Origin of the sequence: Alteromonas antoniana, assembly GCF_019249295.1 — a bacterium.
Classification (GTDB): domain Bacteria; phylum Pseudomonadota; class Gammaproteobacteria; order Enterobacterales; family Alteromonadaceae; genus Alteromonas; species Alteromonas antoniana.
The window spans coordinates 1-48,899 of the sequence record NZ_JAESDH010000031.1; the positions used below are offsets into that span (position 1 = coordinate 1).

Consider the following 48,899-nt stretch of genomic DNA (forward strand, 5'->3'; position numbering starts at 1 on the left):
TAACGCAGTGCACAATAGAAAAGGCCAGCTTCGAGAGCTGGCCTAATAACTGTCAACCTATATTAGGACGACACAATGGTTAGTGGCGGATGCCACAGAACCGCGCAGAGTTTATCAGGCCTTCACGTCCAGCTCTTTTAGTTTCCGCGTCAGTGTGTTTCGTCCCCACCCCAAACGCTTTGCCGCTTCCTGCTTGTGACCATGAGTATACTGAAGCGCGCGTTCCAACATGATTTTCTCAAAGGTCAGCATGGCATCATTGAGAATATTGAAATGGCCGTCACGAAGCTGTTTGTCGGTCCATCGTGCAAGCAATTCGGGCCAGTCACCACTTTGTGCATTCCCTTTCTCTGCGGTGCCTTCAGAGTGAATTTCTGGTGGCAGATCACTGGGTAATACTTCCTGACCACTGGCCATCACGGTTAGCCAGCGACACACGTTTTCAAGCTGACGTACGTTACCCGGCCAGGGCAGCTGCATCATCAGCTTATCGGCTTCTTTGCTTAACGATTTGGTCTCTACGTTCAGCTCTTTGGCGGCGCGGCGAAGGAAGTGGCGAGCCAGAAGCGGAATGTCTTCCCGGCGCTCAGACAGCGATGGAATGTGAATGCGGATCACGTTCAGGCGGTGAAATAAATCTTCACGAAATTTACCTTCCATCACACGCTTTTCGAGGTTCTGATGCGTTGCCGCAATGATTCGGACATCCACCGATACCGACTGATGACCGCCTACACGATAAAACTGACCGTCGGCCAGCACCCGCAGCAAACGCGTTTGCACATCCAACGGCATATCACCAATTTCATCCAGAAACAGCGTGCCGCCGTTGGCCTGCTCAAAACGACCCTGGCGTGCATTTTGTGCGCCGGTAAAGGCCCCTTTTTCATGGCCAAAGAGTTCTGACTCGACCAGATCGGCCGGAATTGCTGCCATGTTCAAGGCGATGAAAGGGTTTGCTGCGCGGGGGCTGTGACGGTGCAGCGCGTGCGCTACCAGCTCTTTACCCGTACCAGACTGCCCGTTAATTAACACGCTGATAGATGAACGTGACAAACGTCCAATAGCGCGAAACACTTCCTGCATCGCCGGCGCTTCACCGATGATTTCTGTGACGGTCTCATCCTGCGGTACCTGGTTCTGATGCGATTGTTCACGGGCGTGCGCCAGTGCTCGCTGCGTCAGTGTCACGGCTTCATCAATATCAAAAGGCTTCGGCAGGTACTCAAAGGCGCCACTCTGATATGCATTTACGGCGCTGTCTAAATCTGAGTGGGCGGTCATGATGATGACCGGGATCATTGGGTTAATTGCATGCACTTCCTGAAGCAGTGTCATGCCGTCCATCTGAGGCATACGGATATCGGAGATAATGACCTCAGGCGACTGTCCGCTTTGTAGCTGAAGTAACAGGTCCTGCGGGTTTTCAAAACAGTGACAAGCAATATCTGCTGCTTGCAGCGCTTTTTGAATGACCCAGCGAATTGAGCTGTCATCATCAACGATCCATACGGATTCGCTATTCATTCGTTGGCTCCTTTCTGTCGATAGGGAGGTAGAGTACAAATTCGGTGTGTCCCGGGTGGCTGTCTACATCAATTTTGCCACCGTGGTGATTAATCAGTGTCTGAGCGATGGAAAGGCCCAGACCGCTACCATTTTGCTTGCTGCTCACCATGGGATAAAACAGCGTATCTTTGATAGCAGAGGGAATGCCCGGCCCGTTGTCGACGATTTTTATTTTAGCAACCAGGGGATGTCGTTTTCCCTGAATGGTCATTTGTCGTTCTATGCGGGTGATGATAGTAATTTGCGGATCCGGCGTGCGGTTTTCTGTGAGCGCCTGTACGCTGTTTCTTATAATATTCAGCACGGCTTGCTGAATCATATCCTGATCAATATGGATATCCGGAATGCTTGGGTCGTAGTCCCGGATGATGGTGATGGCATTACTGGCATCCACATTCATAAGGCTACGCACTTTCTCCAGCGCCTGATGGAGGTTACTCCACTGCAGACGCGGCAGCGAGTTTGGCCCCAGCAAGCGGTCTACCAGATTACGCAGGCGGTCAGACTGCTCAATGATCATTTGCGTAAATTCTTTGTGTTCTTCCGGAAGCTCTTTTTCAAGCAATTGTGCCGCGCCACGGATGCCACCTAAGGGATTTTTTATCTCATGCGCCAGACCTCGAACCAATTCACGAGCCGCATAATGCTGTGCGTGTTGCAGGTTTTCACGGGATATTTTTCGCTGCTGATCGATTTTCTTAACCTCAAACAGCAAGCGTGGCTGACCATCGATATTCAGATTGGTTACGGTGAGATCCGCCAGCACAAACCGGTTATCTTTAAAACACAGTTTAACTTCGTTTTCAGTGAAGTCTTCGCCGCGCCTGAACGCCGCCCGCAATCTTGAAGTATCAATGCTTTCGGGCATAAAACACTCAGACAAGGGATGTCCGAATAGTTGTTTGCTGCCTGTCTCAAATAAGGCTTCGCCAGCGTGATTAACATAGATAATATTCAGCTGCCTGTCGATCATGACAAGTGCGGTATTAAGGCTGTTTAGCAGCTGTTTTGTTTCAAACTCGGTGGCTTGCATGCCGAGCAAGTCTCCTGTTGCACGATATTGGTGCATTGTAGCGCGCTCTGCCAGATTAGCGTGAAATAAAATATTTCACGGTTTTCTGTATGAACCGCAATGGTGCGGGGGCTGCGCTATGATTGACCGCTAATTGTTATTAATTAACGCTGATGCCTGATGCAAATACAGCGTTTGTTTCTCTGTAGATGCAAGAGTCTTGCCCTTATTGTCAATCCATTCAATGTAGTAGTCGTGCGCGCCACGATTAATTCCGCTGAGGTGGAACATACCGGTGGCATTGGTTTCTGCTACGCTGCCATCAAACCAAAGCTGAAAGCGGCCGCCAGCGTTAGCTGGTGTTGCAGTGCTGGTGATAGTGAAGTTGCCAAGGTTATTGCGGATGGTGGCTTCGGGCTGGGGAGTGGTGATGCTGACACTATATTCAACCTTGTCTTTCCTGGCGCTGGAGTTTGTGGCTGAGGGTTTGACAATGGCCGGATCAGCAATCGATTCTGAGACATTCTCCGTAGACGGCGGCATAGTCACCGACTCACTGCCTTTCACCGGCGTGTCGGTATACAACACGGTGCCATCTTCTTTCACTACCTTATAGACATCTTGCGCCATTACCGGCAGGGTCAACGCAGTAAGCAGTAGTAAAGGAGAAATAAACTGTTTCATAAAGCCTCGTTTGCAGCTATCCATCAGTGAGTAAGACACATTCAGTGCCATATAATTCCCTCGCCGCTTTTGTCGCATGACATGGATGAGCAGGGCAGCGACACCATAGATGCAGTGAACAATGTGTCGGGTTCGTAAATTTCGCAATGCGATACAATGATACTAGACAAGTCTCAGTCATAAAAAAAGCCCGCATTTGCGGGCTTTCGTATTGTTGCAAGCGTAAGGTTATACGCTGTAGTACATGTCGAACTCAACCGGGTGAGTTGTCATGGCAAGCTTAGTCACTTCTTCCATCTTCAGATCGATGTAGGCATCAATCATGTCATCAGTCATAACGCCACCGGCTTTCAGGAAGTCACGGTCGTTATCAAGCGCTTCCAGTGCCATTTCCAGTGAGCTGGCAACTGTTGGGATTTCAGCTGCTTCTTCCGGAGGCAGGTCATACAGATCTTTATCCATAGAGTCGCCAGGGTGGATCTTGTTCTTAATCCCGTCAAGACCGGCCATCATCATGGCAGTGAACGCCAGATAAGGGTTAGCTGTTGGGTCAGGGAAACGAACTTCGATACGACGTGCTTTATCGCTGGTTACGTAAGGGATACGAATAGACGCTGAACGGTTACGCGCTGAGTACGCCAGCATAACCGGGGCTTCGAAGCCAGGGACCAGACGCTTGTACGAGTTAGTCGATGCATTAGAGAACGCATTGATTGCGCGTGCGTGCTTGATGATACCGCCAATGTAGTAAAGCGCTTCATCAGACAGACCTGCATACTTGTCACCAGCAAAGATGTTCTTGCCATCTTTAGAAATAGACTGGTGACAGTGCATGCCAGAACCGTTATCGCCAACCAGCGGCTTAGGCATGAAGGTTGCCGTATGGCCATAGGCGTGCGCAACGTTATGTACAACATACTTGTAAATCTGAATTTCGTCAGCTTTCTTCACCAGCGTGTTGAATTCGCATGCGATTTCATTCTGACCCGCGGTTGCCACTTCGTGGTGGTGAGCTTCAATAACCAGACCCATCTCTTCCATTACCATACACATAGCAGTACGGATGTCGTGCGCTGAATCTACCGGTGGAACCGGGAAGTAGCCGCCTTTTACGCCAGGACGGTGAGCAAGGTTACCGCCTTCAAATTCGGCACCTGAGTTCCATTTCGCTTCTGAGGAGTCGATTTTGTAGAAAGAACCGGCCATGTCAGTGTGGAATTTCACGTCATCGAACATGAAGAATTCTGGCTCCGGACCGAAGAATACGGTGTCACCGATACCGGTAGATTTCAGGTATTCTTCAGCGCGGCGGGCAACAGAACGTGGGTCACGCTCGTAACCTTCCATTGTTGAAGGCTCAAGAATGTCACAGGTTACGTTAACCTGAACTTCTTCTGCGAACGGGTCGACGACGACAGTGCTGGCATCAGGCATAAGGATCATGTCTGACTCGTTGATTCCTTTCCAGCCTGAGATTGAAGAGCCGTCAAACATCTTACCTTCTTCAAAGAACTCTTCATCGATCTGACTCACAGGGATAGATACGTGCTGTTCTTTACCTTTAGTATCGGTGAAGCGCATATCAACAAATTTCGCTTCACTTTCTTTAATTAGCTCTAATGCCTTTTCTACTGACATCGTGTCCTCCAGGTTTGGTATGTAAAAATGCGAAGCGATCAGTCTCGCCTCAACAAGATAGAAAAACGGAAGCGATATTCATGCCAGCTATCTCAAGGCGAATTTATCGGGGATAGCAGCCCGCAACGGCATGGAAAGTACGAATTATTGCACCATAATGGTGCTTGCTCGCTCCAAATGCGTGCAATGTTTTCATCGCTATGTAGACATTGCCTGATTGACTTTACGCTAACTTCAGTGGCTTTGCTAAACGAGTTAAAAAAAATTGTCGCCGTTGCGTGATATCGTAACGTGAGTCGGCGTAAAAATATCGTCGCAATTGATGTGGTGGCGCGATGCTTTCTGTGTTTCTGTCTTAAGCGGTGTGCTTTGCAAAGACCGCTTCGCTTCCAGACATGCCAGAGGATTTTTAGCTAACGCGTTGTATAGACATTATTTTAACGGCTGAGCTAACGTGATTTATCTACCGCATCAAAAATCTGAACAGCTTTTGCACAGATTAATTTTTGGCTACATCGTATTCGCGCCTGTTATTTACTCCCAATAGCCTATATAATCGCGCCCAATTTTTACCCCACCTATGCGGATCATCGCAGCGCCACGGAAGCCACTTCGGTCCCACAGGTCTTTTTGAATTGAGATTTATACATGACGTCTACTCCACACCTTAACGATATTAGTAAGTTAAGGAACATCGCCATCATAGCCCACGTTGACCACGGTAAGACTACGCTGGTAGATAAACTGTTACAGCAGTCCGGCACTCTGGAAAGCCGCGGCGAAGCACAAGAACGTGTGATGGACTCTAATGACATCGAAAAAGAGCGTGGCATTACGATCCTGGCAAAAAACACTGCTATTAACTGGAACGGTTACCGCATCAATATCGTTGACACTCCCGGGCACGCCGATTTCGGTGGTGAAGTAGAGCGTGTTATGTCGATGGCTGACTCGGTTCTGCTGCTGGTTGATGCGCAGGAAGGTCCTATGCCACAAACTCGCTTCGTAACCCAAAAAGCCTTTGCGCAGGGACTGAAGCCAATTGTGGTTATCAATAAAATTGACAAGCCGGGCGCGCGCCCCGACTGGGTAATGGACCAGGTTTTTGACCTGTTTGACAACCTTGGTGCCACCGACGAACAGCTGGACTTTGAAGTGGTTTATGCCTCAGCGCTTAACGGCTGGGCTGCACACGAATCAGATGTGACCGGCACTGACATGACACCACTTTTCGAAACTATTATTGATAAAGTGGCTGAGCCGAATGTGGATTTGGATGGTCCGTTCCAGATGCAAATCTCGCAGCTGGACTATAACTCCTATGTGGGCGTTATTGGTGTTGGCCGTATCAAGCGTGGAAAAGTCAAAGTAAACCAGCAGGTAACGGTAGCGACCGCTGACGGCAAAACCCGTAACGGGAAAGTGGGTCAGGTACTGGGCTATCTTGGTTTGGATCGACACGAAGTTGACGTGGCCAGTGCCGGCGACATTATTGCTATAACGGGTCTGGGCGAACTGAAAATCTCTGACACCGTGTGTGATGTAAATGCGGTAGAAGCGCTGCCTCTTCTGACGGTTGACGAGCCTACGGTAACTATGACATTCCAGGTAAACACCTCGCCATTCTCTGGTAAAGAAGGTAAATACGTAACTTCACGTAATATCCTTGACCGTTTGAATGACGAACTGGTGCACAACGTGGCGCTGCGTGTTGAAGAAACCGAGAACCCGGATAAATTCCGTGTGTCGGGTCGTGGTGAACTGCACCTGGGTATTCTGATTGAAAACATGCGTCGTGAAGGTTACGAGCTGGCCGTATCTCGTCCTGAAGTTATCCTGAAGGAAGATGAGAACGGCAACATTGAAGAGCCGTTTGAAACCCTGACTATTGACTGCGAAAGTGAAGATCAGGGTTCCATCATGGAACAGCTCGGCTACCGTAAAGCTGACCTTACCAACATGACGCCGGATGGCAAAGGCCGTGTTCGTATGGACTTTATCATTCCAAGCCGTGGCCTGATTGGCTTCCAGACAGAGTTTATGACACTGACTTCTGGCTCTGGTCTTCTGTATCACACGTTTGACCACTACGGCCCACATAAAGGTGGCAAGATTGGTCAGCGCAAGAACGGCGTACTGATCGCGAACGCACCAGGTAAAGCACTGACAAACGCGCTGTTTAACCTGCAAGAGCGTGGTCGCCTGTTCATTGGTCACGGTGTAGAAGTTTATGAAGGTATGGTTATCGGCATTCACAGCCGCGACAACGATCTGACCGTAAACGCACTGAAAGGTAAGCAACTTACAAACGTACGTGCCTCAGGTACGGACGAAGCGCAAACCCTGGTACCACCTGTCATAATGTCACTGGAACAGGCGCTGGAGTTTATTGATGACGATGAACTGGTAGAAGTTACACCTAAGAGCATTCGTATCCGTAAGAAACTTCTGACAGAGAACGAGCGTAAGCGCGCGTCTCGTGAGAAAAAAGACTAATCATATGCACGCTGGTTAACAGCATCATTGTGGGAAAAGGCAGTTGCAGTAATGCACTGCCTTTTTTGTTTTCTGATACAGCGAATTTGTAGCCAGTGCGGAGGGGGATATCCGCCATTGTTTGCTACGTTCTTCCTAGTCATACTGCACAAAAAAGACAGCACAAAAAATAAAGCGGACACAGTCCGCAATGAAAGCAGTCGACGTGTATAGCCGGACTGGTATTACACTAATGTCGAGCTTGCGAAACCCATTAATACCGATATGCTGAAAAGAGGCGAACAGGATAGGTGGTTTATGTCCTCATTATCGATAGCGGTTGTTGAAGATGACGCGATCACACTGGAAATGATTACCGCAGCGTTGGAAAACACTTTGGGGGCGACAGTATTTGCGTTTGATAACAGTAAAGCGGCCCGGGACTTTCTTTTACAACAGACTGATGCGTCAATTGATCTGGTTATCAGTGATCATCAAATGCCCGATTACGATGGCCTGACCTTATTAAAAACCTGCAACGCGTCATCGCTGAATGTGCCGTTTTTACTTGTCACCTCCGAAGCCAGCAGGGACCTTGTGATTTCAGCCCGAAAGCTGGGGGCATCTGGCTTTCTGGCAAAGCCGGTCAGCATGACAGAACTTACCGGTAAAGTGCTGGAGATAACTACCGGGGGCTGACGGTTTTTTGGGGGATATAAACCTATACGAACGACAATTTTCGCTTAAGTAATAAAGAGATGAGATAAAAAGACGCTAGTTTCCTCTACGCGCAGCCATTACACTGATGTTATGAAAAATCAGCATCAGGACATCCAGTTGAATCCGCTTTTTGATCAAACTCCAGACAGAACATCGCGCTATTCTTTTAAATGGGAAAAGTACAAAGGGCAGGACATTATTCCAGCCTGGGTCGCTGACACTGAATTCCGCTGTGCGCAGCCCATTCTTGACGCGATTTCCTCGCAAACAGAACACGGTAACTTAGGCTATGTATTGCCGGGGCAGTTCGAACCCGGCCTTAAGGCCATTCAGCGCTGGTTGAGAGACAAGCATAGCTGGGATATCGATACCGACTGGATTGTCTGGATGCCGGGTGTTGTGCCGGCCTTTAATGCTGCGTGCAAGGCGTACTGCGAGCCCGGCGACAAGGTGATGGTGCAGACGCCTAACTATCCACCGTTACTGGCTGCGCCTAAGCTTAATGGGCTGGTGCGCGTTGACATCGGCACGGTTATGGAGAATGGCCGCCCGACACTGGATTTTGATGCGCTTGAAGCCAGCGCCGCCGACCCTGACTGTAAGTTGTTTATCCTCTGCAATCCTATGAATCCGGTGGGTTCGGTGCTGACCCAGAGTGAGATGAACCGTGTTGCCGATATCTGCCAGCGACACAATGTGACGTTATGTTCTGATGAAATCCATTGCGATTTAATTCTAGAGCCAGGCTGCCAGCATATTCCGGCCGGACGGGAAGCGGCGCTTAAAGATAACAGTGTGACGCTGATGGCGGCCAGCAAGACGTTCAATATCGCCGGTCTGGGCGCAGCCTTCGCTATTATTCCTAATCGCAAATTACGCATGCAGTTTACGCAAGCGGCAGCCGGCATTGTGCCCTGGGTAAGCTTAATGGGATTGGTGGCTACCGAGGCTGCCTTTACGCAGTGTGATGACTGGCATCAGGCCCAGCTTGCATACTTGCGGGAAAACCGGGAGAGGGTAGTAGATGCGATAAATGCGATTGAGGGGTTATCCGTACATGTGAACGAAGCGACTTTCCTGGCTTGGGTAGATGCCAGCGGCCTCGGTGTTGAAAACGTTCAGAAGTGGGCTGAGTCCAAAGGTGTGGGGCCATCCCCGGGCGCAGACTTTAACCAAAAAACACATTTCCGTATTAACTTCGGTTGTTCGAAATCGATGCTGCAGGACATTCTTGACCGGCTGGCTTCATAGCTTAACCGCACCATGCAGGCGGGGCTGACGAAAAACGTCGGCCCCGTTTTCTCTCACGGCTGATATTCCTTCGCGCTCTGACATATCAAAGTTAATTAGCTGTGTTAATTACCTCATCGCGTGAAGACGGTTACGCAAACAGGCTGATTAACTTGTATCCCCCCAGTCCTACGACGACGGATACAACGATGATCCCCAGCAAATTACTCCAGGTGCCGTTCTTAAACTCTCCCAGCGCTTTGCTTTTATTCATAACGACCAGCAAAAAGATGGCAATAATGGGCAACAAAAGACCATTCGCGGCCTGAGCAAAAAGGATGGCGGAAAGCGGTTTAAAGTTAAGGCTGGCAACCGCGACACCACACGCGATAACCAGCCCCCAGACGAGCCTGAAGGCCGGGCTTTTCATATCATCCGACAGTGAGAGTGCGCCGCAGACCGCAAATGCAGCAGCCAGGGGAGCAGTGATCGCACTGGTAAGTCCGGCGGAGAATAACCCTAATGCAAAAAAGGCCTGTGCCCAGTCACCCAGAACGGGCTTTAGCTGCTCGCCGATATTTCCTGCATCCAGTGTTGCGGCCTGCTGGTAAAACGCGGTCATCGCGGTAGCAACCACAACCAGTGTAATCAGCCCACCCATAGAAATGGCGGTAGCCGATTGCTTGCGACAAGCATGAATTGCACTGGCTTTATCCTGTCCCCGGGTATTTTTAGCCACAAGGCTGGCGTGAAGAAACAGATTGTAAGGCACGATGGTGGTGCCGATTAGTGCCAAAATCGTGGTAATGGCCCCGACATCCAGCGTGGGGCTGGCAAACTGTGCCAACATAGCTCCCCAGTCAGGGGAAGCGACCAGCAGAGTGAGAAAAAACACACCAGCCATGATAAATACCAGCGCAACCAACACCGATTCAATCCACTGATGCTGTCCTGTCCATAATAGCAGTGCCGCAAGCACGCCCAACAGCAACGCCCAACCCGCCGTTCCCAGGTCGTAAAACGCGTTTAATCCAATGGCTGCGCCGGTTAGGTTTCCGGATTCATAAGCGGCATTTCCAATGCCAATAGCGCTGACAATCAGTGCAATACACAAGCCTCGCAGCCAGGGATGGCGGATCATGTCTTTCATCCCCGATGACAGTCCTTGTCCCGTTGCAATCCCCAATCGGGCGGCCATGTCCTGTAACACAATGGTGGCAATTATTGAAAACACCAGCGCCCACACCAGATGAAAACCAAAGTTCGCCCCAGCCAGACTGGCCGTGGTTATTGTGCCGGGGCCGATAAAGGCGGCTGCGATGATAAAACCGGATTTGTCTTTTGCCATATAATACTCACGTGATTTTGGTTATTGTTGTAGGAGCTTGTTACTATCGGTTTTCAGGAAAGTTCGAATACCTCTGACGTCACTGCGGATTGCAGACTGGAAACTCACCCGGTCACGCTTTCGTCGTTTGGCAGGTCAAGTCAGAAAAGGCTAGTGACGAAAGGTGCCTGGCTGTATGTCTTCCAAAGGCCGGCGCTTCTGGCGTCAGACTCTCTGGCATTAAGCGTAGCTTGCAAGCCGGTCATATGTGCAGGACTTGCCGCGAAACTTCAGACGCATTCGTACTTTCTTCAGGCAGGATACCGGCTTTAGCGGAACCACTGCAAGTGAACCGGCCTTCGTTTATTTGATTAAGGGATCGATTGCGTGAAAACTCTTCAGGAGCTCAGTGCTCTGCCAAAATTCAGCGCTATCCTGCCATCTTACTACGAGATGGATGGGATGATATTTGCTGTCGCAGCGTCGCCGGAGATACCTATGCCGGAAACCTGGATGCCTTGGTTGATTCAGCATTCGGGCAGCACCATGGTAAGCGAGGATGTGGATGAACTGGCTGAATGCCTGATGGAGACGCTGCGCAATCACCTTAGCGCGATGCGTACGCAAGATAATTATTTGCCGCTGACATGCCGTTGGCAGCAGGGAGCGACAATACCTGAGTCGCTCGAACTCTGGCTGGGAGGTCTGCTAAAAGGGCATCAGTTGCTGGAGTCGATATGGCGAAATGCATGGGAAAGAAAGGCGAAAAAAGAAAACTTATCGGCCGATGAAGAGGATCCTGCAACCCGGTTGGCGCGCTGTCTCAAACTCTTTTCCACGCTGGCCAGACATCAGTTGGCATTATCACAACGCTCAGGAGAAAATGCTGAGAAGTTGCGTGCTAATCTTCCTGTATTGTGGCGACAGTTGCCGGCGATGCTTCAGGAATACGTGACTCTGTCCGGCGATCTCGCGCAGGCGTTGCCTAATCAGTTTGAAATGTATAACAAAATTCCGGATGCCTGAGCGGCAATAAGCTGAATAGTCGATTAATACCAATCTGTAATAGTGAGCACGCATTATATCGGATTGGTATAAAAGCCTTCGCCTCTGCGTGCTTTGTGTCGTCAGTAGGGAGTTGCATCCTGGCATAGCCATAATCACGCCCAAATGCACAGATAAGCGTGAATTCACTCGTTTACTTAACTACGTTTAGCATAAGCTTCAGCGTTGATGTTGTCTCTGACTAAGCGTATTGCGTAACGTCGCTACATAGGTATCAAGTTCAATGCGGGCCTGTTCGTACGCTGTGCTGAGTTCGGCAGATTCGGGTTGCTGGCGTAGCGCGTTAAAGGCGCTGTCAGTTCGTTCCAACAGGTATTTGAGGTGTTTATTACTCACGTCCATGATGTTTCCTGATGTTTGGTCGTTCACTGCCTGTAGAACGGTGTTAGCGATTAGATAAAAGTGGTACTCATACAGCGCCAATTTCTATGAGTACTCACTTGTATCGTAAACATCGACATTTAGATCGGTTTTACCACCGCCAGAATAACAATTGCCAGTAAAATTAAAACCGGCGCTTCGTTCAGAATGCGATAAAACCTCGATGAATGGCGATTTTCATCACGTGAAAATTGTTTCCATAGTTTAAACAGATAGAAGTGATAACCGTATACTGCAAGTAAAAGTGTGATTTTTACGTGAAGCCAGGCTGATGCGCGAAACCAGTCCATGCCATATACTGCTATCAGCCAGATACCGAAAAACAGGGTCAGGAATGCAAATGGTGTGACGAAAAACCATAATCTGCGCTCCATAATAATGAACTGGTCTTTGACGTCCTGAGAAGTGGCGTTGGCATGATAGACAAACAGCCGGGGTAAATAAAAAATCCCTGCCATCCACGCAATCATAAAAAAGATATGCAGAGCTTTTAACCATAAAATAGACATGACGACTTCTCTTATCCGTGATTACCGGCAGTGCCGGCGCTGTTTCGAATTGGCAGGTAACCGTTGCATGTTAACAATCTCATCATGATTATCAGTCCCCGGTACCCTTGACTTGCGCTAAGACGACGTCTTTGCGCCACTGGTTTGCGTATTCCTTTGTTCCTGTTAGCTGGCCAAATATCTTTCTTAGTATCTCGCTTTTTGCAGGAAGCTTTGCAGTATATTCCAGGTGATTACGCCCTGAATTTCTGCGGGTTCGTTATCGTAAATAAATACCGCTCCGGAGCGTGAATTTTTTAACTTCTCGTACACTTCGTGCAAGGTCGTTTGCCCGCTGAGACCCTCCATATCATGGTAGGTCAGCGCTTGGGCATCGTGCTCCAGGCTGACATTGTATTGTACCAACTGGTAATGCACATCAATTTCAAACCGGGATTGTTGTACCACAATGTCCGTGGGGTTCTTCTCCAGGTAATCCGATATCGCTTTTTCCGGAGCATCAATGAATAGCTTGTATTCGGTGGTCATAGCGGCAAGCACACCGGTTTTCTCAAGGGCTTCCCGGATTGACGAAATAGCGTATGGCAGGTTCTGATAATCCAGCTGGCGAATAAATACCGATCGGTTACCAAAAAACTGTGTTGCTGTGACATACGCAGGCACTATTACCAACATGGCAGGCAGAATGATTTGCGGCGAATACGACAATTCCATCACTGCTGAGAGCGCGGCCAAAGGGGCGTGAAGCACAGCTGTCAGCATGCCGGCAACCCCCAGTAGTGCAAAGCTGCTGGTGTATTCCTGTACGTTAATCACAGACGACAGAGGGAGCAGTAGTACCGCGCCTGCCAGCATGCCTATAACCATCACCGGCCCCATAATTCCGCCGGGAACTCCCAGGCCAATCGCGCAGACCGCGAGAACAAATTTTGCCACCAGCACCGCGGTAAGAATAAGCATGCCGGGTTGTGAGTCAAACAGGTTCTCTACATCTATAAAACTTGCGCCGAGGGCTTCGGGTAATACCACACCGACAGCGCCGGTAATAAGCGCGGCAAGGATAAGACGCCAAATCATACTGACCGGACGAAATAGCGTCATAATACGCATTAGTTGATTGTTAAACAGGGTTGCCAGCATCCCCAGGATAATTCCCAGAACAATCAGATACAGATACATCCATTCGCTGAACACAGCAAAAGAGAGAAATGACAACTCATTAATCTCTCCAAAAACCATACGAGTAAGTACAGAGCCGCAGGCTGCTGCCAGCATGACAGGAACGAACATATGTATTTTGTATTCCCGGAGCACCACTTCCATCACAAAAATGACGGCAGCAAACGGCGTGTTGAAGGATGCAGAAATGCCTGCTGCAATGCCGCACCCGGCGAGAATACGGATGCTGTTGTAAGGCAGTCTCAGCCATTGCCCGAGAAAGCTACTGCCGGCTGCCCCAAGGTGAACAGACGGGCCTTCCCGACCTACGACAAAGCCGCCGGCTAATGCCAGCATGCCGCCAAAAAACTGATTTATAGTGGTCCGGAAGGGCACATGACCATAATAGTACTTCACCCGGTGAATAATGAACGGAATGCCCATTCGGTAGTGCTTAAAGCCGGTAAGAAATGCAATTATCAAAATCAGCAGCACGCTGATGAGTGGCATCAGAAAATACACCGGCCACTGGTTATCAAACCAGCTACCCAAGGTACCGAAAGCAGAGGTTTCTACCCACTCTACACAAAGCCGGAACAGGATAATCAGCATTGCCGCGCTCACACCAGCGATGATGCCCAGAATACACAGCTGAACAGAGGTTCTTGGATGAGCAAGTTCTTGTCTTAAAGCCGACAGGCGCATGGTGTGGTACAGTGATTCCGTTACATACCGGGCATGTTATCACAACTGCTTGGTAATCATCATCTTATGGTATATAAAACAGACACATGATAATGACCCCCGAGCAGTTAAAAGCGCGCTATGGCGCATTCAGGCTCTCCTTACTGGTGCTGGCAGCACTGATGGCAATGGCATTTTTTGGCTACCAGCTAGCTGGTTACCTGCAGGATAACAACAGCAAACAAAGCGAAGCCATGGCTGAGACTAAAGCGCTGCTGGAGGCAGAAAATGCCGCACTCAAAACACGCGTAAACCAACTTGAGGTGGCGCTTCAGTTGGCGAGGCAGGTGACAGGCAGTGAACGCGATATTCAATCGGCGTTACAGGACGAGCTGCATGATTTGCGATCGCGTCTGGACTTCTACGAAAACGTAATGGCGCCGGAGACCACGCAGGACGGGTTTTACATTGATGGCGTGCAGGTATTTGCGACGAACACGCCTAATTTATACCAGTTGCGTTTTGTTTTGCTGCAGCAGCGCGATAATCGTGCGATCGTGAAGGGAGATCTGGCAATCAGTATTACCGGCAACCTGAATAACGAAAGGGTGACCTATGAGGCCGGCTCGGCCGGTTTCCTACCTGAGGGCACGGTCAAATATCGCTTTAAGTACTTCCAAACCGTGAATGTGAATTTCAGCTTGCCCGAAGAGTTTGAACCTGAATTTCTGCATTTTGAAACTGATGTTTATCAATACACGACTTTACGCGGTAACTATCAGCGCACGATCTCATGGCATGACAGCGCGACTCAGGAAAGCACAATGTCAGAGACGTCTATGCTTGATAAACATCAGAGCGCAGAAGAGCCAATGCGCAAAGGATAACCGGGCTTTCGATTCATAACGTTGCGCATCACCACTGATTAGTCGTTTTCTATTCAGTGGCGATGCCAGTATTTTTGATATGCCCCAGCGCTGAGGGCTTATGCGAACCAGTGGCGTGTGCGGTTTGCAAACCACACCAGCGATAACATTACCGGTACCTCAACCAGTACGCCAACGACGGTTGCCAGCGCAGCGCCCGACTGCAATCCAAATACAGAAATGGCAACGGCAACTGCCAGCTCAAAAAAGTTCGAGGTGCCAATCATACAGGCTGGCGCGGCGACGTTATGCGGAAGCTTCAGCCACTTTGCCAGCCAATACGCCAGCGCGAAGATGCCATAGGTCTGGATGAGCAGCGGAATGGCTATCAGCACAATGGCTTCAGGTTGTGAAAGGATTGTCTCAGACTGAAAGCCAAACAGCAGCGTAACCGTGGCCAGAAGTCCGATAACGGACCAGGGCTTCATGGCGGCAAGGAAGCTGTCTATCCGACTGTGATCACTGCCCTTGTCCAGGCTTTTGCGAACAAAGGCGCCGGCCAGCAGCGGCACTACCACGTACAGCACAACGGAAAGCAGCAAGGTGTTCCATGGCACCGTAATGTCGGTCACGCCCAACAGCAAGCCGGCAATCGGCGCGAAGGCAAAAATCATGATCACGTCATTTATCGAGACCTGTACCAGGGTATAGTTGGCATCGCCGCGGGTAAGCTGGCTCCACACGAACACCATCGCTGTGCAGGGCGCAACACCGAGCAGTATCATACCCGCGATATACTCGCTGGCTGTCTGCGGATCGACCCAGTCGGCAAACACGCCTTTGAAAAACAGCCAGCCAAGCAGGGCCATCGTAAAAGGTTTGATTAGCCAGTTTATGACCAGGGTCAGGATGAGCCCTTTAGGCTTCTTTCCTACATCCTTAATGGAAGCGAAATCGATTTGCACCATCATCGGGAAAATCATCAGCCAGATAAGTACCGCTATCACCAGATTTACATGCGCATATTCAATTCCGGCAACGGCCTCAAAAAAGCCAGGTACCAGTGTACCAGCTGTTATTCCGGCAATAATCGCAAGTCCCACCCAGACGCTCAGGTATCGTTCAAAAAGTCCCATGTATCGCTCCTAAATGCTGCGCTGATTAACGCGTTGACTTACTTGTTCTGCAGTTTCTACCCGCTCTGAATAACGATCGACAAAATGTGTTTTGTTGTCACGTAGCAGCAACGTAAACTTCATCAACTCTTCCATCACATCGACAATGCGGTTGTAGTAGGGCGATGGTTTCATCCTGTCGTTATCATCAAACTCCATAAAGGCTTTCGGAACCGAGGACTGATTAGGGATGGTGACCATACGCATCCAGCGGCCAAGTATTCTTAACTGATTTACGGTATTAAATGATTGTGAGCCCCCACAGACCTGCATGACTGCCAGCGTTTTTCCCTGTGTGGGACGCACACCCCCAACACTCAGCGGCACCCAGTCGATTTGGCTTTTGAAAATACTGGTCATTGAGCCGTGACGTTCCGGCGAGCACCATACCTGACCTTCTGACCACATCATCAGGTCACGTAATTCCTGTACCTTAGGATGAGAAGCATCTTCAGTATCGGTTTGCGGTAACCCGTCGGGATTAAAGATGCGGGTTTCAGCACCAAAGTGCTGCAATATCCTGGCGCTTTCCTCTACTACCAGACGGCTGAATGCCCGCGGTCGCAATGAGCCGTAAAGCAACAGAATTTTTGGCTTATGGGTAGTGAATTGTTTGGCAAAATTGCTCGTCGACGGCGTATCAAGACAGCTTGCCTCTATGTTCGGAAGAGTGTCATAGGTAGTCATGCCTGCGCACCTGCCTGGCAAAGCGCAGCCTGTAGCGACTCCCTGCTATTACAATGCCGGGCAATCGTGACCAGTTTACTAACGCGGTTTTCGATTTCATGAATACATTCATCGAAGGCCCGCGAGATTGTCTCTTCACTGCCCTCAACTTTAGAAGGATCGGCCAGACCCCAGTGCACTTTGCAGCTTTTGCCGAAATACACCGGGCAGGACTCACCGGCTGCTGAGTCACAGACAGTAATGACAACATCAGGCTCGAAATCTTCAAAGTCATCCCACGACTGACTGGTAAGATCGTTGGTTGGATACCCTTTTTCCTTAAGGTATCGCAAGCTTAGCGGGTGGACTTCGCCTACAGGCTGACTTCCGGCGCTGCGGGCTTCAATCGCCCAGTCAGCGAGCTGATTAGTGATAGCCTCAGACAAAATACTTCTGCACCGGTTGTGGGTACAGATATACAGAATTTTCATTACGTTTTTCTCCTCAGGCGCTGTTGATCTTCGGGCATCAAAGATCAATCGCTCTTAACAACAGACCCTGCTGTTCTGACTGTCCTGCAGCCTTTTCAGCGAATCCGAATAATATCCGGGGTTATGATCTGCGGTGAGTGAGATCACGCCTCGCGCCCACTCAGGCAAATCCGGGTGTAAGCGGTAGTACACCCATTTCCCGCGACGTTCATCCAGCAAAAGACCACACTTTCGTAGCGACGCCAGATGTCTGGAAGTTTTAGGTTGGTCGAGCTTAAGCGCGGTCATCAGATCGCACACACAAGCTTCTCCTGCATGCTGTATAAGCAGCATAGACTGCAATCGGGTGTCATCAGCAAGGCATTTGTAGAACTGGCAAGGATCCATAGCTAACATATGCGAAATAAAACATATGTGAATTTTCGTATGTGTTGGCGTATAAGTCAATGTATCGCGAACGATGACACAAAAAATTAATCAGGCATGTCTTGCGGCTGGAGTTTTAGATGGCCTGAGCCGCATGATTGCATTCACCGAATGCTGCCGTATTAATGACTGGCATGATAAAAGTCAGATTGCGGATGAGTGCGGAAGCAGAAAAAGCTGAAAGGAGTGTATAAAAAGAAACGAGAGTGTCAGTGCGGGGCAAACACTGCGGTAAAACTAGTTGGCTACTGTCTCTTTATGTTCTGATAAGGACAATAATCTTTTTATAAAACTTTTCGTTTGCTGACTATTTTCAAACTGGATTTGTTTTTTGCTTTTTGTATCAGTAAACGCAACATGATATTTATTTACAGAGATATTTTTTACAGGCGGAAATGTTTTTATTTCGCCTTGATTGAGGCTGTTTTTATTAATAGGAGTTCTCACTTTTGTATCTTGATAGGGGATTTTTTTGTCGGCAGGAAGCAGATAAAAGAGCCGGAAGAAACCGGCTCAGAATATGGCAGGAATTTACAGAACAACTACGTTGTTCGCCTGCAGGCCTTTTTGGCCATTTTCTACATCAAACTTCACAGCCTGACCGTCAGAAAGGGTTTTGAAGCCTTCAGAAACAATTGAGCGGAAATGAACGAAAACGTCCTTGCCACCGTTGTCCTGAGTCAGAAAACCAAAACCTTTATCTTCGTTAAACCACTTAACTGTACCATTCACAGAATTAGACATAATAGGAACCTTTTTTAAAAAATGTGCGGCGAAATATTAATTTACTCGCCATCAAGCGTTAGATATGACTTGCCTAATAAAGCAGGTGAGTATCTTTAAACGACTTTTTGGGAAAAAGGAGTGTGAAGAAAAAACAGTGCAGTAGTAGAAAAAGCTTTAATTATCTAAAGCCCAATCATAGTACGGAGTATTTTTTATCTTGTCTATCTTATTTTTACTTTTATTTCATAGGGCCTTGTTATTTAAATGATGGGCTGTCTTTGAGATAAATAAGCAGTGCTTTTTAGTCGATAAAAATAAAAGGAGGTGGCGCCTTTTCTACAGGTATGTAGTCACACCAGACCCCGCAAAAAGCGCTCTTGCGTAACCGACAAATATTTGTTTGACTAAAAAAAGAATCTTGTCGGAGTGCCTCGCTTTTCTAAGCAGGCTGAGACCGCGTTTGCGGGATCCGTTGAACCTGATCAGGCTAATACCTGCGAAGGGAACAAGAGAGTCATCGCCAGGATCCGTGTCCGGATTCGGGCAAAGGCTCTGTTCAACACTCCTGACAAGCAACTCGAACTTTTCAATGAGAGTATGCTATGTCAACTACAAAACGTCAGAGTCGCCAGCAGGCGGAATCTTTTTTAAATACCCTTTCAGGTGATTATTTCCCGCAGTCAACCCGTGAATTCATTCACGGTTCAGCAGATGATATTCGTGTGCCATTCCGTCGCATTCATTTGAGTGACACCCTTCATCAGCCGACGCCGGGTGAGACGCTGCCCTCCAATCCTCCGGTGGACGTTTACGATACATCAAGCGTGTATGGTGAACCCGGGGTGAAAGTGGATGTGCGCCGAGGTCTTGAAAAGCGCCGGGCAAACTGGGTGGAGAAGCGCAGACTTCATCCTGAACTGGGTCTGACGCAACTTGCCAGCGCGCGCCGGGGGCTGATTACCCCTGAGATGGAGTTTGTGGCATTGCGGGAAAATCTTGGCCGGGAAGATCTGCCGAACCCTGTGACTCCCGAATTCGTGCGCGATGAGGTTGCCCGGGGCCGTGCGATTATTCCGGTAAACCATAATCATCCCGAATCTGAACCTATGATCATTGGCCGCAATTTTCTGGTGAAAGTGAACGCCAATATTGGGAATTCCTCAGTAACGTCATCTATCGAGGAAGAAGTTGAAAAGCTGGTATGGGCGACTCGCTGGGGAGCCGACACCATTATGGACTTATCTACCGGCAGAAATATTCATCAAACCCGCGAATGGATTTTACGCAACAGCCCGGTACCCGTAGGCACAGTGCCTATCTATCAGGCCCTTGAGCGTGTTGGCGGCATCGCTGAGAACCTCGACTGGCCGACTTTTCGCCAGGTACTCGAGGAGCAGGCGGAGCAGGGTGTGGATTACTTTACGATTCATGCTGGCGTATTACATGACTTCATCCCGCTTACAGCTAATCGGGTCACTGGTATCGTGTCGCGTGGTGGTTCCATCATGGCGAAGTGGTGTATGGCGCACAAAGCCGAGAGCTTTTTGTATCAGCATTTTCGCGAAATTTGTGAGCTTTGTGCCAGCTACGATATTTCTCTGTCTCTGGGCGATGGATTACGCCCAGGTTCTATTGCTGATGCCAATGATGAGGCGCAGTTTGCTGAGCTTCGCGTATTGGGTGAACTTACGAAAATTGCGTGGGAATATGATGTGCAGGTGATGATCGAAGGGCCGGGTCATGTACCAATGCATAAAATCAAAGAAAATATGGACGAGCAGTTAACGCACTGCCATGAAGCGCCGTTTTATACGCTGGGGCCCCTGACCACCGATATCGCGCCAGGGTACGACCACATAACATCGGGCATTGGCGCGGCAATGATAGGCGCTTTTGGTTGTGCCATGCTCTGTTACGTAACGCCTAAAGAGCATTTGGGCCTGCCAAACAAAGACGATGTAAAAGAGGGGCTGATAGCCTACAAGATTGCAGCACACGCAGCCGATCTGGCGAAAGGTCACCCGGGAGCACAGGCACGCGATGACGCTATGTCAAAGGCACGGTTTGAGTTTCGGTGGGAAGACCAGTTTAACCTTGCGCTGGACCCGGTAACAGCAAAGGCGTATCACGATGAAACCCTGCCTCAGGAGTCGAACAAAACCGCGCAGTTCTGTTCAATGTGCGGGCCTAAATTCTGTTCAATGAAAATCTCCCATGAAGTTCGCCAATACGCAGGTAATCGAATTGACATTGAAGTATTGGATGTTGCTGCGAAGGAAGCCAGCGCGTGAGCCGTCCTATTGTCTGGAGTATTGCCGGCTCAGATAGCGGCGGAGGGGCGGGGATCCAGGCCGACTTGCACACCCTGCAAGCGCTTGATGTTCACGGATGCACTGTGATCACCACAGTAACTGCGCAGAATTCGGTGAAAACGCAGGCATTGTATCCTTTAACCAGCGACCAGCTTCACAGCCAGCTTTCCTGTTTACTGGACGACCTTGCGCCGGCAGCAATTAAAATCGGTTTAATCAGCAATAGCGAGCAGCTGAGAACAATCGCTCGCTTTCTGGAAAGCTGGCCTGAACAGATAGCCCGCCCCTTTATCGTATGGGACCCGGTTCTGGTTTCCACACAAGATGACGTACTGTCTGAGCTTCAGCCGCAAGACATCGAATCGCTGTTAAAACAGGTAAACCTGGTTACGCCAAACCTGTCTGAGCTTGAAATGCTGTCGGGCCAGAGTGCCGGGACAGAAGACACATTGCGCGAGGCGGCGTTGTCGCTCTGTCGGCAGGGCGCAAAAGCAACACTTGTGACAGGTGTCGCACCGAATGGTGTCGCACCGAATGGTGTCGCACCGAGTGGTGTCGCACCGAATGGTGTCGCACTGAATAGTGTCGCTCCGAACGATGTAGCCCAGAATGAAGTCGCGCCAGATAATAGCGAGTCGAAGGCCGTTGCTTCAAATGGTGTTTCCCGAAACAGACTTTCGGCGGAGCTCAGCCACAATCGGCGTGACTACTTTATTTCTGAACATGGTCAGTTTGAACTGGAGAAGCGATCCATAAAAACCTCTCATGACCACGGTACCGGCTGCACGTTGTCTTCCGCTATTGCGGCATTTGCGGCAAATCACTATCCGCCGGAAGATTGCCTGGTACTGGCCAGTGCGTATGTAACTCAGGGCCTGCAACAGGCATCAGGCGTTGGCCGGGGTCCGGGTCCGGTTGCACACACCCACTGGCCGCACTTGCCTGATACTTTTCCTTCCATTCGGCGTACAGATTTACCTGCTGCGTCAGCTCCCTTTGCTCCGCTGAACAACCCGCCAGGTTTATATCCTGTAGTAGATTCTGTGGCGTGGTTACAACGACTGCTGGTGATGGGAGTGACGACTCTTCAGTTGCGAATTAAAGCGCAGCCGTCAGCAGCAGTGGAAGACGCTATTTGTGAAGCGATAGCGTTGGGTAAACGCTACAACGCACAGGTGTTCATTAACGATCACTGGGCACTTGCGATAAAGCACGGTGCCTTTGGTGTCCACCTCGGGCAGGAAGATTTGTCGAGTGCGGATATTGCCGCTATCCAACGCGCAGGTCTGCGGCTGGGAATTTCTACACACAGTTACACGGAAATCCTGATCGCACTTCAGTATTCGCCCTCCTACATTGCACTTGGACATATTTTTCCAACCCAAACGAAGTCAATGCCTTCGTCGCCCCAGGGGGTTACGCGTCTGGCTCGCTACGTGAAATTAATAAAACCTACTGGTATTCCCACCGTCGCGATTGGTGGTATCGGGCTTGGCAATATTGATGACGTTGTGCGAGCTGAGCCGGATGGAGTCGCTGTTGTGACAGCGATCACCACATCGAAGAACGCTCGCGAGGCAGTGGATGCGCTTAATCAAAAGCTGGGGCGAAAGACGCATGATGTTGCCGGTGAGGAGGTATCTGATGCTGACTGATCACGAGTACTTACGGTACGGCGCATCCCTATGTCTGGATACTTTTGGCGAAGAGCAGCAAATGACGCTGAAGTGTGCCCGGGTCACGGTGATTGGACTGGGCGGGTTGGGATGTGCTGCCAGTCAGTATCTCGCTGCAGCGGGGGCGGGCACATTGGTGTTGGTGGATGATGATACGGTCCAGCTAAGTAATCTTCAGCGTCAGGTGCTTTACACCAGCGAGCAGATAGGGGCGGAAAAGGCGCACAATGCTGCTAAGGCCCTATCACAGTTAAACAATACGATTGCGATACAAGCAAAAACGTTGCGGGTGAATAAGGATAACGCACAGGAGCTGGTTGCAGGCAGCGATGTCGTGCTGGATTGTACTGACAATCTGACCAGTCGCTGGATAATTAATAAGGCCTGTTATCAGGCTGGTATCCCGCTAGTGACTGGTGCTGCGGAAGGCCTGCATGGCCAGTTGATGAGTCTGAAACCTGCCGAGCAGCATGGCTGCTATGCCTGTTTATACCCGCCAGACACCGAAGAGCGACCAGCTTGTGAACGCACCGGCGTATGGGGGCCACTGGTAGGCATTATAGGTACGAGTCAGGCATTTCAGGCTATTCGCGTCCTCACCGGACAACACTCAGACTGGGGCGTGTTGCATACGTTTGATGGCGCACGTATGACGTGGTCGCAGTTTTATCTTCCCGCTTCAGCGCACTGCTCACACTGTCAGGAGGGAGTATGCAAATCTCAGTAAATAATCAATCAATACAAATCGATGAAGAAGCTACTGTTGCAGCGCTTGTGAAGGCGCAAAAAAGTCAAACCCGGGCCATTGCGGTTGCCGTGAACCAGCAAATTGTTCACCGGGAAAACTGGTCTGAACATCGTTTACATGGCGGTGATGTTGTGGATATTGTCACTGTCGTGGCCGGAGGATAATTATGCTGACGATTGCCGGACATACCTTTCGCTCACGCTTGCTTACAGGCAGTGGCAAGTTTGCCAGTGGCGAGGCGATGGAAAGCGCGCTGGCTGCTTCTGGCAGTGAACTGGTGACGCTTGCCTTAAAGCGGCTGATGCCTGACAGCGCGCATGATGACATTCTCTCTCCGATTGTAAACCTGGGCCTGAAGCTGCTGCCGAATACCTCAGGGGCAAGAAACGCTGAAGAGGCGGTTTTTGCGGCAAGGCTGGCCAAAGAAGCATTAAGGACGAGCTGGCTCAAGCTTGAAATTCATCCTGATCCGAATTATTTGTTGCCCGATCCGGTTGAGACGCTAATCGCTGCTGAAAAACTGGTGAAAGAGGGGTTTACAGTATTGCCATACTGCGGCGCGGATCCCGTGTTGTGTCAGCGATTAACAGACGTTGGTTGCGCGGCAGTCATGCCTCTTGGGGCACCGATAGGATCAAATATGGGTCTGAAAACCCGGGACTTTCTTCGAATCATCATTGAACAGGCCAGAGTGCCCGTGATTGTTGATGCCGGGATTGGTGCCCCCAGTCACGCAGCCGAAGCTATGGAGATGGGCGCGGATGCCGTATTGGTAAACACTGCAATTGCGACAGCGCGGGATCCCGCTGAAATGGCCAGAGCATTTCGTGAAGCCGTTATTTGTGGGCGACGTGCTTTTAACGCCGGGCCAGGCACGGTATCAGTGGGGCCGGCAAGCGCCACGAGTCCTATGACATCATTTCTGGATGCGTTATGAGCTTTTACGAACAATGGCAACAAGCAAGCTGGGAAGACACGCAACTGGCGCTTTACAGTAAAACCGCAGCAGACGTTGAAAAGGCGCTTCGGGCCGAGGTGATTGACCATAATGACTTTCTGGCACTGTTATCGCCAGCTGCCGCGCCCTATCTGGAAACCATGGCTGTAAAATCACACCACCTCACACGCCAACGGTTTGGCAATACGCTTAGCCTTTTCATTCCGCTTTATCTCTCAAATCTGTGTGCTAATGAGTGTGATTATTGCGGTTTTTCAATGAGTAACCGAGTACGTCGCAAAATCCTCAGTGAGGACGAGATCAGACGCGAATGTGAGGCTATTAAATCCAAAGGGTATGACACCATTTTGCTTGTCACTGGCGAGCACGAAACCAAAGTCGGCATGGAATATTTTAAGATGGCGCTGGCTGTAATCAGGCAGTATTTCAGTTACGTAATGTTTGAAGTGCAGCCGCTGTCCGCGCCTGAATACGCACAGCTCAATGAAGCCGGACTGAACGGGGTGATGGTGTACCAGGAGACCTATCATGCGCGGACTTACGCCAGGCATCACCTTCGTGGCAAAAAAGCGGATATTCGCTGGCGACTGGAAGCACCCGACAGATTGGGGGCGGCCGGTATGGATAAGATCGGACTGGGCAGTTTAATTGGCCTGGCAGACTGGCGGGTAGACAGTGCGTTTACCGCTCTGCACCTGGATTATCTGCGCACTCGTTACTGGCGAAGCCGGTATTCACTGTCCTTTCCAAGGCTGCGCCCCTGCACCGGTGGCGTGGACCCGGTTATGCCAATCAGTGACAAAGAACTTGTACAGCTAATTTGTGCCTATCGGTTACGTTTTCATGAGGTGGAAATGAGCCTGTCGACCCGCGAGCAGGCTACGATGCGGGATGGTTTGTTTTCACTGGGCGTTACTGCAGTCAGCGCTGAGTCCAGCACGCAGCCGGGAGGCTATTCTCAGCCTGCCGATGCGCTCGAGCAGTTTGCGATTGATGATACCAGGGCGACACCCGAGGTTGCAGCGGCAATACGCCGGGGGGGATTACAGCCGGTGTGGCGTGACTGGCTGTCAGGCTGGTAAATACGTTAGCTTTTCAACCGGAGGTATAACTCCGCTTGCGCCTGGCGGATGCACAGCCGGGATGGAAGCCAGTATATATTGACCCATTGTCGTTATTTACAAACCGATGCATCGGCGCGGATATCGCTGGAAACAGACTCGTTATTGCGCTTGCTGGTTAGCTCAACCTGACCGTGTGACAGGGTCAAATCGACGTCGCCAATCCAGTCAACCCTGGCCAACTTATGTAATTCGTAGCGGCCAAACGGAAGCGAACATTTCACGTAAATGTGATGGTATGCTTTGCCCATAGCTCCCGGGTCAGACGTATAGACGTAAACTGTCTCGCCGTCGCCGGAGGCTTCTTTGTGCAGATAATGGCTGTGGGTGATATCCGAATGAAAAAACACTGTTCCCAAAAGCAAAAATGCCAGTTGAATCGTGCCTGCCAGAATGACACTTACTTCAATTAACCCTTTTAGTACACCACGCTTAACGCCATAAGGAAGATAGGTTGCGCTTCTGGTTAACAGATACAGCCCTGCACTGATACTGACAATCTTTAGCAACCGTATCCAGTAAGCCAGTTGGCCCATAAGTTCAGGCGAATGCCAGCGTAACTGTCCGGTTGTGCTGAAAAAGACCGTTTCAGCCAGAGGCAAAAATACGAGTGCAAGGATAATCAGGATACGTCCGCCGTGGAGAGCAGGGCTGTCTGGAGCTTTCATCAATTCTGACATCCGGGCTCGGGGAGAGGAAAGCGATGCTCGACGGGTTCACGATCGGTTATTCCCTTTGCAACGAGCTCACCGTCTACGATATCTACAGTGAGCTCCGTCATCCACAAGGCTTTACCAATATAAATTTGTTTGTAGCGGTGAAACGGAAGTGAACACTTAAGATAGAATTGTTTACGTGGCATAAAAAAGCTGCCGTAGGCGTGCGAGTAGACATACACCGTTTTCTCTCCAACCACATTTTCAGCATGAAAGTTCTCTGGTGCGCTGGCCTTAGGGTAAAAAAATATCAGACCCAATATCAGTAATGGTATCTGAATCCAACCCAGAATATGGGTGCTTACGATGTTGAAATTGCGTCGCACTGTACCGGTAACTTTCGTCGAAATAGCGTTAGCAACGGAATGGTGACAGAAGGTAAACAGCCCGAGACCGAATAAAACCATAATCAGTTTAATCGCTCTCATCCAGTATTCAGCAACCTCCATTGCTGCAGGGGAGTACAGGCGGATGTCGGTGCCGAAACTGACAAAAACGGTAAGAATGAGCGGAACATAAATAGCCAGTACGGCTATTCGATACGTTCTCTTTGGCACTTCCATGTTGCCTCCCTCCACATTACGCTGTGAACTCCGCAGTTCAACGATACTCTCAATCAATATAGCGTGACTCTACCAGCGCTAAATGATTCTTTCTCCGATTTTCTGTCTAATAGTTGATAGAACTACTCAAGTATTAGATAATTACCCTCTTCTTTAAGTGCACTGGCACTTACCCTACTTCGAGGTATATATGACTGTAGAAACCGCGTTGCCAATCGAGTTTTCAGATGCGGCAGCCCGAAAAGTAAAAGCCCTCGTTACAGAGGAAGAAAATCCTGAGCTGAAACTTCGCGTGTATGTGACCGGAGGCGGCTGTTCTGGTTTTCAGTATGGCTTTACCTTCGATGAAAAAGTCAACGAAGGTGACATGACCATCGAAAAAGACGATGTCACACTGGTGGTCGACCCCATGAGTCTGCAATATCTTGTAGGTGGCGTGGTCGATTATGTCGAAGGCCTTGATGGCTCACGCTTTCTGGTCGAAAACCCGAATGCCACCACTACGTGTGGATGTGGCGCATCTTTTAGCGTCTGATAATCTTATCGCGAAGCCAACCCATGGCTTCGCGCTTGCCACTCTGCTTTTTTCTCGTCTATTGTAATTGATGCAGCATCGCGTTTCGCGATGCGCTGATCAGGGAATGTGTGCTCCTTGCCCACGTCGTAATTGCAGTAAGGATCCACAGGGCTTTCTTTCGCTTACCCGGTGTGAAAAGGGAACGAAACATGAAATTGTATGGCTCTACCACATCACCGTACGTCCGTCGTATTCGCGTGGTGTTAGCACAGACCGACCATGAGTTTGTCGACTTGCAGATTTTTTCCGGTGAAGACAGGGCGCTACTGGCTTCACGAAACCCGGCTATGAAAGTGCCTTGCCTGGAAGATGATGGCAGAGTGATTTTCGACTCCAGAGTCATATACGGTTATTTGTCTGAAAAATTTGGCTTCTCTCCGCTGACCTGGGACGAAGAAAATATGCTGACGCTGATTGATGCGGCCAATGATTCCTTTGTACAGCTTTTGTTGCTGGCCCGCTCGGACATAGACACCAGCGGTGACGAGCTTCATTTCAGGTTGCAGAAAGAGCGTATTGAGGCAGTGTTCACCTCCCTTGAAGAGCAGCTGTCAGCCGGGCTGTTTGGCAAATGGACTTATCCTGAAATTTGTCTGTACACCCTGATTGACTGGGTTGAGTTCAGAGAATTGCACGATTTGACAGACTATCCGCGATTGCGGGCCTTTCGCGAAAAGCATGAGGATCGTATTGAGCTGACCGCGACCGATCCCCGGCAGCAAACCTGCTAACGGCATGCTTCATTCACACGTTGAGTGCCCGCAGTTCTGCTTGCCGCTGTCCTAATAGCCGCGTTCAAAATCCAGTTGGTAGTGGAGCGGCTCGGCATTGAGATAGCGGTCGAGGTTCTCCGCAAACACGCGCGCAACATCTTCGGGAGCAGAGATGGCTGCCGTATGCTGGCTTACCCATACTTTAGGATGTGACCAGAAGGGATGGGACGCCGGTAACGGCTCCTGACGGAAAACATCTAGCACGGCAGCACGCAACATGCCGTTATCTAACGCGTTTAGTAACGCGGAATCGTCTACAGCACTGCCACGTCCAGCATTAATAAATACCGCGCCTTCCGGCAGCGCACTGAGAAAACGCTCATCAATGAAATTAACCGTCGCGCTGGTATCGGGCAACAGGTTCACGATGGCATGACACTTTGCAGCGAAGGTCTGCTTATCGGCAGAAGCAAACATGGCATCGTAACCCGGTTGGGCTTCGCCTTTGCTGTTAAGGCCGATAACGCGCATACCAAACGCATGCGCTACGGGTAGCAGCGAAGACGCAATGGAGCCTGCGCCCAGTATCCCAAGCGTGGTGCCCTGCAGTGTGCCCGGCGCGGGTTGCATCCAGCGGTGTTGTTGCGGCGCACTCTCAAGTGCTCTGAAAGTATCGATATCCCGGCTGAAATGAAGCAAATAGGCAAACACATACTCACGCATCTTTTCGCCAAATATCCCCCTCACACCGGTTAAGGTGTAATCCTGCTTGGCCAGTTGCAGCAGCGGTTTATTGCCTGCCCAGGTCGACTGACACCACCTTAGCTGATGACATTGTTCTACCACCTTTACCGCTAAATCCGGATCTGCCAGCAGAATGTGAACCTTATCTGTATCAATATCGTCGGCACGGGTAGCACATTGAACGATACGTAACGCATTACAATTTAACGCAGTAATCTCATTTTTCAGTAAGTCAGCATCCCGACTAAGGATGGTTAATTCGGCGTTTCTGTCCGGCATGTCTGCTCCGTTAGTAAAGATATCTTTCCTCGCCATCATCAGCTGTTAACACGCAGTGTGTTTATAAATTGTTATCAACAAATTACATTCTCGTAAAAATAACAATGAGAGAACACCTACATGACAAGCAATCTGGATCACGCGAAATGTCTGTCGCCACGTCGTAATACAACCGCTGCAGGCTCTGTGGAAGAACTGGTAAGCGAACAACTGGAACATTTCGGTATCAGCAGTGATTCTGAGTATGGTAAAGCACTGAGCAGCACCGCGACAAATTTATATCAGGCGCAGTCTGATGTAATGAGGCTGTGGGATATTACCAGCAACTCACTGAAATCATTAAATAAAGAAGACCGTCTGGCGTATTTCAATGCCAAGAAATTTCTGTCCTTTCAGATAGCTAAAATCTTAGATACGCTGCAAAACCCTTTCCGCGCGACGTATCAGAGCTTATCTGGCGGTAACGGCTCGCAGGGACATTACCCGCTGTTTGACAATGTCACTGCACTGTTTTCGGCCACGCCGGTGATCGTGCGCACGGCAACCTATGTGTATGCCTGTACTGAATGGGTCGACGATGCCTTCCAGGGCAAAGAGTTTACGCATCAGATTTATTCGCGGCTGCTCAACCCGACCAATATTTCACTGGCCAATGCCATTGTTGATATGGAAGCGGGCCCGTATTCGGCAGATTACCTTGCCTGGAATTTTAACTCTGGCATGGCTGCGATTGATGGTCTGCTTTCCAACGTGCTGTCACATGGTGACGTGCTGATCGTAAGTCGTAATGTGTATGGCGGCGTGTATCAGTTACTGCACGATTATTTTGCCCGTGAAAATCGTATGAACATTCAGCTGGCCTGGTTTGATGGTTACACCAAAGAGGCGTTTGAGGCGTTCTATGAAGAAACCCGTCACACTTACGAAGACAAACTGAACAATGGTGCGAACCTGCATGTGTATCTGGAGTCGCCGTGCAATCCCCATGGCTATGTACTGGATGTTCCGGGGATCTCAGAGGTCGCTCACGCTAATGATTCGCTGGTGATGCTCGATTCGACACTGGCAACACCGGTACTGCATCAGCCACTGCAGCACGTCAACAAAGCGGCAAGACCGGATTATATTGTTCACAGTTACACGAAAGACATTTGTGGCAGCGGCGCGACCACCGCCGGCGTTGTGATCGGGGAAAACTATCGCATGTTCCAGCCGAAAGGCGCCTGCATGAACGGTTACGACTGGTCAAAGACCCTGTTCTGGGATGTGTATTACATTAAAGGCGCGTTTCTCGATTCGGAAAAAGCGTTTGATGTATTAAACGGCATGAAAACACTGGAACAGCGTATCAAGAGCAAAGTCATTAATACGAAAGTGTTCACGGCATTTCTGAATGCCCATCCGCAGCTGCGTGTGAACAGTCACGCGGTGGTAACTCATGACAATGCCGGGTTGTGTGAAAAACAACACACGCATGGCTGGCCATGTGCGCTGTTTACCGTGGATATGGCGCCAGCAGAGCTGGAGCGGGAAGTCTTTGTGCGTTTCTTTGATGCGCTGGAGCCGGCATTCAGTCATCAGGTCAGCATCGGGCAGACCAATACCATTATTCTGTGCCCTGCACTCACCTCGCATTCTGAACTGAGTCCTGATGAGCAGAAAAAGGCCGGTATTGAACTCACAACCATGCGCATAGCCATGGGGACAGACAACGTGAAGCAACTTATCGCCCATTTCATGCTGGCTGCTCGCCACTTTATCGACCCACACGCTCCGGGTTTTTCGGCAAAGTTCATGTCGCCGGAAGACGTTGATAATCTTTATCAGCGGGTCAGTATGGAAGTGTGTGAACAGTACTATTCCAGCGTGCCGAAGACCGCTGAACTGCTTCAGGAATAGCACAAAACGCCGATACCCTGTAGACTCAGAATTCGCATTTTCTACCGGGTATCGGCATGTATCATTTCACCCTCAACGTCACATTCCACGCTTCACCGACGCATATTTTCGACGCTTTTCACAAACCTGAACTGTTAATTCAGTGGTTTGCACCGGGAAACGTGCAGGTCTCGCAAATCATGTCGAACTTTACCGAGGGCGGCCGTTACCGCATTCAGATGACAGAGCCAACCGGTCAGCAATACACACTCACCGGTGAATACACACGCATTCTGGCCAATGAAAAGCTGGTGATGTCCTGGGCATGGGAAGACAACGACGAAGAATCGATCATCACCACGGTAGATATCGAGTTTGAATCGAAGGACGATAACACCACACAGCTTACGCTGGTGCATTCAGGGTTTGTGAATGAGCAGGAACGCGACCAGCACCAGCAGGGCTGGATGGCGTGTTTTGAAAAGCTGGCGGGCATTCAGCAGTCACTGGAGTAAAAAGTTGCGAGACCGTTTGTTGCGCTCAGTATGCCACGTCAGAGGCATTTGCAGGGCAGGGGACGTACCGGTGTTCAATAGCTCTGGCGCTAAGACATATGCGCTGACAGGTGGTTTCACTGTCAGGCGGTAACCGCCATCCCTCATGAAACGGACCTTGATCCATAACAACCGCTTGTTACTATCCACACGATGCACAGAGGACGACCTTGCTGCATCATTCTTACACTCTTGGGGACGACCCCAATATGGAGCAGTCATGAGCTGGTTGATACTTATTCTCGCGGGCTTATTTGAAGTCGTCTGGGCGGTAGGCCTTAAATTCACTGATGGATTCAGCAAGCCGCTACCTTCTGTGATCACACTCGCTGCGATGGGGGCAAGTTTTTACTTCCTGAGTCTGGCGATGAAAGCATTGCCATTGGGGGTTGCTTACTCAGTATGGGTTGGCGTAGGTATGGTTGGCGCGGTCATCGTGGGTATCATGGCGTTTAACGAATCTGTAAGTGTGTTAAAGCTGGTGAGTGTGTTGCTCATTATCAGCGGCATTATCGGACTGAAATTATCCAGCGTGCAGTAATATCATTGTTTTTCTCTGAACTTAGCCTTTCTATTGAGGATAGACAGCGCGTTTACGTTATGCTCCTACCGGAAAGCGGAAAGCGGAAAGCGGAAAGTTAAAGCGAAGCGTTGTTGATGATGCCCACCAGAGGGCGGGCATCACTAAAACATAAGCGCAATAAAACGGTGTTACTCGCTTAGTTTTTCAAGCTCTGTCCTGTGGCTTTCCTCACGAAACTCGTCATAATCTGAATACCCTTCAGCACCGCCACCGTACCATTGTGACGGGTCATCGAACGAATGCAGTTCCACGTTGTGTTCGTAGCGATAAGGTAAATCCGGGTTAGTGATCCAGGGGCGGCCGAACGCTATCATATCCCCGTCGCCATCAGCGATACGCTTTTCAGCGGTCTCTTTGTCGTAACCACAGTTTCCGATGAGCAGACCATCGAACAGGGCACGAAACTCTGCCAGCGTCATCGGTTCACCGAGTTCGTGAAAACCAAATGCCAGGCCATCCATCACATGCAGATAGCCTATCTTCAGCTTATTTAACTGCTGTGCGACATACGTGAAAGTATCGCGATAGCTATCATGCCCCATGTCATTGAATACCCCGTTCGGGGATAATCTTACGCCGACCTGAGCCGCAGGCCAGATCTCAAGCACCGCATCCATTACTTCAGACAGGAAACGATACCGGTTCTCCAGGCTGCCGCCGTATTCGTCATCTCGCTGGTTGCTGCGTGCATCCAGGAACTGGTTGATGAGATAGCCATTGGCTGCGTGTACTTCAATGCCGTCAAAACCAGCAGCTTTGGCGTTAATTGCTGCCTGCCTGAAATCCTCAACAGTGCGACGAATGTCATCATGGGTCATCGGCTGAGGTACTTCGTAATCTTTTTTGCCTTCAGGCGTGTGAATTTGATCGCCCTCCAGTTTTACTGCAGACGCTGACAGTGGTAACTCACCATTATGAAAGTCACTGTGCGACGCACGTCCGCAGTGCCAGAGTTGCAGGACCATCCGGCTGTCAGCAACATGAACGCGCTCCGTCACCGATTTCCAGCCGGCAACCATTTCCTCTGTCCAGATCCCTGGTGAATCCACCCAGCCCAGCGCTTCTTCTGATATTGACGTCGCCTCTGAAATGATGAGCCCGCCGCCAGCGCGCTGAACATAATAGTCTCCCATGATCTTATTTGGGACGCGGTCAGAGCCTGCACGCCCACGTGTCATTGGAGCAAGCACCATTCTGTTTTTTAATGTGAAATCAGCCCATTTAGCGGGCTGAAATAACGGAGAGTCCGACATACATCGTTTCCTTATTCATTGTGCCGGGTTCGCCCGGCGATAGTATTTTGTTTCGCCTGGTATCCAACTGTCACTGACGACAGCTGCAGCGGGTTGCTTTGATGACAGGCGTATTCTTAACCTGATTCAGTACGACTGAGTGTGGCAATACCTTCGTCAGTTGCGTGAGAACAGGCAAATACCCGGCTGTCTGCCATGTTGCGATACCGGCATCGACAATGAATACAGAAAAACGCCGACATTGGATTGCAACAGGCGTCGCATGCGGCAAATCAGTAACTCGTTAAACGTATTATGAAGCGGGGGTCAGTGTGCCTAGAACAGCCGGACGGCTTGCGCCAGTGACGGCAGGAACGTTGCCTGGAATTTTCTGTGTAAATGCATAGGCCAGCCACGCAAACGCCGCGCCTTCAACCCACTGCGGATGGATACCCACGGTTTTACTTGTTGATATCTGGCAATCAGGTAACGCCCGGGATAATGCGTCCATCAAGGTGTGATTAAACGCCCCGCCACCGCAGACTATGATATCTCCTGAAGACGGCTGGCTACGAACAGCATCACTGATACTTGTTGCTGTCAGTGAAAGCAGCGAGGCCTGAACGTCCTGGGGCGCGATAACCAGAGGTGTTATGACATCGTGAAGCCAGGTAAGATTGAAGTACTCTCTGCCGGTGGATTTTGGGCCATTACGGTGAAAGTACGGGTCGTCCAGCATTCGCCTGAGTAAGCGGTTGTCAGGTGTTCCGCCCGCAGCCCACAGGCCCCCCTCATCGTACGGGTTACCTGTGTGTTGCCTGCACCAGGCGTCCATCAGAGTATTGCCCGGGCCGGTATCAAACCCGGTAACCCCTTGTGAGTTGTGCTTTGGGGCAAGTACACTGATATTGGCAATACCACCTATATTGACTACGGTTCGTGATGCCTGCTCGCGGGCGAATACTGCCTGATGAAAGGCGGGCACCAGCGGCGCGCCTTCACCCCCCAGCGCAATATCTTTACGTCTGAAGTCAGAGATGACATCGATACCGGTCAGAATCGCCAGGGTATTCGGATCGCCGATCTGCAGAGTAAAACCGAAGGTTGACGCAACGCGGTGTACGGCTACACCGCCAGGGTGGTGCCTGACCGTTTGGCCATGAGAACCCAGCGCGACGATATCGTCGGGCGCAAGATGATTTTTCTCAAGCAGTCGGTTGACGGCGCGGGCAAAGGTATCTGCAACAGCGCGGTCGGCACTCCCCATTAAATTAATTTCTTCGCTACCGGGCGAGCACAGTGAGTGCAGAATAGTGAGCAGTGGCGTCGGATAAGGATAAGAAACGCAGTCTATTGTTTGGACGCTATTCTCGGAAATGTCACAAAGGACGGCGTCAACGCCGTCCATGCTTGTTCCTGACATCAGCCCGATGAAGTAGGCCACGGGCTTACTTCATCGCTAGCATAATGCGCTTTGTGGTATCCAGCTGTGCAAGACGGTTTTCTGCAATTTGCATAAACTCTTCCCGCTCTTCGGATGCAATCGGACGTGCTTTCGGTAACTCCACGGTACGTGGGTTGCGGTGAACACCATCAACCAAGAATTCATAATGAACATGCGGACCTGACGCCAGGCCCGTGCTGCCGAGATAGCCGATGGTCTGGCCCTGTTTTACCGTCTCACCGACTTTAACCGCACGCTTGGTAAAGTGAAGGTACTTCGTGGTGTACTTCTCGCCGTGCTGCACAAACACGTGGTGACCGTTGTACTTGTCGTAGCTGGACTTGACGACTTTACCGTCACCCGTTGCCATGACTGGTGTACCGACAGCCGCGACATAGTCGGTGCCACGGTGTGCTTTCCACCGTTTCTGTACCGGATGAAAGCGCGCTTTCGTGAAGTTTGAACTGACGTATTTGAAGTTTACCGGCGCTTTTAAGAAGCTTTTGCGCATGCTGCGGCCTTCAGGCGTGTAGTAGTTACCGTCAGTGTGCTGAATGGCCGCAAAACGCTCACCGCGATTCACAAATTCCGCGGCAACAATATCACCATAACCGACAAACTCGCCATCGATGTAGTGCTCTTCATAAACGACATTAAACGTATCGCCACGGCGAATTTCCATCGCGAAATCAATATCCCAGCCGAAAATACCTGCCAGGTGCATGATTTGGTTATTGCTTAATCCGGCGTCAACGCCAGCATTCCAGAAACTGGAGTCAATTTCACCCTGGGCAAAGTTGTAGCGAACGTCGACATCTTTTTTCTCAAGATCGGCTATCAGTTTTTCGCCACTCTTGTCGGGTTGGATTAATAACGTCTCTGTGGCGGAAAGGCGATACTTGAGTTCACCGAAGCCACCCTGGGCTGATGGTCTCAGGAAGAGCTCGTCTCCAGGCAACAGGGTAACCAGCGTTTTCGCCAGTTCACCTGCCTGCGTGACATTGTAAACATCGCGAGCGCTCAGGCCGGCGCGTTTAAAAATTTTTGCCAGTGTATCGCCGCTGCGAACTTCATAGCGATCCCAATTACTGTCATCTTCCGTAAGTACAATGTCGGGGGAGTCGGTAATCGACAACTCAATAGGATAACGCACACCGGCGTCCAGCGTGAAAGCTTCCTGATGACGGCTGGCTTCCACCGGATCCGATGGCAGTAAAATTAATGCACCCAGAAACGCGGACGCGATCGCCAGACCGGTACGATGGGGCTTGGGTAAATGTTTGAGGTTTTTTACAACCGCAGAATTCTTCAAAATCATTCTCATATAACTACCTAACCTGAGAATATCGCGTTCTACCGCGTCTTTCTACATGGATTGCTCAAAAAAGCAACATATTATCCATTCTTATTAGAAATGCGCTTTCCAACTGGAAATCCGCTTTTTGACAGTCAGGTCTTTCATTGGTTCATTCTGATGCGTAAAATGCCCGACCTGGAATTTAACGCGAACACGAATGAGTGCAGAATAAAACATGAGTGACTGGCAAACTGCTTTAGCTGAAATAAAACGGGGCACGGATGAAATCCTGCCTGAAGACGAGCTAATTGAAAAACTCAAATCAGGTAAACCTCTAACCGTAAAGGCCGGGTTTGACCCCACAGCGCCCGATCTTCACCTCGGTCACACTGTACTTATTAATAAACTGCGGACATTCCAGCAGTTAGGCCACAATGTTGTTTTTCTGATTGGTGATTTCACCGGCCTTATTGGCGATCCTACAGGGAAAAATGTCACACGCAAGCCTTTAAGCAAAGATCAGGTATTGGAAAACGCTAAAACGTATCAGGAACAGGTGTTCAAAATACTTGATCCTGAAAAGACCGAAATCCGCTTTAATTCTGAGTGGATGGACAAGCTGGGTGCCGATGGCATGATCAAGCTGGCTGCCAGTCAGACTGTGGCCCGTATGCTGGAAAGAGACGACTTTAAAAAGCGCTACACTACCGGCCAGCCGATTGCTATTCATGAATTCCTGTACCCGCTGGTACAGGGCTGGGATTCTGTTGCGCTGGAATCCGACGTAGAGCTGGGCGGTACCGACCAGCGTTTTAACCTGCTGATGGGTCGTGAACTGCAAAAAGAGCAGGGACAATCTCAGCAGGCTATTGTCATGGTGCCGTTGCTGGAAGGCCTGGACGGTGTTCAGAAGATGTCCAAATCACTGAACAATTATATTGGGATTACCGACACCCCTAACGAGATGTTCGGAAAGGTGATGTCGATTTCTGATGAGCTAATGTGGCGTTATTATGATTTGGTAAGCTTTCTGCCATTAGACGAGATTGCAGCATTGAAAGCGCGCGTTGAGGGTGGCGAAAACCCGCGTGATATTAAGATCCTGCTGGCAAAAGAAATTATCGCGCGCTTCCATGATGATGACGCGGCAGAAAAAGCCCATCAGGACTTTATTCAGCGCTTTCAGAAAAACGCCATTCCGGATGACATGCCTGAACTGGACATCGAGCTTGGTGAGGAGGGGATCGCAATTGGTAACCTGTTAAAGCAGGCGTCCCTGGTGGCTTCAACCTCCGATGCCATGCGTATGATTAAGCAGGGCGCAGTGAAAATTGATGGCGAAAAAGTGGAAGATACCCGTTTGTTGCTTAACCAGGCCGGTGAGAATGTCTATCAGGTAGGTAAGCGGAAGTTTGCCCGTATTACCCTGAAGTAAATGATAAAAGCTTTGCGGGCAGGCTGCGAGCCGCGTGGATTGCTTCCTGCAGAGCTACCCGTTTAAGATAGAAAAAAGGCGCTTCGATAGCGCCTTTTTTGATCGTGTTTATGATTAATTACGCAAGTGACCGGCAGCAGCTAACAGGCAACCTTTTTTCTGTCAGTCTTACTCTGCCACTTTCGCCCAGGCATAAAGGGCGCGCAGCGCAATGCGTCGCATGCCGGAAAAAGGATATTCTGGCAGGTGATCATGGTAAACCGGTAACCGGGTATCGACGGGCGTGCCTAACATCTTTTGCGCCAGGCGCTTACCCGCCAGTGCCGCGAAGGAAACTCCCGAACCACAATAGCCCATGGCATAGCCGATTTTACGCTCTTTGTCCGTCATAATGCGCGGCAGATTATCCAGCGCAACGCTTACCCAACCGTTCCAGAAATACTCTGTTGAGATGTTATGAAGCGCTGGAAAACTGTACTGCATGGCCTTTTCCAGACGCAGGCGAGATGCGGCGTCTCCGCGCTCACTGGCACTCACTGCACCCCGTCCGCCAAACAATAAACGACCATCAGGTAAGACGCGGTAATAATACTTCATCATTCGCGTATCCATCATCATCATTGGTCGGTTGAGACCGGTTGCATTGCGCTGTGCCTCAGTTAATGGCGCGGTAACAATGATACTGGACTGTACCGGGAACTGGCGTTTATCGACGCAGGGATGAAGCACTTTCGGGGTGTAGGCATTTGAGGCGATAATGAGTTTTTCAGCAGAGATCTTGTGTGAGTCTGTATGCAGTTGGAACTTACCACCTGTATCACTGATACCCGTGATCGGGGTGTGGGTGACAATGCGAACGCCACGCTGATGACAGGCGCTTGCATAGCCATCAACCAGCTTCAGCGGATGTAAGGCAAGGCCGGGTTGAATAACGCCACCAAAGGCATGCTGAATGTTTAGGTGATCACGAAGCGCATCTGCATTGACGAATGTCTCGTCGCTGTCAAATGTGCTGCGGTTATGCTTTTGCGCAGTCTCAAGCGTTATTGCACTTTTGGCGTTGTGCGCAATTTTGAGATAGGGACCTGCCTGCATATCGCAATCGATAGCGTACTGCTTCACCCTTGATTTCAGCAGGTCAACGGCGTAATTAAATTCATCACGCATCCGAAGCGCAATGTCTGTATTCCATTTTTCGGCAATGGCGCTGAGGGAGTAGCGACCGGTGCCCTTAAGCACAAATCCTCCGTTGCGACCGGCGCAGCCAAAACCAATATCATGGGCATCAACCACCGTGACATCTTCTCCGGATTCGGCCAGCTCAAGCGCGGCTGACAGACCCGTGTATCCGGCGCCGATCACAGCAAAGCGGGTGTGGATGTCGCTATCAGGTGGCGCGTACGATGCGGGGGTATGCGTGGACGCCCAGTAACTGTCAGGCCGAGGCAGATCCGGTGTGACGCCAGTGCTTTTAAGCGGATCGTACAACACTTAAAATTCCAGTAACATTTCCGCGCCTTCACAGTTGCAATGTTCCGGACAAACCGGACAGTCATAGCCTTCATAAATCGACTCGTAGCGCCATTTATCAGCATGTTTTTTGATAAGCACGCCCCCGTTTTTGCTGAAATAACGATAGGCGCTGTTGCCGGGGCTGGCCAGCCAGATATGAGCAAGCCCTGCCTGGGCGCCTTGCTTTTTAGCCTGTTCCACAGAGAGTTTAAGCATGGTGCTGCCAATGCCGGTGCCCTGCATTGCAGGGTCTACAGTATTACATTTGAAGTAACACACTTTGGTGGCATCGACCGGCCAGTCATCCGGCGTACACCACTTGTCTTCCTGCCATTTTGAGTGGGCATAGGTTAGTCTGAAGCCGACAACCTTGCCCTGATAAAGCGCTACCCAACTGGCATTTATGCCATCGTGAAAGCTCTTTTCATACATGTCTTTGAGACTTTCTTCGCTGAGGTATCCGTCTCCCTGTACCTCATTACCCAGAGTAATTACGCCCGCAAAATGGTCTTCGGCCAGTTCCTGATAGTCAATATCCTCAGCGTTAATGTCAGTTGTCATCGCTTTTTACTCCATCTAAATGCACGTCCAGCGCCTCTACTGAGATAAGAATTTCGCGCACCGACATCCATAGTGAATATAACAGTGCGACCAAACTGGCGGCAAACACCCAGTTGCCCACTTTCTGGTAGGTCAGATAAATAGCCAGCATCGAGACAACACAGAGGAAAAAGCTGGAAACGCCGGCAATTTGCATGCGCTTGATAAGCTGTATGCGCGTGCGAAGATTCTTAAGCTGAGCCTGCGTGTTTTCGTCGCGCTCTTCTTTGGCAAAGTTTCTGATAATCGTTGCCAGCGTCAGAAAGCGGTTGGTATATGCCAGCAACAGCAGGGATATCGCGGGGAACAACATCGCCGGCGTAGCAATATCAATGATCATGAGTAGTCTCTATACACGTTAAGCAGTTTCTATACATATTTAGTTGTCTCTACACTCTGGGTGCGTTGAAAATCGCGGAAGGCGACGGAAGATGCGACCCCGTCTTCCCTGGTAAAAAGAGTAACCGTTTGTCGCCTTTGCGGGAAGTGTAGTTTACACGATGAACGGTCAGGTCGCTGAGAAAGAATGCGCATTGTGCCAGACAAAACTTATGCTGTTATTTACGCGTCTGGTCCGTCGACAGTGAAGATGAGATGCCTGCGCATGTCTTTTAATACGACGCCCTTTTTGAGTAAGGCCGCGCTTAAACGTTTTTGCCACTTCTTTACTTCAGGTTTCGCCGCAGCCAGTGCCTGCTCATCAGTAAACTGAAAGCGCAGCAACAGCGAGCCGGGAAATTGATGATATTGCACGTCGAACCAGCACTGCACCATACCATCAAGCGCTTCCCGGGCCTGTGCTTCAAGCATGTCGGCAACACTGAATACAATGGCCTGCTGTTTTTTCTGTACTGCGGAAAGGGTTTTCATTACAGGTGTTTCTCAATCGCTATTTCTACGCTTTCGGTCACGTCAGCCCCTTCAATGGTTAACCACATTTGTCCGTCCTGTATGGTTACCTGAATTTGCATGGAGCGCTGCACGGCGTTGGCCAGCGTTGCAGCCAGAGCTTCCGGCAGCGTAAATACCGATAAATTCTTTCTTAGCTGTAGCTTCGACTTCTCTTTTTTCCACCAGGCATCAAAGCTGTTATCGGCGTAAGAATAAATCATCATCTGCTGACTCTGATTACAGCCTTTCTTTATGCGCTGCTCTGACGGCTGACCTAACTCAATCCACAGCTCTATTTCATCGCTGAAGTTCTTTTGCCACAGGTCGGGGACGTCATCATCAGATAAGCCTTTGGTAAACTGCAGTCGCTCATGGGCATTGACGATAAATGCAATTACACGAAGCATCATGCGTGCGTCGTTCTCTGAGGGATGTCGGGCAATAGTCAGATTGTGATCGTTATAGTAGTTGCGGTCCATATCGGTAATCGATATGTCAGCTTTAAATATGGTTGCTTTAAGAGCCATGGTTATCCTGAGTAGTCACGGTGCAGCGACGGAGACATTGGCATCGATGTCATCCGCTAAATTTGGCGCGTATATTATCAGTTATTGTTAGCTGTCGTCCGCAATCAATCTCAAAATACGTTGAGAGCGTGCTGCACCTGGATGCTCATCAATCATTTATTACCACTACACCACGTCTCTGTCTGATAAAGACCGCACTGGCACGTTTGTGCAGAATTCTGGCCCTATCCGCGCCAGACAAGTTGTTTTTGACGCGATTTAACGTTGCATTACCATTAGCACAATAAAAACGCTGCAACCGGGAAACCGGAAGCAGCGTTTGAATCAATGCGTCAATTTCAGAAGCACGCTTTACGACATTACTCGTTTTGGGGCTTGAACAGTTCTACGTTCGCACCTGGCTGAGAGCGCTGCGCGTGCAGGAAGTGCATGTGGCGCTCGAAGTGCTCAAGGATATCGGCAATCACTTGATCCTTGGTATACCCCATCAGGTCGTAGCCCTGACCGCCTTCTACCAGCATAACCTCAACCCGGTAGTAACGTTCATCACCCTTAACCGATCCTCTTGCGAAAGAGGGCATCAGATGCTTGCTGGGTCGCAGTTCGTAGTAGAAGTCCTGCGCACTTTGTAAATCTACTTTCAGTGCCAGATATTCCTCTTCGGCGTGGTTGCGATCAATCAGATCCACTTTCAGCTCGCGGGCCTCAAGCTCTTTTTTCACGGCCTCCATACCCGGCTTCGCCACATTATCCAGGAAGTCCTGGCATTGCTTCTCATTCGGGAAGCTCATGGCGCGCTGCAGACGTTCAGTCCAGCTTTTCGACCCTTCACCCGTGTGCGGGAAGGTAGGCAGATTGGCATCGATACTACGTTGCTTTAAGCCTTCAAGACGCAGCGCTTTCACCAGTCCTACCATCATTACGCACAATACAATAGCAAAGGGTAATCCGGTGACCACCACAGCACTTTGCAGGGCCGTTAACCCATCTGCCATCATCAGCGCAATGGTCAGAACCCCGATTATCGTGGCCCACATGATCCGCATCCACGAAGGAGCATCGCTGTAGGGGTCTTTCAGAATCGACGTCAGATTAGACAGCACCAGCGAACCGGAATCACCTGAAGTGATGAAGAAAATGAATGCCAGAATACTAACGACAATCGTGGTCAGGCCAGCCCACGGGAATTGTTCCAGGAACAGATAGATTGCTGAGCCCGGATTATTCATGGCTTGCTGACCGAATTCTTCAGCGCCCCCCATGACCATGTCGATAGCGCTGTTCCCCATGACGGACATCCAGACAATCATAAAGGTCAATGGAAGGATTAGCGTGCCGGCAACGAATTCAGCGATAGTGCGACCGCGTGAGATACGTGCAAGGAAAAGCCCTACAAACGGCCCCCACGCTATCCACCAAGCCCAGAAGAATAGTGTCCAGGCATTGAGCCAATCGGTAGGCTGGTCAAATGCATAAGTTTCAAAGGAGAGGCCAACAAAGCCGGTGACATAATCACCGATATTGGTAACCAGCGCGTTCAGCAGGAAGCGGGTATCGCCAACGAACAGCACGAACAGCATCAGAAGCAGAGCCAGCAGCATATTGAATTCTGACAGCCTACGGATGCCCTTATCTACCCCGGTGACGGCTGATATGGCGGCAAATACAATCACTACCAACGCCAGTATTATTTGCGTCATGAGGCCTTCAGGCACGCCAAATACGTGATTCAGACCATAGTTCAACTGTATTAGTCCGATACCCAGGCTGGTAGCCAGTCCGAATACGGTACCCAAAACGGCGGCAATATCGACGGTATGCCCAATGGGGCCGTAAATACGTTTACCAATCAGTGGATACAGAGCCGAGCGGATAGCCAGGGGTAAGCCCAGTCGGTAACTGAAGTATGCCAGTGTCATTCCGACCAGCGTATAGACACCCCAACCAGATACTCCCCAATGGAAAAGGGTAAGCTCAATGGCGTTACGTGCTGCTTCCGCCCCTTCTCCTACACCTATGGGAGGCGCTAAATACTGAGTGATCGGTTCGACGACGCAGAAGAAAATGAGGTCAATACCGATGCCTGCGGCAAAAAGCATGGCAGCCCATGTGAGCAAGGGAAACTCCGGTCGGGTATGGTCCTGCCCAAGCCGTATTTTTCCCCAGGGTGAGAGTGCGATGACGATAACAAACACTAAGTAGGCGACAACGACAATAAAGTAAAACCAGCCGAACGTGGATGAAATCCAGGACAGTGCAGCACCTATCGCGCTACTGGCTGCTTCAGTAAATAGTATTGCCCAGAGGGCAAAAAATGTAATCCCGATAACTGCGCCATAAAACGGTATCGGATTGACGCGGACCTTTTCCTCTTCCCCGTCATGCTCCTGCTTACTCTTTTCCGACATCACAATATCCTCACTTTATTCTGATACGTATTCAGGTTTCCTTTGCTTCCAGCGCGTCATTGCCAGTCCCTGGGTAAATGAGTGTGCGCATAACATCGTTACTGGTGTGCAACGAGTATAGGCGCTGCTGGAAAAAGCGTTGGGTGAGAAAAAAATACGAACGGGTGTCAGCCATTACGGCGGTACCGCTTCTGCCAGGTTGATGTCAGTGGCAACGGATATCTCACGGCGCGTATCTGATAAATGTGCCGGATAACAGTAGTGTCGGTATCGACAGTGTGTTGTCCACATAAACCACGTTTATATTTTTTTCTCAACACATAAGCACCTATACGCAGTTCAGGTTAACTTTGGATTAGCACAAATAAATATAAATACCTGAGAAGAAGTGTATTTCCTGGCTGTGGATATAACATTTACTGCGCGTACGAAGCATGAACAAGACGCGGTATAGAGACTACTCAGGTTTTTCTGAAAGTGAGGCAGGCCATCAGCGCTATGCGCTACGAGCCAAAAGGTATGCGTGAGCAGAGAGAAAAAAGTGATAAATTCTCAGATACCCGCCGTTAAACGGGCAAGGGGAAAGTACTACATTTGACTGACAGGCAAGCCGGATTCGCTCCACCCCAGCATGTCACCCTCCAGAGAACGCAGAGAGGTAAACTTCAGATCTTTAAGCACCTTCATTGCCAGCTGAGCGCGCCGTCCTGAGCGACAGTAAACAATGACAGGTTTATCCTGCCAGCCATCAAGTTCATCAAGGTAAGACTGGATCTGGTCATGCGGCATGTTTACCGCACCGGGAATATGCCCTTCGTTATATTCCTCTTCCGAGCGCACATCAATGAGCAGCCACTCATCATTTTTGACCCGTTCGATGAGATAAGGAGAGGCTTCAACACTGACGGGCTGTTTTGCCACGGCATCGCATTGCAGGAAAAACCCGCTGATGACGACCAGAGCAAAAAGAATACCCACGACCAAAATACGCATAGAAAACCGTAAAGATGACGCTGAACGCCAGATGGCTTCAAAAGATACGGCTAATGTAACGCTTTTCAGGGCATAAATTCAATGTTTTCCCGTCAACAATCAGGCGTCTCTGATGGCTGAAATCGAGTGACAAAGTGTGCTGAGTGCAGGTAGCAGTCGCAGGGTGAACCGGCTGGTAATATCCGGATCAACGGTAATCAGAGGCGCTTGCAAAACATTCCGGTGCGGCTCCCAGAACGCGCTGGCTTGCTGCACGGACGCCCGGGTAGCTGCAATTAATATCGCAGGCTGACGTTTAAGGACTTCCTGTACGCTTACCTGCGGGTAGTCGTTTGGGGCATCAGTAAACAGGGTGCGGGCACCGCAAATCGTCAGCAGACGATTCGGCCAGGCATCTTGTCCTACGGTCATTAATGGGGATGTCCAAGAGTAATACAGTACCGGCACCGGCTCATCGCGGTGATATTGCGCTCTGAGCGAGGCAAGCTGCTCTCTGTAAGCAGATGCCAGCGCTGCTGCACGATTCGATTTATCAATCCGCTTACCCAGTGCTTGTAGCTCATCTGCAATATCTTCAGGAGTACGCACCGAAGACAAAAATACGGTAAAACCCAGTTGCTTTAGCCGCGCAATATCCTGGGGTTTGTTGCCACCTTCCCAGGCCAGCACAAGATCAGGCGAGAGCGCCATAAGCGCGCGAAAGTTGACGCCATTATAGTCAGCAACCTGAGGCAGCGCCTTTGCCGCATCGGGATAGTCGCTGTAGGCACTAACGCCAACCAGGGCATCGCCCATTTCCAGGCTGTAAACCCATTCGGTAAGGTGCGGTGCCAGGGTAACAATGCGCGGTGCGGCAGCCGCGCTGGTGGCTGACAAAATACAGATAGCGAAACACACGGAGTAAAAACGCATCATGGCAGCGCCACCTGGTTTGCCAACATGCCGGTTACCAGCAATGTTAAACTGATCAGGCTGACATAAAGAATCGCAGCGCGGATGATGGCGCGTTTGCAGTAAATCATGTCAGAGAATCGGACCTCTCTTGGGCCGCCGACGCGTTGATAGCGATATTTTTGTCCCTGGTAATAGGCAGGACCGCCAAGCCGAATTCCGTTGCCACCGCCAAATGCCGCCAGCAGCAGGGATGTGCGATCTTTTACCGGTGCACTTTTCAGTGCTTTGATTGCGCCGACTATGTCGGTAACTAACAACATGACGCATGCCATCAAAACACACGGTATCCAGTTTAACAGGCGCACGCATTTTCTTACCGGCATACCGAAATAGCGGTAGCCTCCGCGCCTTGGATGCCATTCCCAGGAGAGTAACAGCAGCAATCTGTACGTTAACGCCGCGATGGGTCCTGCTACCAGAAACCAGAATATGACCGCGCCGTACAGGTAATAAAACTTTAGGACCAGAGACTCAATGGCGGCTTTGGCAATGCCAATGTCGGTAAGTCTGTCGCATTCGCGCAGCACCATTGCTGATACCAGCTCGCGACTCAGCGCTTTTTTATTTTTACCTACGGTGTTTACAACCTGGCGATATCGATACCGCTCATGACTGAAATCGAGTACAGCGATCATGATGATGGCATCAAAAAAAACCGGATACTCTGCCAGGTAAACCAGCAATGCGGTAAGAACTACCAACGGTGCGATAAGCACAACCGCTCCCAGTGTACCGGAAATATAATGCTGCGCAGGGGCGTCCTGTCGCGATGGCAGGACCTTTTTGCCCATCCCTCTGGCCAGTAAGCGCATCAATGTCAGCGGGTGGTAGGAAACCGGCCATCGCCACACGGCGTCAAGCAGCACGGCTACCAGCAATATCACCAGCGAAGAGAGCACTGAATTAGTAAGTATGGCCTCCATGGCGCAAAATTCAGTCGGCTTTCCGGGCCAGCCTGCGGATCATTTCCATAACCAGCTGGGCAGAATGTTTGGCCGCCGTATCTAAGTATTCTTTAAATGACACGGATGACGTTTTGCCGGCGATATCGGATAACGAGCGGATCACCAGAAACGGTACATCAAGCATGTGACAGGTTTGCGCAATGGCTGCTCCTTCCATTTCTACTGCGCGCATGTCAGGAAATTTACGTCTTAGCTCGGCAACAGCATCATCTGAACCGATAAACGCATCACCAGTACAGATAAGACCACGAACATGTTGTAAACCGGAAAGCGTCTCAGCGGCGCCCTCTGCAGCCTCTACCAGGGTCGTGTCTGACGTAAAGGCTTCTGGCAGGCCGCCGGCCGGCTGGCCTAATTTGTAGCCAAAGTGTGTCAGGTCGACATCATGGTGTTTCACTTCACTACCAATAACCAGATCGCCAATGGTCAGGTTGGTATCGAAGCCACCCGCAGAGCCGGTATTAACCACGTAATCCGGAGAAAATCGTTCTATCAGCGCGGTTGTTGCTAACGCCGCCGCCACTTTACCGATACCGCACTTAACCAGAATGACCGAAACACCGTGCAAGGTGCCTTCAAAAAAAGTCAGGTGAGACCATTGTGTTTTACGCAGGTCGCTCAACGATGACTTAAGCAATGCCACTTCTTCGTCCATTGCGCCCAGAATACCAATCTTGATCATGTACATTTCCTGTTATTGCTGCTGACAGCATTATGCCGCGGTAACCCGCGGAAGAGATTCCGCTAATTGTACTGGCAAATATCCAAAACTGACAGGGAGAGGAGGTGGGAATATGAAAACCGTGCGGAAGACAGGGGGCGTCTGTCCGCACGTGAAAAAATAACCGGTATTACGCTGCCGCTTTGCTTGAACGCAATGGGCGGGTAGGGCGGTTTGGTTTTGCCGGATTCAGCGTTGGCGTTTGTGCCACACGTTGTTGCATGCGTCGGTAAGGCAGCAGTTTATGCTCGATGCATTCGCGAATATCATCCACGCTGTAACCTGACTTGACCTTAATTCTTGCCAGCGGCATGCCGGCTGCATCTAATGCGCCAGAGACAAACCAGTCGCGCTGGGTCTTGTAACCGTCTTTGCCCTGATTGTGGACAAGATCAATCGCCATAATAGGGGACATGTCCTGCTTATCACACAACACGAAATCAAGCTGACGGGAAGAGGCTCTCGACAGCGCTGCGCTGGCCTGCTTTTTGTTCGTGGCCTGACGCACCTGCAGTAAATCACTCAGCTTTACCCGGCAGACAATACGAAACTCATTGCCGACAGCCTGCTCGATTAGCTTCAGAAACGTTTGCTCAGCCGGTGTAAACAACGACGTCTTTCGCCTGAATGGAAAAGCCACACCGTTATCGGACAGTTTCATTGCACCCAGGGCTACCACAATTAGCAACATCAATAAAATTAATGCCAGTTCCATAATGATCCTCACAAACCGTTATTGTCAGTCACAAGCGTCAGAAAAATGACACTAAAGTCGGTGACTGTGATTTCCTAGTGGATTTTGCAAGGGAAGTGCCAATGCGTCTGACTTTTTCACTTTCGCTGCAAAGCCCGTGAAATCTGCATTTGTGTAAGGGGGGTAAGGTATGTGTAAGTTAAATTTGCGAGAGATGTGAGTGTCAAAAAAGCGGGCTTTAGCGCATGTGTCGCGGCGTTAAGGACACATGCCTGCAGTCAGGGTCGTTGTTAGCTTTTGGCCGTTACCAGAATATCTACCTGCGTGCCATTGCCGTCCGGAGAAACTACCACCCGGATCGCGTTGTCTTTGGCAACCAGCAGCGTTCGTTGGTTGAACGTGCTATGAACGGTAAGCCCGGGGATCGCCTGTTGATAGAAGTTGATCACGTTTTCTTTATTGTCCGCCATAAAATATACCATGCTGGCGGGGAATACACTGTCATCCACAGCGGTGTCGAAAAGCTGACATTGCTTGGCTGAGTCAGGCACAGCAATGCTGTGAAACGCGGTTGGGCACGTTGACGCAGTATCAACCGACGGAGCGTGTTCCATTTTCAGCGTATCAGATAGCGCCGCGCCTGAAATCGCCAGGCTACATACACTAAGTGCGATTGTGCGTGCGAGAGTTGTTGTCATGGTGATTACTACCTCTATTACGTGCGGCCACTGGCAAGAAGCCATAGACTCATTCGCATGTTTCTTAAGTATAGTAGATAGGGCGCCGGGTAAACGCAATCAGAACCGCTTGCGTTTAGGTATTGCAGCGGATGACAGGGTATCAGTTTGTACCCCGTGTGCGGGAGCGTCACTGATGCTCAGATTCAGCTTGGGTCGTCGGGCAACAAAAAAGGGGCCGTGTGGCCTAATGCCAGTCAGTTAAGAACTGACTGGCATTTTTCTTTTCACTGGATACTTCTTAGGTTTGAGTCTTACACAGCGT

Annotated in this window: 49 protein-coding genes and 1 riboswitch; of the genes, 17 read left to right on the forward strand and 32 right to left on the reverse strand. The window is 50.1% G+C overall.

Annotated elements, in window-relative coordinates:
- Positions 1-114: 114 nt before the first annotated feature.
- From glnG to glnA, 4 genes are all read right to left on the reverse strand, one after another.
- Entirely contained in the window at positions 115-1,527 is a 1,413-nt protein-coding gene (glnG, locus tag JKP77_RS19250) for a nitrogen regulation protein NR(I) (RefSeq protein ID WP_218312799.1), read from the reverse strand.
- Positions 1,520-2,602 (reverse strand): nitrogen regulation protein NR(II), encoded by a 1,083-nt coding sequence (gene glnL / locus JKP77_RS19255; protein WP_218312844.1) that lies wholly within the window; start codon positions 2,600-2,602, stop codon positions 1,520-1,522. The genes glnG and glnL overlap by 8 nt, the downstream gene beginning before the upstream one ends.
- A gap of 129 nt (positions 2,603-2,731) precedes the next feature.
- Complete coding sequence (locus JKP77_RS19260) at positions 2,732-3,316, reverse strand: DUF4124 domain-containing protein (RefSeq protein WP_218312800.1); 585 nt, start codon at positions 3,314-3,316, stop codon at positions 2,732-2,734.
- A gap of 177 nt (positions 3,317-3,493) precedes the next feature.
- Positions 3,494-4,903 (reverse strand): glutamate--ammonia ligase, encoded by a 1,410-nt coding sequence (gene glnA, locus JKP77_RS19265; RefSeq protein WP_218312801.1) that lies wholly within the window; start codon positions 4,901-4,903, stop codon positions 3,494-3,496.
- Positions 4,904-5,551: 648 nt separating this feature from the next.
- Here glnA and typA point away from each other — a divergent pair.
- The 3 genes from typA to JKP77_RS19280 all read left to right on the forward strand — a co-directional run bounded on the left by typA (position 5,552) and on the right by JKP77_RS19280 (position 9,349).
- Positions 5,552-7,399, forward strand: coding sequence for a translational GTPase TypA (typA, locus tag JKP77_RS19270; protein ID WP_218312802.1), 1,848 nt, complete (start codon positions 5,552-5,554; stop codon positions 7,397-7,399).
- A gap of 297 nt (positions 7,400-7,696) precedes the next feature.
- A complete protein-coding gene (locus JKP77_RS19275) occupies positions 7,697-8,077 on the forward strand; it encodes a response regulator (protein WP_218312803.1) in 381 nt (126 codons plus the stop codon).
- Between the two features lie 138 nt (positions 8,078-8,215).
- Positions 8,216-9,349, forward strand: a complete 1,134-nt coding sequence (locus JKP77_RS19280) for a MalY/PatB family protein (protein ID WP_218312845.1) — start codon at positions 8,216-8,218, stop codon at positions 9,347-9,349.
- 130 nt (positions 9,350-9,479) lie between these two features.
- On the opposite strand, the gene JKP77_RS19285 is transcribed toward JKP77_RS19280, so the two are convergent.
- Positions 9,480-10,676, reverse strand: coding sequence for an Nramp family divalent metal transporter (locus JKP77_RS19285; protein WP_218312804.1), 1,197 nt, complete (start codon positions 10,674-10,676; stop codon positions 9,480-9,482).
- A 366-nt stretch (positions 10,677-11,042) separates the two neighbouring features.
- Here JKP77_RS19285 and JKP77_RS19290 point away from each other — a divergent pair, with 366 nt between their 5' ends.
- Positions 11,043-11,681, forward strand: a complete 639-nt coding sequence (locus JKP77_RS19290; protein WP_338024902.1) for a UPF0149 family protein — start codon at positions 11,043-11,045, stop codon at positions 11,679-11,681.
- A gap of 198 nt (positions 11,682-11,879) precedes the next feature.
- Here JKP77_RS19290 and JKP77_RS19295 read toward each other — a convergent pair whose 3' ends face one another.
- From JKP77_RS19295 to JKP77_RS19305, 3 genes are all read right to left on the reverse strand, one after another.
- Positions 11,880-12,062, reverse strand: a complete 183-nt coding sequence (locus tag JKP77_RS19295; protein ID WP_218312805.1) for a hypothetical protein — start codon at positions 12,060-12,062, stop codon at positions 11,880-11,882.
- 119 nt (positions 12,063-12,181) lie between these two features.
- Positions 12,182-12,610, reverse strand: coding sequence for a CopD family protein (locus JKP77_RS19300; protein WP_218312806.1), 429 nt, complete (start codon positions 12,608-12,610; stop codon positions 12,182-12,184).
- A gap of 186 nt (positions 12,611-12,796) precedes the next feature.
- Complete coding sequence (locus JKP77_RS19305) at positions 12,797-14,473, reverse strand: chloride channel protein (protein ID WP_218312807.1); 1,677 nt, start codon at positions 14,471-14,473, stop codon at positions 12,797-12,799.
- Positions 14,474-14,559: 86 nt separating this feature from the next.
- On the opposite strand from JKP77_RS19305, the gene JKP77_RS19310 reads away from it, so the two are divergent.
- Positions 14,560-15,339, forward strand: a complete 780-nt coding sequence (locus JKP77_RS19310; protein ID WP_218312808.1) for a DUF6776 family protein — start codon at positions 14,560-14,562, stop codon at positions 15,337-15,339.
- Between the two features lie 98 nt (positions 15,340-15,437).
- On the opposite strand, the gene arsB is transcribed toward JKP77_RS19310, so the two are convergent.
- The 6 genes from arsB to cspE form a co-directional block, all read right to left on the reverse strand.
- On the reverse strand, positions 15,438-16,454 hold the full coding sequence (arsB, locus tag JKP77_RS19315) for an ACR3 family arsenite efflux transporter (RefSeq protein WP_218312809.1): 1,017 nt from the start codon (positions 16,452-16,454) through the stop codon (positions 15,438-15,440).
- Between the two features lie 9 nt (positions 16,455-16,463).
- Positions 16,464-17,180: an arsenical resistance protein ArsH gene (arsH, locus tag JKP77_RS19320; RefSeq protein WP_218312810.1), complete on the reverse strand. Its 717-nt coding sequence runs from the start codon at positions 17,178-17,180 to the stop codon at positions 16,464-16,466.
- A complete protein-coding gene (locus JKP77_RS19325) occupies positions 17,177-17,650 on the reverse strand; it encodes an arsenate reductase ArsC (protein ID WP_218312811.1) in 474 nt (157 codons plus the stop codon). Before JKP77_RS19325 ends, arsH begins: the two co-directional genes overlap by 4 nt.
- A gap of 54 nt (positions 17,651-17,704) precedes the next feature.
- Positions 17,705-18,046: a metalloregulator ArsR/SmtB family transcription factor gene (locus JKP77_RS19330; RefSeq protein WP_218312812.1), complete on the reverse strand. Its 342-nt coding sequence runs from the start codon at positions 18,044-18,046 to the stop codon at positions 17,705-17,707.
- A gap of 267 nt (positions 18,047-18,313) precedes the next feature.
- Positions 18,314-18,523, reverse strand: a complete 210-nt coding sequence (locus tag JKP77_RS19335) for a hypothetical protein (protein WP_218312813.1) — start codon at positions 18,521-18,523, stop codon at positions 18,314-18,316.
- 84 nt (positions 18,524-18,607) lie between these two features.
- Positions 18,608-18,820 (reverse strand): transcription antiterminator/RNA stability regulator CspE, encoded by a 213-nt coding sequence (gene cspE, locus JKP77_RS19340; protein WP_218312814.1) that lies wholly within the window; start codon positions 18,818-18,820, stop codon positions 18,608-18,610.
- 394 nt (positions 18,821-19,214) lie between these two features.
- Positions 19,215-19,324, forward strand: a riboswitch (TPP riboswitch).
- A gap of 80 nt (positions 19,325-19,404) precedes the next feature.
- On the opposite strand from cspE, the gene thiC reads away from it, so the two are divergent.
- From thiC to thiH, 6 genes are read left to right on the forward strand one after another with little or no spacing between them, the layout of a single operon-like run.
- Positions 19,405-21,093 carry a phosphomethylpyrimidine synthase ThiC gene (thiC, locus tag JKP77_RS19345; RefSeq protein ID WP_218312815.1) on the forward strand — a complete coding sequence of 563 codons (1,689 nt, stop codon included), beginning with the start codon at positions 19,405-19,407 and terminating at the stop codon, positions 21,091-21,093.
- On the forward strand, positions 21,090-22,769 hold the full coding sequence (thiE, locus tag JKP77_RS22710; RefSeq protein WP_218312816.1) for a thiamine phosphate synthase: 1,680 nt from the start codon (positions 21,090-21,092) through the stop codon (positions 22,767-22,769). Before thiC ends, thiE begins: the two co-directional genes overlap by 4 nt.
- The gene (locus JKP77_RS19355; protein ID WP_218312817.1) at positions 22,759-23,517 is read left to right on the forward strand and encodes a HesA/MoeB/ThiF family protein; all 759 of its coding nucleotides are present in this window, start codon (positions 22,759-22,761) and stop codon (positions 23,515-23,517) included. Before thiE ends, JKP77_RS19355 begins: the two co-directional genes overlap by 11 nt.
- On the forward strand, positions 23,502-23,702 hold the full coding sequence (gene thiS / locus JKP77_RS19360; RefSeq protein WP_218312818.1) for a sulfur carrier protein ThiS: 201 nt from the start codon (positions 23,502-23,504) through the stop codon (positions 23,700-23,702). Before JKP77_RS19355 ends, thiS begins: the two co-directional genes overlap by 16 nt.
- Before the next feature lie 2 nt (positions 23,703-23,704).
- On the forward strand, positions 23,705-24,475 hold the full coding sequence (locus JKP77_RS19365; protein WP_218312819.1) for a thiazole synthase: 771 nt from the start codon (positions 23,705-23,707) through the stop codon (positions 24,473-24,475).
- Entirely contained in the window at positions 24,472-25,578 is a 1,107-nt protein-coding gene (gene thiH / locus JKP77_RS19370; protein WP_218312820.1) for a 2-iminoacetate synthase ThiH, read from the forward strand. The genes JKP77_RS19365 and thiH overlap by 4 nt, the downstream gene beginning before the upstream one ends.
- Before the next feature lie 92 nt (positions 25,579-25,670).
- Here the strand turns inward: thiH and JKP77_RS19375 are convergent, their stop codons facing one another.
- Both JKP77_RS19375 and JKP77_RS19380 read right to left on the reverse strand, forming a co-directional pair.
- Positions 25,671-26,285, reverse strand: coding sequence for a hypothetical protein (locus JKP77_RS19375; protein WP_218312821.1), 615 nt, complete (start codon positions 26,283-26,285; stop codon positions 25,671-25,673).
- The gene (locus tag JKP77_RS19380; protein WP_218312822.1) at positions 26,285-26,896 is read right to left on the reverse strand and encodes a hypothetical protein; all 612 of its coding nucleotides are present in this window, start codon (positions 26,894-26,896) and stop codon (positions 26,285-26,287) included. Before JKP77_RS19380 ends, JKP77_RS19375 begins: the two co-directional genes overlap by 1 nt.
- Before the next feature lie 190 nt (positions 26,897-27,086).
- Between JKP77_RS19380 and erpA the strand changes: the two genes are divergently transcribed.
- A complete protein-coding gene (gene erpA / locus JKP77_RS19385) occupies positions 27,087-27,431 on the forward strand; it encodes an iron-sulfur cluster insertion protein ErpA (RefSeq protein ID WP_218312823.1) in 345 nt (114 codons plus the stop codon).
- Between the two features lie 191 nt (positions 27,432-27,622).
- Positions 27,623-28,204 carry a glutathione S-transferase family protein gene (locus JKP77_RS19390; protein ID WP_218312824.1) on the forward strand — a complete coding sequence of 194 codons (582 nt, stop codon included), beginning with the start codon at positions 27,623-27,625 and terminating at the stop codon, positions 28,202-28,204.
- Positions 28,205-28,255: 51 nt separating this feature from the next.
- Here JKP77_RS19390 and JKP77_RS19395 read toward each other — a convergent pair whose 3' ends face one another.
- Positions 28,256-29,209: a D-2-hydroxyacid dehydrogenase gene (locus JKP77_RS19395; protein WP_218312825.1), complete on the reverse strand. Its 954-nt coding sequence runs from the start codon at positions 29,207-29,209 to the stop codon at positions 28,256-28,258.
- 120 nt (positions 29,210-29,329) lie between these two features.
- Between JKP77_RS19395 and JKP77_RS19400 the strand changes: the two genes are divergently transcribed.
- The 3 genes from JKP77_RS19400 (at position 29,330) to sugE (ending at position 32,182) form a co-directional block, all read left to right on the forward strand.
- Positions 29,330-31,108 carry a trans-sulfuration enzyme family protein gene (locus JKP77_RS19400; RefSeq protein WP_218312826.1) on the forward strand — a complete coding sequence of 593 codons (1,779 nt, stop codon included), beginning with the start codon at positions 29,330-29,332 and terminating at the stop codon, positions 31,106-31,108.
- 56 nt (positions 31,109-31,164) lie between these two features.
- Positions 31,165-31,602 (forward strand): SRPBCC family protein, encoded by a 438-nt coding sequence (locus JKP77_RS19405; RefSeq protein ID WP_218312827.1) that lies wholly within the window; start codon positions 31,165-31,167, stop codon positions 31,600-31,602.
- Between the two features lie 259 nt (positions 31,603-31,861).
- Positions 31,862-32,182: a quaternary ammonium compound efflux SMR transporter SugE gene (gene sugE / locus JKP77_RS19410; RefSeq protein WP_218312828.1), complete on the forward strand. Its 321-nt coding sequence runs from the start codon at positions 31,862-31,864 to the stop codon at positions 32,180-32,182.
- Positions 32,183-32,352: 170 nt separating this feature from the next.
- Here the strand turns inward: sugE and JKP77_RS19415 are convergent, their stop codons facing one another.
- The 3 genes from JKP77_RS19415 to JKP77_RS19425 all read right to left on the reverse strand — a co-directional run bounded on the left by JKP77_RS19415 (position 32,353) and on the right by JKP77_RS19425 (position 36,224).
- Positions 32,353-33,477 carry an alkene reductase gene (locus JKP77_RS19415; protein ID WP_218312829.1) on the reverse strand — a complete coding sequence of 375 codons (1,125 nt, stop codon included), beginning with the start codon at positions 33,475-33,477 and terminating at the stop codon, positions 32,353-32,355.
- 292 nt (positions 33,478-33,769) lie between these two features.
- The gene (locus tag JKP77_RS19420; protein WP_218312830.1) at positions 33,770-34,900 is read right to left on the reverse strand and encodes an anhydro-N-acetylmuramic acid kinase; all 1,131 of its coding nucleotides are present in this window, start codon (positions 34,898-34,900) and stop codon (positions 33,770-33,772) included.
- A 4-nt stretch (positions 34,901-34,904) separates the two neighbouring features.
- Positions 34,905-36,224 (reverse strand): OapA family protein, encoded by a 1,320-nt coding sequence (locus JKP77_RS19425; RefSeq protein WP_218312831.1) that lies wholly within the window; start codon positions 36,222-36,224, stop codon positions 34,905-34,907.
- Between the two features lie 208 nt (positions 36,225-36,432).
- Between JKP77_RS19425 and tyrS the strand changes: the two genes are divergently transcribed.
- The gene (tyrS, locus tag JKP77_RS19430; protein WP_218312832.1) at positions 36,433-37,632 is read left to right on the forward strand and encodes a tyrosine--tRNA ligase; all 1,200 of its coding nucleotides are present in this window, start codon (positions 36,433-36,435) and stop codon (positions 37,630-37,632) included.
- Between the two features lie 168 nt (positions 37,633-37,800).
- Here tyrS and JKP77_RS19435 read toward each other — a convergent pair whose 3' ends face one another.
- From JKP77_RS19435 to JKP77_RS19490, 12 genes are all read right to left on the reverse strand, one after another.
- Positions 37,801-39,123, reverse strand: a complete 1,323-nt coding sequence (locus JKP77_RS19435) for an NAD(P)/FAD-dependent oxidoreductase (protein ID WP_218312833.1) — start codon at positions 39,121-39,123, stop codon at positions 37,801-37,803.
- Positions 39,124-39,705 carry a GNAT family N-acetyltransferase gene (locus JKP77_RS19440; protein WP_218312834.1) on the reverse strand — a complete coding sequence of 194 codons (582 nt, stop codon included), beginning with the start codon at positions 39,703-39,705 and terminating at the stop codon, positions 39,124-39,126.
- Complete coding sequence (locus JKP77_RS19445) at positions 39,695-40,084, reverse strand: DUF2721 domain-containing protein (protein WP_218312835.1); 390 nt, start codon at positions 40,082-40,084, stop codon at positions 39,695-39,697. Before JKP77_RS19445 ends, JKP77_RS19440 begins: the two co-directional genes overlap by 11 nt.
- A 221-nt stretch (positions 40,085-40,305) precedes the next feature.
- A complete protein-coding gene (locus JKP77_RS19450) occupies positions 40,306-40,614 on the reverse strand; it encodes a hypothetical protein (protein ID WP_218312836.1) in 309 nt (102 codons plus the stop codon).
- Positions 40,614-41,162 carry a YaeQ family protein gene (locus JKP77_RS19455; protein WP_218312837.1) on the reverse strand — a complete coding sequence of 183 codons (549 nt, stop codon included), beginning with the start codon at positions 41,160-41,162 and terminating at the stop codon, positions 40,614-40,616. Before JKP77_RS19455 ends, JKP77_RS19450 begins: the two co-directional genes overlap by 1 nt.
- Before the next feature lie 359 nt (positions 41,163-41,521).
- Positions 41,522-43,570 (reverse strand): choline BCCT transporter BetT, encoded by a 2,049-nt coding sequence (gene betT, locus JKP77_RS19460; RefSeq protein ID WP_218312838.1) that lies wholly within the window; start codon positions 43,568-43,570, stop codon positions 41,522-41,524.
- 588 nt (positions 43,571-44,158) lie between these two features.
- Positions 44,159-44,563 (reverse strand): rhodanese-like domain-containing protein, encoded by a 405-nt coding sequence (locus tag JKP77_RS19465; RefSeq protein ID WP_218312839.1) that lies wholly within the window; start codon positions 44,561-44,563, stop codon positions 44,159-44,161.
- A gap of 99 nt (positions 44,564-44,662) precedes the next feature.
- On the reverse strand, positions 44,663-45,478 hold the full coding sequence (locus JKP77_RS19470; protein ID WP_246601300.1) for a cobalamin-binding protein: 816 nt from the start codon (positions 45,476-45,478) through the stop codon (positions 44,663-44,665).
- Positions 45,475-46,440 carry a cobalamin biosynthesis protein gene (locus JKP77_RS19475; protein WP_218312840.1) on the reverse strand — a complete coding sequence of 322 codons (966 nt, stop codon included), beginning with the start codon at positions 46,438-46,440 and terminating at the stop codon, positions 45,475-45,477. Before JKP77_RS19475 ends, JKP77_RS19470 begins: the two co-directional genes overlap by 4 nt.
- 10 nt (positions 46,441-46,450) lie before the next feature.
- Entirely contained in the window at positions 46,451-47,164 is a 714-nt protein-coding gene (locus JKP77_RS19480) for a 5'-methylthioadenosine/adenosylhomocysteine nucleosidase (protein ID WP_218312841.1), read from the reverse strand.
- Between the two features lie 169 nt (positions 47,165-47,333).
- A complete protein-coding gene (locus tag JKP77_RS19485) occupies positions 47,334-47,918 on the reverse strand; it encodes a DUF2726 domain-containing protein (protein ID WP_218312842.1) in 585 nt (194 codons plus the stop codon).
- 269 nt (positions 47,919-48,187) lie between these two features.
- Positions 48,188-48,595, reverse strand: coding sequence for a hypothetical protein (locus JKP77_RS19490; RefSeq protein WP_218312843.1), 408 nt, complete (start codon positions 48,593-48,595; stop codon positions 48,188-48,190).
- Between the last annotated feature and the right edge of the window lie 304 nt (positions 48,596-48,899).

Excerpts from the sequence above, each read along its gene's own strand:
- typA (WP_218312802.1), top strand. The coding sequence starts at position 5,552 with ATGACGTCTACTCCACACCTTAACGATATTAGTAAGTTAAGGAACATC.
- cspE (WP_218312814.1), bottom strand. The coding sequence starts at position 18,820 with ATGTCTAATTCTGTGAATGGTACAGTTAAGTGGTTTAACGAAGATAAA.
- JKP77_RS19395 (WP_218312825.1), bottom strand. The coding sequence starts at position 29,209 with ATGCCGGACAGAAACGCCGAATTAACCATCCTTAGTCGGGATGCTGAC.
- thiC (WP_218312815.1), top strand. The coding sequence starts at position 19,405 with ATGTCAACTACAAAACGTCAGAGTCGCCAGCAGGCGGAATCTTTTTTA.
- JKP77_RS19405 (WP_218312827.1), top strand. The coding sequence starts at position 31,165 with ATGTATCATTTCACCCTCAACGTCACATTCCACGCTTCACCGACGCAT.
- JKP77_RS19325 (WP_218312811.1), bottom strand. The coding sequence starts at position 17,650 with ATGAAAATTCTGTATATCTGTACCCACAACCGGTGCAGAAGTATTTTG.
- JKP77_RS19445 (WP_218312835.1), bottom strand. The coding sequence starts at position 40,084 with ATGATCATTGATATTGCTACGCCGGCGATGTTGTTCCCCGCGATATCC.
- sugE (WP_218312828.1), top strand. The coding sequence starts at position 31,862 with ATGAGCTGGTTGATACTTATTCTCGCGGGCTTATTTGAAGTCGTCTGG.
- JKP77_RS19380 (WP_218312822.1), bottom strand. The coding sequence starts at position 26,896 with ATGGAAGTGCCAAAGAGAACGTATCGAATAGCCGTACTGGCTATTTAT.
- thiH (WP_218312820.1), top strand. The coding sequence starts at position 24,472 with ATGAGCTTTTACGAACAATGGCAACAAGCAAGCTGGGAAGACACGCAA.
- JKP77_RS19305 (WP_218312807.1), bottom strand. The coding sequence starts at position 14,473 with ATGCGCCTGTCGGCTTTAAGACAAGAACTTGCTCATCCAAGAACCTCT.
- JKP77_RS19440 (WP_218312834.1), bottom strand. The coding sequence starts at position 39,705 with ATGACAACTGACATTAACGCTGAGGATATTGACTATCAGGAACTGGCC.
- JKP77_RS19330 (WP_218312812.1), bottom strand. The coding sequence starts at position 18,046 with ATGTTAGCTATGGATCCTTGCCAGTTCTACAAATGCCTTGCTGATGAC.
- arsB (WP_218312809.1), bottom strand. The coding sequence starts at position 16,454 with ATGGGACTTTTTGAACGATACCTGAGCGTCTGGGTGGGACTTGCGATT.
- JKP77_RS19355 (WP_218312817.1), top strand. The coding sequence starts at position 22,759 with ATGCTGACTGATCACGAGTACTTACGGTACGGCGCATCCCTATGTCTG.
- JKP77_RS19470 (WP_246601300.1), bottom strand. The coding sequence starts at position 45,478 with ATGATGCGTTTTTACTCCGTGTGTTTCGCTATCTGTATTTTGTCAGCC.
- JKP77_RS19450 (WP_218312836.1), bottom strand. The coding sequence starts at position 40,614 with ATGAAAACCCTTTCCGCAGTACAGAAAAAACAGCAGGCCATTGTATTC.
- JKP77_RS19300 (WP_218312806.1), bottom strand. The coding sequence starts at position 12,610 with ATGTCTATTTTATGGTTAAAAGCTCTGCATATCTTTTTTATGATTGCG.
- JKP77_RS19310 (WP_218312808.1), top strand. The coding sequence starts at position 14,560 with ATGATAATGACCCCCGAGCAGTTAAAAGCGCGCTATGGCGCATTCAGG.
- JKP77_RS19490 (WP_218312843.1), bottom strand. The coding sequence starts at position 48,595 with ATGACAACAACTCTCGCACGCACAATCGCACTTAGTGTATGTAGCCTG.
- glnL (WP_218312844.1), bottom strand. The coding sequence starts at position 2,602 with ATGCAAGCCACCGAGTTTGAAACAAAACAGCTGCTAAACAGCCTTAAT.
- JKP77_RS19475 (WP_218312840.1), bottom strand. The coding sequence starts at position 46,440 with ATGGAGGCCATACTTACTAATTCAGTGCTCTCTTCGCTGGTGATATTG.
- JKP77_RS19260 (WP_218312800.1), bottom strand. The coding sequence starts at position 3,316 with ATGGCACTGAATGTGTCTTACTCACTGATGGATAGCTGCAAACGAGGC.
- JKP77_RS19400 (WP_218312826.1), top strand. The coding sequence starts at position 29,330 with ATGACAAGCAATCTGGATCACGCGAAATGTCTGTCGCCACGTCGTAAT.
- glnG (WP_218312799.1), bottom strand. The coding sequence starts at position 1,527 with ATGAATAGCGAATCCGTATGGATCGTTGATGATGACAGCTCAATTCGC.
- arsH (WP_218312810.1), bottom strand. The coding sequence starts at position 17,180 with ATGACTACCTATGACACTCTTCCGAACATAGAGGCAAGCTGTCTTGAT.
- JKP77_RS19465 (WP_218312839.1), bottom strand. The coding sequence starts at position 44,563 with ATGCGTATTTTGGTCGTGGGTATTCTTTTTGCTCTGGTCGTCATCAGC.
- thiS (WP_218312818.1), top strand. The coding sequence starts at position 23,502 with ATGCAAATCTCAGTAAATAATCAATCAATACAAATCGATGAAGAAGCT.
- JKP77_RS19390 (WP_218312824.1), top strand. The coding sequence starts at position 27,623 with ATGAAATTGTATGGCTCTACCACATCACCGTACGTCCGTCGTATTCGC.
- JKP77_RS19285 (WP_218312804.1), bottom strand. The coding sequence starts at position 10,676 with ATGGCAAAAGACAAATCCGGTTTTATCATCGCAGCCGCCTTTATCGGC.
- JKP77_RS19375 (WP_218312821.1), bottom strand. The coding sequence starts at position 26,285 with ATGAAAGCTCCAGACAGCCCTGCTCTCCACGGCGGACGTATCCTGATT.
- glnA (WP_218312801.1), bottom strand. The coding sequence starts at position 4,903 with ATGTCAGTAGAAAAGGCATTAGAGCTAATTAAAGAAAGTGAAGCGAAA.
- JKP77_RS19480 (WP_218312841.1), bottom strand. The coding sequence starts at position 47,164 with ATGATCAAGATTGGTATTCTGGGCGCAATGGACGAAGAAGTGGCATTG.
- JKP77_RS19455 (WP_218312837.1), bottom strand. The coding sequence starts at position 41,162 with ATGGCTCTTAAAGCAACCATATTTAAAGCTGACATATCGATTACCGAT.
- JKP77_RS19425 (WP_218312831.1), bottom strand. The coding sequence starts at position 36,224 with ATGAGAATGATTTTGAAGAATTCTGCGGTTGTAAAAAACCTCAAACAT.
- JKP77_RS19275 (WP_218312803.1), top strand. The coding sequence starts at position 7,697 with ATGTCCTCATTATCGATAGCGGTTGTTGAAGATGACGCGATCACACTG.
- JKP77_RS19295 (WP_218312805.1), bottom strand. The coding sequence starts at position 12,062 with ATGGACGTGAGTAATAAACACCTCAAATACCTGTTGGAACGAACTGAC.
- JKP77_RS19415 (WP_218312829.1), bottom strand. The coding sequence starts at position 33,477 with ATGTCGGACTCTCCGTTATTTCAGCCCGCTAAATGGGCTGATTTCACA.
- betT (WP_218312838.1), bottom strand. The coding sequence starts at position 43,570 with ATGTCGGAAAAGAGTAAGCAGGAGCATGACGGGGAAGAGGAAAAGGTC.
- tyrS (WP_218312832.1), top strand. The coding sequence starts at position 36,433 with ATGAGTGACTGGCAAACTGCTTTAGCTGAAATAAAACGGGGCACGGAT.
- JKP77_RS19485 (WP_218312842.1), bottom strand. The coding sequence starts at position 47,918 with ATGGAACTGGCATTAATTTTATTGATGTTGCTAATTGTGGTAGCCCTG.
- erpA (WP_218312823.1), top strand. The coding sequence starts at position 27,087 with ATGACTGTAGAAACCGCGTTGCCAATCGAGTTTTCAGATGCGGCAGCC.
- JKP77_RS19365 (WP_218312819.1), top strand. The coding sequence starts at position 23,705 with ATGCTGACGATTGCCGGACATACCTTTCGCTCACGCTTGCTTACAGGC.